General features: G+C 63.8%; 47 protein-coding genes and 2 pseudogenes (2 of these 49 cut by a window edge). 37 read left to right on the forward strand and 12 right to left on the reverse strand.

Features of this window, described 5'->3' with window-relative positions:
* The 3 genes in view from JN22_RS08340 to JN22_RS08350 are tightly spaced (at most 56 nt apart) and all read left to right on the forward strand, a layout consistent with a single transcriptional unit that may run on beyond the window.
* A protein-coding gene (locus JN22_RS08340) for a hypothetical protein (RefSeq protein WP_085553523.1) crosses the window boundary here: on the forward strand, window positions 1-712 show its final stretch. 1,328 nt of this gene lie to the left of the window's left edge; the window shows 712 of its 2,040 coding nt (coding positions 1,329-2,040); the start codon falls outside the window, past its left edge; it ends in the stop codon at window positions 710-712.
* Between the two features lie 56 nt (window positions 713-768).
* Complete coding sequence (locus tag JN22_RS08345) at window positions 769-2,016, forward strand: galactosyltransferase-related protein (protein ID WP_085553524.1); 1,248 nt, start codon at window positions 769-771, stop codon at window positions 2,014-2,016.
* Window positions 2,013-2,861 (forward strand): alpha-1,2-fucosyltransferase, encoded by an 849-nt coding sequence (locus JN22_RS08350; protein ID WP_085553525.1) that lies wholly within the window; start codon window positions 2,013-2,015, stop codon window positions 2,859-2,861. The genes JN22_RS08345 and JN22_RS08350 overlap by 4 nt, the downstream gene beginning before the upstream one ends.
* 10 nt (window positions 2,862-2,871) lie before the next feature.
* Here the strand turns inward: JN22_RS08350 and JN22_RS08355 are convergent, their stop codons facing one another.
* The 3 genes from JN22_RS08355 to JN22_RS08365 all read right to left on the reverse strand — a co-directional run bounded on the left by JN22_RS08355 (window position 2,872) and on the right by JN22_RS08365 (window position 8,186).
* On the reverse strand, window positions 2,872-3,702 hold the full coding sequence (locus JN22_RS08355; protein ID WP_143268222.1) for a hypothetical protein: 831 nt from the start codon (window positions 3,700-3,702) through the stop codon (window positions 2,872-2,874).
* Between the two features lie 68 nt (window positions 3,703-3,770).
* On the reverse strand, window positions 3,771-6,854 hold the full coding sequence (locus JN22_RS08360) for a M10 family metallopeptidase C-terminal domain-containing protein (RefSeq protein ID WP_143268223.1): 3,084 nt from the start codon (window positions 6,852-6,854) through the stop codon (window positions 3,771-3,773).
* Between the two features lie 192 nt (window positions 6,855-7,046).
* The gene (locus JN22_RS08365; RefSeq protein WP_223677632.1) at window positions 7,047-8,186 is read right to left on the reverse strand and encodes a glycosyltransferase family 4 protein; all 1,140 of its coding nucleotides are present in this window, start codon (window positions 8,184-8,186) and stop codon (window positions 7,047-7,049) included.
* A gap of 101 nt (window positions 8,187-8,287) precedes the next feature.
* Here JN22_RS08365 and JN22_RS08370 point away from each other — a divergent pair, with 101 nt between their 5' ends.
* From JN22_RS08370 to JN22_RS08400, 7 genes are all read left to right on the forward strand, one after another.
* Entirely contained in the window at window positions 8,288-8,737 is a 450-nt protein-coding gene (locus JN22_RS08370) for a hypothetical protein (protein WP_085553528.1), read from the forward strand.
* 10 nt (window positions 8,738-8,747) lie between these two features.
* Window positions 8,748-10,652 carry a tetratricopeptide repeat protein gene (locus JN22_RS08375; protein WP_085553529.1) on the forward strand — a complete coding sequence of 635 codons (1,905 nt, stop codon included), beginning with the start codon at window positions 8,748-8,750 and terminating at the stop codon, window positions 10,650-10,652.
* A gap of 143 nt (window positions 10,653-10,795) precedes the next feature.
* Window positions 10,796-11,347, forward strand: a complete 552-nt coding sequence (gene rfbC / locus JN22_RS08380; RefSeq protein WP_085553530.1) for a dTDP-4-dehydrorhamnose 3,5-epimerase — start codon at window positions 10,796-10,798, stop codon at window positions 11,345-11,347.
* A gap of 34 nt (window positions 11,348-11,381) precedes the next feature.
* Window positions 11,382-12,449, forward strand: coding sequence for a dTDP-glucose 4,6-dehydratase (gene rfbB / locus JN22_RS08385; RefSeq protein WP_085553531.1), 1,068 nt, complete (start codon window positions 11,382-11,384; stop codon window positions 12,447-12,449).
* Window positions 12,446-13,354, forward strand: coding sequence for a dTDP-4-dehydrorhamnose reductase (gene rfbD / locus JN22_RS08390; protein ID WP_223677633.1), 909 nt, complete (start codon window positions 12,446-12,448; stop codon window positions 13,352-13,354). Before rfbB ends, rfbD begins: the two co-directional genes overlap by 4 nt.
* A 10-nt stretch (window positions 13,355-13,364) precedes the next feature.
* Window positions 13,365-14,246 carry a glucose-1-phosphate thymidylyltransferase RfbA gene (gene rfbA, locus JN22_RS08395; protein ID WP_085553532.1) on the forward strand — a complete coding sequence of 294 codons (882 nt, stop codon included), beginning with the start codon at window positions 13,365-13,367 and terminating at the stop codon, window positions 14,244-14,246.
* Window positions 14,247-14,415: 169 nt separating this feature from the next.
* On the forward strand, window positions 14,416-14,685 hold the full coding sequence (locus JN22_RS08400; RefSeq protein WP_085553533.1) for an FkbM family methyltransferase: 270 nt from the start codon (window positions 14,416-14,418) through the stop codon (window positions 14,683-14,685).
* A gap of 36 nt (window positions 14,686-14,721) precedes the next feature.
* Here JN22_RS08400 and JN22_RS08405 read toward each other — a convergent pair.
* Window positions 14,722-15,132: pseudogene (locus JN22_RS08405) on the reverse strand (integrase core domain-containing protein); the annotation flags it as partial.
* Window positions 15,133-15,245: 113 nt separating this feature from the next.
* Between JN22_RS08405 and istA (JN22_RS08410) the strand changes: the two are divergent.
* From istA (JN22_RS08410) to JN22_RS08485, 16 genes and pseudogenes are all read left to right on the forward strand, one after another.
* On the forward strand, window positions 15,246-16,766 hold the full coding sequence (gene istA / locus JN22_RS08410) for an IS21 family transposase (RefSeq protein ID WP_085551985.1): 1,521 nt from the start codon (window positions 15,246-15,248) through the stop codon (window positions 16,764-16,766).
* Window positions 16,753-17,484 (forward strand): IS21-like element helper ATPase IstB, encoded by a 732-nt coding sequence (gene istB / locus JN22_RS08415; protein ID WP_085551984.1) that lies wholly within the window; start codon window positions 16,753-16,755, stop codon window positions 17,482-17,484. The genes istA (JN22_RS08410) and istB (JN22_RS08415) overlap by 14 nt, the downstream gene beginning before the upstream one ends.
* A gap of 205 nt (window positions 17,485-17,689) precedes the next feature.
* Entirely contained in the window at window positions 17,690-18,064 is a 375-nt protein-coding gene (locus tag JN22_RS08420) for a hypothetical protein (RefSeq protein WP_143268225.1), read from the forward strand.
* A 208-nt stretch (window positions 18,065-18,272) separates the two neighbouring features.
* Window positions 18,273-19,556, forward strand: a pseudogene (gene istA / locus JN22_RS08425) (IS21 family transposase).
* Window positions 19,553-20,425, forward strand: a complete 873-nt coding sequence (gene istB / locus JN22_RS08430; RefSeq protein ID WP_085553534.1) for an IS21-like element helper ATPase IstB — start codon at window positions 19,553-19,555, stop codon at window positions 20,423-20,425. The pseudogene istA (JN22_RS08425) and the gene istB (JN22_RS08430) overlap by 4 nt, the downstream one beginning before the upstream one ends.
* Before the next feature lie 194 nt (window positions 20,426-20,619).
* On the forward strand, window positions 20,620-22,119 hold the full coding sequence (locus JN22_RS08435; RefSeq protein ID WP_085553535.1) for a tetratricopeptide repeat protein: 1,500 nt from the start codon (window positions 20,620-20,622) through the stop codon (window positions 22,117-22,119).
* Complete coding sequence (locus JN22_RS08440) at window positions 22,106-22,846, forward strand: class I SAM-dependent methyltransferase (protein ID WP_085553536.1); 741 nt, start codon at window positions 22,106-22,108, stop codon at window positions 22,844-22,846. Before JN22_RS08435 ends, JN22_RS08440 begins: the two co-directional genes overlap by 14 nt.
* A 497-nt stretch (window positions 22,847-23,343) precedes the next feature.
* On the forward strand, window positions 23,344-25,509 hold the full coding sequence (locus JN22_RS08445) for a peptidase domain-containing ABC transporter (RefSeq protein WP_085553537.1): 2,166 nt from the start codon (window positions 23,344-23,346) through the stop codon (window positions 25,507-25,509).
* Window positions 25,506-26,930, forward strand: a complete 1,425-nt coding sequence (locus JN22_RS08450; RefSeq protein ID WP_085553538.1) for an HlyD family type I secretion periplasmic adaptor subunit — start codon at window positions 25,506-25,508, stop codon at window positions 26,928-26,930. The genes JN22_RS08445 and JN22_RS08450 overlap by 4 nt, the downstream gene beginning before the upstream one ends.
* A gap of 27 nt (window positions 26,931-26,957) precedes the next feature.
* Window positions 26,958-28,415, forward strand: a complete 1,458-nt coding sequence (locus tag JN22_RS08455) for an SEL1-like repeat protein (protein WP_085553539.1) — start codon at window positions 26,958-26,960, stop codon at window positions 28,413-28,415.
* The gene (locus JN22_RS08460; RefSeq protein WP_085553540.1) at window positions 28,412-29,737 is read left to right on the forward strand and encodes a tetratricopeptide repeat protein; all 1,326 of its coding nucleotides are present in this window, start codon (window positions 28,412-28,414) and stop codon (window positions 29,735-29,737) included. The genes JN22_RS08455 and JN22_RS08460 overlap by 4 nt, the downstream gene beginning before the upstream one ends.
* A gap of 411 nt (window positions 29,738-30,148) precedes the next feature.
* The gene (locus JN22_RS08465; protein WP_085553541.1) at window positions 30,149-31,054 is read left to right on the forward strand and encodes an acetaldehyde dehydrogenase (acetylating); all 906 of its coding nucleotides are present in this window, start codon (window positions 30,149-30,151) and stop codon (window positions 31,052-31,054) included.
* Window positions 31,047-32,075: a 4-hydroxy-2-oxovalerate aldolase gene (gene dmpG / locus JN22_RS08470; protein WP_085553542.1), complete on the forward strand. Its 1,029-nt coding sequence runs from the start codon at window positions 31,047-31,049 to the stop codon at window positions 32,073-32,075. Before JN22_RS08465 ends, dmpG begins: the two co-directional genes overlap by 8 nt.
* Window positions 32,059-33,108 carry an NAD-dependent epimerase/dehydratase family protein gene (locus tag JN22_RS08475; protein ID WP_085553543.1) on the forward strand — a complete coding sequence of 350 codons (1,050 nt, stop codon included), beginning with the start codon at window positions 32,059-32,061 and terminating at the stop codon, window positions 33,106-33,108. Before dmpG ends, JN22_RS08475 begins: the two co-directional genes overlap by 17 nt.
* 113 nt (window positions 33,109-33,221) lie before the next feature.
* Window positions 33,222-35,051, forward strand: a complete 1,830-nt coding sequence (locus JN22_RS08480) for a thiamine pyrophosphate-binding protein (RefSeq protein ID WP_085553544.1) — start codon at window positions 33,222-33,224, stop codon at window positions 35,049-35,051.
* Between the two features lie 89 nt (window positions 35,052-35,140).
* Complete coding sequence (locus tag JN22_RS08485) at window positions 35,141-36,073, forward strand: NAD-dependent epimerase/dehydratase family protein (protein ID WP_085553545.1); 933 nt, start codon at window positions 35,141-35,143, stop codon at window positions 36,071-36,073.
* A gap of 35 nt (window positions 36,074-36,108) precedes the next feature.
* Here the strand turns inward: JN22_RS08485 and JN22_RS08490 are convergent, their stop codons facing one another.
* The 5 genes from JN22_RS08490 to JN22_RS08510 form a co-directional block, all read right to left on the reverse strand.
* Window positions 36,109-36,873 carry a hypothetical protein gene (locus tag JN22_RS08490; protein ID WP_143268227.1) on the reverse strand — a complete coding sequence of 255 codons (765 nt, stop codon included), beginning with the start codon at window positions 36,871-36,873 and terminating at the stop codon, window positions 36,109-36,111.
* Window positions 36,874-37,021: 148 nt separating this feature from the next.
* Window positions 37,022-38,374 (reverse strand): lipopolysaccharide biosynthesis protein RfbH, encoded by a 1,353-nt coding sequence (gene rfbH / locus JN22_RS08495; protein WP_085553546.1) that lies wholly within the window; start codon window positions 38,372-38,374, stop codon window positions 37,022-37,024.
* Window positions 38,375-38,376: 2 nt separating this feature from the next.
* Window positions 38,377-39,486 (reverse strand): CDP-glucose 4,6-dehydratase, encoded by a 1,110-nt coding sequence (gene rfbG, locus JN22_RS08500; RefSeq protein WP_085553547.1) that lies wholly within the window; start codon window positions 39,484-39,486, stop codon window positions 38,377-38,379.
* Between the two features lie 12 nt (window positions 39,487-39,498).
* Window positions 39,499-40,269, reverse strand: a complete 771-nt coding sequence (gene rfbF / locus JN22_RS08505) for a glucose-1-phosphate cytidylyltransferase (RefSeq protein ID WP_085553548.1) — start codon at window positions 40,267-40,269, stop codon at window positions 39,499-39,501.
* A 441-nt stretch (window positions 40,270-40,710) separates the two neighbouring features.
* Window positions 40,711-41,553 (reverse strand): ABC transporter permease, encoded by an 843-nt coding sequence (locus JN22_RS08510; protein WP_223677634.1) that lies wholly within the window; start codon window positions 41,551-41,553, stop codon window positions 40,711-40,713.
* A 251-nt stretch (window positions 41,554-41,804) separates the two neighbouring features.
* Between JN22_RS08510 and pseB the strand changes: the two genes are divergently transcribed.
* The 10 genes from pseB to JN22_RS08560 all read left to right on the forward strand — a co-directional run bounded on the left by pseB (window position 41,805) and on the right by JN22_RS08560 (window position 52,991).
* Entirely contained in the window at window positions 41,805-42,818 is a 1,014-nt protein-coding gene (gene pseB / locus JN22_RS08515; protein WP_317852921.1) for a UDP-N-acetylglucosamine 4,6-dehydratase (inverting), read from the forward strand.
* The gene (gene pseC, locus JN22_RS08520) at window positions 42,815-44,044 is read left to right on the forward strand and encodes a UDP-4-amino-4,6-dideoxy-N-acetyl-beta-L-altrosamine transaminase (protein ID WP_317852920.1); all 1,230 of its coding nucleotides are present in this window, start codon (window positions 42,815-42,817) and stop codon (window positions 44,042-44,044) included. The genes pseB and pseC overlap by 4 nt, the downstream gene beginning before the upstream one ends.
* 91 nt (window positions 44,045-44,135) lie before the next feature.
* The gene (locus tag JN22_RS08525; protein WP_085553551.1) at window positions 44,136-45,665 is read left to right on the forward strand and encodes a hypothetical protein; all 1,530 of its coding nucleotides are present in this window, start codon (window positions 44,136-44,138) and stop codon (window positions 45,663-45,665) included.
* 5 nt (window positions 45,666-45,670) lie between these two features.
* Complete coding sequence (gene wecB, locus JN22_RS08530; RefSeq protein ID WP_143268228.1) at window positions 45,671-46,834, forward strand: non-hydrolyzing UDP-N-acetylglucosamine 2-epimerase; 1,164 nt, start codon at window positions 45,671-45,673, stop codon at window positions 46,832-46,834.
* Between the two features lie 96 nt (window positions 46,835-46,930).
* Window positions 46,931-47,473, forward strand: coding sequence for a hypothetical protein (locus JN22_RS08535; protein WP_085553552.1), 543 nt, complete (start codon window positions 46,931-46,933; stop codon window positions 47,471-47,473).
* Window positions 47,474-47,583: 110 nt separating this feature from the next.
* The gene (locus tag JN22_RS08540) at window positions 47,584-48,693 is read left to right on the forward strand and encodes an acyltransferase family protein (protein WP_179166089.1); all 1,110 of its coding nucleotides are present in this window, start codon (window positions 47,584-47,586) and stop codon (window positions 48,691-48,693) included.
* Between the two features lie 167 nt (window positions 48,694-48,860).
* Window positions 48,861-50,540 carry a glycosyltransferase family 2 protein gene (locus tag JN22_RS08545; protein ID WP_179166090.1) on the forward strand — a complete coding sequence of 560 codons (1,680 nt, stop codon included), beginning with the start codon at window positions 48,861-48,863 and terminating at the stop codon, window positions 50,538-50,540.
* A 131-nt stretch (window positions 50,541-50,671) separates the two neighbouring features.
* The gene (locus JN22_RS08550; RefSeq protein ID WP_085553554.1) at window positions 50,672-51,586 is read left to right on the forward strand and encodes a hypothetical protein; all 915 of its coding nucleotides are present in this window, start codon (window positions 50,672-50,674) and stop codon (window positions 51,584-51,586) included.
* A 23-nt stretch (window positions 51,587-51,609) separates the two neighbouring features.
* Window positions 51,610-52,665, forward strand: a complete 1,056-nt coding sequence (locus JN22_RS08555; protein ID WP_179166091.1) for a lysylphosphatidylglycerol synthase transmembrane domain-containing protein — start codon at window positions 51,610-51,612, stop codon at window positions 52,663-52,665.
* Window positions 52,666-52,694: 29 nt separating this feature from the next.
* A complete protein-coding gene (locus tag JN22_RS08560; RefSeq protein WP_085553556.1) occupies window positions 52,695-52,991 on the forward strand; it encodes a hypothetical protein in 297 nt (98 codons plus the stop codon).
* Between the two features lie 72 nt (window positions 52,992-53,063).
* Here JN22_RS08560 and galE read toward each other — a convergent pair whose 3' ends face one another.
* The gene (galE, locus tag JN22_RS08565; protein WP_317852922.1) at window positions 53,064-54,323 is read right to left on the reverse strand and encodes a UDP-glucose 4-epimerase GalE; all 1,260 of its coding nucleotides are present in this window, start codon (window positions 54,321-54,323) and stop codon (window positions 53,064-53,066) included.
* Here galE and JN22_RS08570 point away from each other — a divergent pair.
* Entirely contained in the window at window positions 54,316-55,800 is a 1,485-nt protein-coding gene (locus JN22_RS08570; protein WP_085553558.1) for a bifunctional class I SAM-dependent methyltransferase/glycosyltransferase family 2 protein, read from the forward strand. The genes galE and JN22_RS08570 overlap by 8 nt on opposite strands.
* A 10-nt stretch (window positions 55,801-55,810) precedes the next feature.
* Here JN22_RS08570 and JN22_RS08575 read toward each other — a convergent pair whose 3' ends face one another.
* Window positions 55,811-57,013, reverse strand: coding sequence for a calcium-binding protein (locus tag JN22_RS08575; RefSeq protein WP_085553559.1), 1,203 nt, complete (start codon window positions 57,011-57,013; stop codon window positions 55,811-55,813).
* Window positions 57,014-57,073: 60 nt separating this feature from the next.
* Window positions 57,074-57,671 carry the 3' portion of a glycosyltransferase family protein gene (locus tag JN22_RS08580; protein WP_143268230.1) on the reverse strand. Its footprint extends 593 nt past the window's final position, so only the last 598 of its 1,191 coding nucleotides appear in the window; the start codon falls outside the window, past its right edge; the stop codon is at window positions 57,074-57,076.

Here is a 57,671-nt window from a genome sequence, read left to right on the forward strand (position 1 = left end):
CGAGGCCGACTTCACCTACACCGGGCATTCCAAACCCTTGTATTTCGCAGACAACCGGGAGCGTTTCGCCGCTTGGGCCGACAAGATCGTCCACGTCGTCGTCCGGGACGATCCCGGAGGCTTCACGTGGCGCCGGGAATCCCATCAGCGGGATGCGATCATGCGTGGCTTGGAAGGCTCCCGCCCCGAAGACATGGTCCTGGTCACGGATGTGGACGAAATCCCCCGGCCCGAAGTGCTTGAAATTCTGTGCGACGGCCATCAGGACTTCGATCAGCTCTTCACCCTCGAATTCGATCTTTATTATTATCGCCTTGATCTGAAAGCTTCGGAGAACTGGCGCGCCGCCGTCGCGACTCCCCGCCATCTCCTTGCTGGCATCGGCGCAAACGCGGCGCGTGCGCTTGCCCGCCAAGGGGGCGGGCACATCATTCCCCAGGCCGGCTGGCACTTCACCTGGATGGGGGGGGCAGCCCGCTTCATGGAGAAGATGCGTGCCTACTCCCACCAGGAGCAAGCCAGCCTGTTCGACCGGGGGGCAGGGGAGCATGCCGCCCGGCTCGAGAAGCTCTTCGCCTCGGGAGATTGGGAGCCCGCCGACATTCCTGGCCTGCGCACCGGGTTGCAGCGGGTTCCGATCGGAGACAGCCATCCTCGCCATGTTCGTGACCAGACCGGTCATTACCACCGGTTGGGATGGTTGGCGTCATGACACGGACGCTTCCCTCGCTTCGCCGACGTGTTCGCACCGCTTGACCACAGGATCCCATGCCGACCTTTGACGAAGCTGTCCAGATCGCTCTCGGGCATCACCGCGCCGGCCGGCTGGCCGAGGCCGAGGATGTCTACTCCCGGATTCTTCAGGCCGTTCCCGGGCATCCGGACGTGCTTTACAATCTGGGATTCTCCCAGCAGATGCAGGGCAAGCTGGTGGAGGCGGCGGCGAGCTACCGCGCGCTGCTGACCCGGAATCCAGCCGCCATCCAGGCGCACGCCCGGCTCGGCGACGTGATGTTCTGGGCCGGACGGCTCGGCACCGCGCTTGACCATTACGAGACGGCGGTCGGCCTCGCTCCCGCCGACGAGGGGTTGCGCCAGGGAATGGCGCAGATCGCCGGCATCCAGGCCCAGCATCGGATGCTGCGCGACCTCCTTCTTCGCGGTGAGAAGCTCGATCTGCGCGACGTCACCTTCATGATTCCCTGCCGGATCGAATCCCCGGACCGTCGCCGCAACCTGCGTGTCCTCGTCTCCTACCTGCGCAAGCACCTGCACACCAACATCCTGATCTGCGAGGACAACCCCCAACAACGGGATGTTCCCGGCATCATGGCGGAGTTGGGCTTCGCCGAGGCCGACTACGGCTACATCCACCTCGACGGCAACGACTCGTCCTTCACCCACAAGGCCAAGCAGATCAACGTCATGGCCGAGGTGGCAACCACCCCCATCCTGGTCGTCCAGGACACCGACGTCGTGGTGGAACCGACCCAGTATGTTTTTGCCCAGCATGCCGTGCGTGGCGGAGCCGCTCTCGCCTGCCCGTTCAACGGACTGTTCTTCGACATTGCAGCCGAGTACGTCGCCGGGGTCGAGCGTCACCTGTCGGTCGGTCAGGTGGACCTGTTCGACCCGCGCAACCCGATGCTCTACAAGAACTCCTATGGGGGTTCGGTCTTCTTCGCCCGTGACGTCTTCACCCGGTTGGGCGGTTTCAATGAGAATTTCATCTCCTGGGGCTGGGAGGATTTCGAGATCTACCGGCGCCTGGAGAAGCTGGGGGAACGGGTGGAGAGGATGTGGGGCCCCTTGCTGCACCTCAGCCACGCGCGAGCCACCAACTCGGTCAAGCAGAATCCCTGGTACGATCACAACACCGCCGAATACGAGCGCGTGGTGGGAATGACGAGGGACGGGATCCTGGCGGACATCGCCCGCGGCGCCTTCCGCCGCCGCCTGGTCAACCGGGCCAGCGTGCCGATCCCGGCGGGCGCAACGGAAGGAGGACGGGCATGATCATCGTCCGCCTGTCCGACGGGCTCGGCAACCAGATGTTCCAGTACGCCTTCGGCCGTGCCCTGTCGGTGCGCCGGGGCGTTCCGCTGCGCCTCGACCTGTCCGCCTACCAGCGGGAGCGCAAGCGGGTCTATGGGCTGAACCAGTTCCTGGTCGTGGAGGATTTCGTCACCGAGGAGGAACTGCTCCAAACCATCCCCCGCCCGCTTGATTCCGCTTTGCCCTGGTGGGACCAGCCGGTCGTCAAGCAAGCGCATTTCCATTACGACGCGGACGTCGAGCGTGTTCCATCGGCCGGCTACTTCGTCGGCTATTGGCAGTCGGAGCGCTACTTCGCCGACGCCGCCGACCTGATCCGGCTGGAATTCACCCCCCGGCAGCCGTTGAGCGGCCCCAATCTCGACGTTGCCCGGATGATGGCCATGCGCAACGCCGTCAGCCTGCATGTCCGGCGGGGCGATTACGTCAGCGACCAGACGGTCAACGCCCTGCATGGTGTCTGCTCGCTCGATTATTACCGCCGGGCCGTCGCCCATGTGATGGAGCGGGTGGAACGGCCGGAGTTCTTCATCTTCACCGACGATCCCGACTGGGTCCGCGCCAATCTGGCGCTCGGCGCACCGGCCTATCTGATCACCCACAACGGCAACGCGCCGGTGGAGGATCTGCGCCTGATGTCGTTGTGCCGCCACCACATCATCGCCAACAGCAGCTTCAGCTGGTGGGGAGCGTGGCTGGCCGGGCGCCCGGGGCAGATGGTGTGCGCGCCCCGGCGCTGGTTCACCGGCTACCCGCACGACACCCGTGATCTGACGCCCGACCGTTGGCTGCGGCTGGACGGATAGCCGGCCGGGTTCAGCCCGGTACCGCTCCGTGACCGGCATCGGGCAGAGCGTCCGTGCGCGGCCCGAAGACCTTCTCGATCAGCGTCTCCCGCGTCAGGTCGGGGCTGCGCTTGTGCCAATGCAGGCTGATGTAATCGGCCCGATCCGGCTGTATGCCTTCGAGGTCGACGACGTTGCCCCAGCGCAGCCGCTTGATGACGATTTCGTTGGGATGCCAGCGAAGGCAGAAATTGAAGTAGGTCTCGTATTCCGAGGCGCCGGACTCGCCACGGCTTCCGGGCGGAACGCAGTCGAGGAAGATTTTCCAGAACGGTCCCCGCTTGTGGGCGTTCTGAACCATTCCCATCAGTTCCAGCAGCCAGGAGCGGGTGAACATCATGCAATGCGTGATGCCGGAATGAATGAACCCTTTCTGGAGCGATGGGTGAAGGTTCGCCATGTGCTCGAAATAGGGTGGATGGAACTCGAAGCCGAAATTGAAGAGGACTCGGCCATCCTCGATGAAGTTGCACGGCCGCAGGAAGACCGTGTCGGCATCGATGACCAGGTAGCGTTCCGAACAGTCGGGATTCACGAACGGGAAATAGAATTTGACGAGCTGCTGGAAATACCAGCCGGCGCGATCGCCGATGCCCAACGTCTGCCGGATGTCGGCGATGCTGAAAGGCAGTTTAGCCTCGTCGAAGAAGCGCGTTCCCGGAACACCGGGATCCACTGCGGAAACGATATAAATATTCCGGGCTCCGGTCACGAATTGGCGGGCGGCCCGCGCGCAGATCTCCGCCAATTCACGATCGTTCGGTCCGACAGGAATAAGGATATCGACTGCGCCCTGCGTCACGGTCTTCTCCGGATCGGGTTGAAGGGGGGTGAAAGCTTTGCCGAGGGGGCCTTGCGCCTACCGCCGGATCAGCCGGCCAGAAGCTGGGACGCCCCGATCCCGGCCGCGCCGAAGAGGCCCAGCAACCGCACCTCTCCGGCGGCCAGCCACCCGTCGCCGTCGCCATCGGTGATCAGGTAGACACCGGTGTCGACACCGTCGCTGGCCACCGCAAGCGCGCTGATACCCGCCACTCCACCGGCCATCTTGCCGATTCCTGCACGCAGGTTCACGAACCCCTCGTCGGTCAGGCTCGCCAAGGCGACCGAGAGCAGGACGGCCTCGTCGGTGACGAGATTGATCTGGTTTGTGTTCCGCACCGCCGTTTGCAGCGCGCCGTTGGCGTTGCGGTCGACGAAACCAGCCATCTGGCCGGCCACCACCACCGCATCGCCCGTCCCGAAATTGGTGATCCTGTCGTAACCGACGGAAGCGCCGGGACCGCCGCCGTCCCCCACGCTCCGGAACACCACGCGGTCGCCGGCCTGTCCGGCCGCCAGCGTCACCGCGTCGGCGCCACCACCGCCCTCGAAGCGGATGGCGCCGGCGGCCACCGTGACCGTGTCGGCGCTGACGCCGCCAACCAATGTCTCGACGCCGGTCACCGTCAGCGTGTTGGTCGAATCGCCGAGAATGAGCGTGTCCATCCCGGCGCTGCCGGCAATGGTCTCCACCCCGCGCGTGACGAGGGTGCCGGCCGCCCCCAGCGTGACCACGTCCATGGCGCCGCCGCCGATCAGATACTCGATCCCGCTGGCAACCATCGTCGAGCCGGCGTCGTTCAGCACGACGATGTCGGTGCTGGTGCCGCCCGTCAGCGTCTCGATCCCGCCGATGGTCATGAAGTTGGCGGAGTTGCCGAGAATCAGCGAATCGGTGCCGATGCCGCCGGCCAGCGTCTCCAATCCGCGCACGATGACGGTGTTTCCGCCGTTCGCGAGCGCCACGATGTCGATGCCGGCACCGCCGATCAGATACTCCAGCCCGGTGGCGATCAGGGTCGATCCTCCGGCGGCGAGCACGACGATGTCGGTGCTGGTGCCGCCCGTCAGCGTCTCGGTCGCACCGACGGTGATGAAGTTGTAGGAATTTCCCAGGGTCACCGCGTCGATCCCGGCCCCCCCGATCAGCGTCTCCAGCCCGCGCACGGTGACGGTGCTGCCGCCCGCCCCCAGCAGGACCAGATCATTCGCGGCTCCGCCGACCAGATACTCGATGGCGGCAAAGGCGGTGAGGGTGTTGCCGCCGTCGCCAAGCATGATGACGTCCTGGCCGGCGCTGCCGACCAGCGTCTCGACCCCGCGCGTGATGAGGGTGTTGCCGGTGCCCGCCAGCATGGCGATGTCCTGGCCGGCGCCGCCGATCAGGTATTCGATGCCGGCGGTGATCAGGGTGGAGCCGCGCGCGCCGGTCAGGATGATGTCGGTGCCGGTGCCGCCGACGATCGTCTCCAGATCCTCGACCGTTGTCAGATTGCCGGAGTTGCCGAAGGTCACCACGTCGTTGCCGGCCCCGCCGGTCAGTGTCTCCAGCCCACGGACGATGATGGTGTTGCCGCCCGGGCCGAGCGTGACGGCGTCCACCCCGGCGCCGCCGATCAGGTACTCCAGCCCGGCAAAGGCCAGCATGGTGTTGCCGCCGTCGCCGAGCGTGACGATGTCCTGGCCGGTGCTGCCGACCAGCGTCTCGATCCCGCGCGTGATCAGGGTGCTGCCGGTGCCCGCCAGCATGGCGATGTCCTGGCCGGCGCCGCCGATCAGATACTCGATGCCGGTGGCGATCAGGGTCCCGCCGCCGTTCGCCAGCACGATGATGTCGGTGGCGGCGCCTCCGATGAGGGTCTCGATGCCGGCGATGATGCTGTAATTGGCGACGGTGCCCAGCGTCACCACGTCGTTGCCGCCGCTGCCGACCAGCGTGTCGATCGCCGACATGACGATGGTGTTGCCGACGTCGATCAGGATGACCCGGTCCTGCCCGGCGCCGCCGATGAAGTTCTCCAATCCGGTGGCGCGGACCACGGTGCCGATGGCGCCGATGGTGAGGGTATCGATCCCCGATCCGCCATCGACCGTGACGATGCCGCCGTTGACGATGATGCTGTCGGCACCGCCGCCGCCGCTGATGGTGTCGTTGCCGCCGCCGCCGTTCAGGACGTTGTCGATGGCGTTGCCGCTGATGGAATCGTCGCCCGATCCACCGTTGGCGTTCTCGATGGTGGTGCCGTAGGCGATGGAGAGGTTGGCGACCGCTCGACCGCCGCTGCCGTTGGGCCCGATGGAGCTGAAGCTGCCCGGGGCGAGGTTGATGACGACGCTGGCGGTCTGCCCGCTGGCGTCCAGCGTGTCGGTGCCGCCGGCGTCCCAGATCGATCCGCTGACCACGGTGGCGGCGCTGTTGTAGCTGTAGGTGGTGTTGCCGCTGCGGGTCGTGGTGTTGGCCCCGTACAGATACTGGATCGCCGCGATGTCGTAGAGCACCGGTCCCGTCAGCAGGCCGTTCAGGCCCAGGCTGGGGTGGTCGTTGTAGGACATGACGGTGTATTGGGTGCTGTCCTCGGCCGTCGGCAGGTAGGGCGCCTCGGTGCCCCCACCGCCGGCGTTGTAGTTGCCGGGGTGCTTCAGGCCGATGGCGTGGCCGATCTCATGGACGATCGTCTCGTAGCCGTAGGTGCCGGCGGTGGGGGAGGTGTTGCTGGACGCGTCCTTGGCGAGATAGACGTCGCCGCCCGCCGCCAGAGAGGCGTTGGGGTAATAGCCGTAGCCGGAACTGACGCCGCCCTGGCTGTTGGTGCCGAAGCGAAGCTGGCCGCCGGCCCCGCCGTCGGCCACTTCGGTGAAGGTGATGTTGGCGACCTCCGTCCAAGCGGCGAGGGCCTGACGCACGGCGGCCCTCTGGGTCGCGTTCATCGGCGCGAAACCAGCGGCATCACCGGCATCGGCGTAGGATGGCACGCTCTCCATGAAACTGAAGGTGACGGACGCGGCGTTGCCGGGCGTGGCGACGCCCCATTTCGGCGTGCCCACCGGCAGCAGCGCGGCGATGTAATAGGCCAAGTCCGCCGACGGAGTGGGCGCGGCGTTGGGGGCGAGTTCCGTGGCGTCCGTGCTCATGTCCGTCCGTGCAGCCTTTCCGCTGTGACCCAACGGCCGATCACTGCGGCGGCCGCCATCTTCCGTTTCTCCATCGCACGCCGCCCGCTGTTCCGCTAGAGCCGATGGGTTCCAGCAAGCATTGGGCCGAAACGGCATCCTCCGCAACGGCTCTGGGAAGAAAAGGCAGACGAATCAACTGTACGGATCGGTTCAAGAGCCCGCGCCGTCCTCAGCATCCCGGACAGTTCCCGGGACAACGGAACGGAGAAGGCCGGCCAGCCGGGGGGCAACCGCTTGCAGGGAGTAGGCGCGTTCGATCTTGGCCCGGCCCGCCGCTCCCATCCGGTGGCGCAAGGCCGGGTCGACGGCGAGCCGGCGCAGGGCGGTCTCCCAGCCGGCAGGACCGTCGGCGAGCAGGCCGGTGACGCCGTCCTCCACGATGGTCGGGTTGACCCCGACCGGCGAGGCGATGGCCGGCTTGGCGCAAGCCATGTACTGGATCAGCTTGTAACCGCACTTGCCCCGCTCCCACGGGCTGTCGAGCAGCGGCATCACCCCGGCGTCCAGCCCCTCCAGCGCCGCGACCTCGCCCGCCTCGCTCCAGGGAATCCGCTCGGCATCGAGACCCGGCAGGGCATCCCCGCCCGCACCGATCAGCACCGGGCGGACCAGCCCCTCGGCGCCCAGCCGGGCGAGCGGTTCGGCCAGAAGGTCGAGGTAGGGTGCCGTCACCGGGGAGCCGATCCAGCCGACGCGCAGCGGTCCGTTCCGCTGGGGCGCCGCACCGGACCGCACCGCCGGATAACGGTCGAGATCGACCACGGTCGGCAGGATCTCTACCCGGCGGGCGCCGGCCCGCCCGGCCCGCTCGGCGAGGTAGCCGTTTCCGGCGGTGACCAGCGCCGCCCCCCGCATCAGCCGGTCGAGCTTGCTGCCGAGCAGCCGGCGGACCAGCGGGCGGCGGTGCAGGTCGTAATGGTGGAACCAGGCGTCGTCGAAATCGACGACGTAGGGCGGTGCCGCCGCCAGCAGCAGGCGCTCGACCCCATAGGGCAGCCAGGGCAGCGTTTCCTTCTCGATCCACAGCAGGTCGTGGCGTCCGGCGCCCAGCAGGGTGGCGATCCGGGTGGCGTAGCGGCCAGCCACCTTCGCCAAGGGCCAGCGGCGCCCGGCGAAGAGCGCGTCGAGATAGGCGTCGGGGAAGAAGGGCGCGACCTCGACCTCGATCCCGTCCGCCGCCAGACGGGGCAGGAACTGGTCATGCCGCATCCGGCTGCTCGGCCCCTTCCGGCCGTAGCGCGACAGCAGCAGGACGCGCAAGGCGCCGGAGGAGGAGGGACGTCTGACCATGGCGCCTCTTCTAGCAGCCGGGTGGCCGCCGCCGCCAGCGGCAAGCATTGCCTTCGCCGCCACGCCCTGTCTATACCCAACGGGCCGCAGGAGCTCGCCCAATGAACGCCTTGTCCCCCGCCGTCCCCCCGGTCGCCGCCCGTTCCCGTCTCGTCATCAACGTCGAGATGGACGACCGCACCGTCCTGTTTCCCGACGGCAAGTTCCTGTCCCATGTCGGGGTGCACGAAACGGACGGCACGGACATCCGCCTGGAAGGGGTGTTCCATTTCAACGAGGAGCGGGCCGATCCGGTGCTGGCCACGCTGGACGTCGAGGAGGCCCGCGATTTCGGGCGCGCCATCCTGGACGCGGTGTTCCAGGGGCGCACCCAGCATGTCCTGTCCGAGACGTCCAGGATCGCGGTGATCTTCAACCCCAACGGTTTCGTCCTGAAATTCGGCGAGGAACGCATGCTGAAGGAGCTGTTCATCGCCTCGCCGGCCATCGTCCGGCTGTCCCAGGGCATCCTGCGCATGGTGGACCGCGTGTCCGCCCTGCCGCGCCACTGAGCGCCCGGCCATGGCGACCATCGCGGAAGCCCTGTCCGCCGCCGTCCAGTGCCTCGGGGCCGGACGCCTCGCCGACGTCACGGTCATCTGCCAGCGGATCCTGGCGGTGGACGGCGCCAACGCCGACGCCCTGCATCTGTGGGGGCTGGCGGCCCGCCAGGCGGGACAACTGGACGAGGCGATCGCCCTGCTCGGCCGGGCGGTGGAATCCCGGCCGCTCTTTCTCGCGACCCGCATCAACCTCGCCAACGCCCTGCGCGCCGCCGGCCGGCACGCGCAGGCCGGGCGGGCCTACCGCCTCGCCCTGGCCGCGAACCCGGAGGCCGGATCGGCTTGGCATGCGCTGGGCGGCTACCTGACCCGGGAAGGCGGATCCGCAGCCCGCGACGAGGCGATCCGCAGCCTGCGCCGGGCCGCTCTCCTCACGCCAAGCGACGGCGAGATCCTGCACGATCTCGGGTTGGCCCTGCGCTACGCCGAACGCGCCGAGGAGGGGATCGCCACCCTGCTCCAGGCGACCCGCGCCCGTCCGAACATGGCCGTCATCTGGATGAATCTCGGCACGTCCCTGGTGGAGAGCGGCGAGCATGCCCGGTCGCTGGCGAGCCTGCGCCGGGCCGTGGCCTTGTCCCCGGACCGGGCGGAGATCCACTACAACAACGGCAACGCCCGCCACGCCGCCGGCGACCTGGAGGAGGCGCTGCGCGCCTTCCGCCGGTCGGTGCTGCTCGGGTTGCCGGCGGCGCGGACGCGCGTGGCCATGGTCCTGCACGACCTCGGGCGCCGGCGCGACGCGGAGGAGATGTACCAGCGCGCGCTCGCCGAGGATGCCGACCCGCCGACCGCCATCGAGCAGCTCGCCCGGCTCTTCGTCGAGGGGAAACGGCTGGAGGAGGGACGTGTCCTGTTCGCCAGCCTGATCCGCGCCGAACCGCTCGGCCGGATCTACCGCGGGGAGCTGCTGACCGCGCTCGCCGACCTCGATCTCCACGATGGCCAGGTGGACCGCGCGGCGGCGTTGCTCGGCAGCGTCCGGGGCGATGGCGGACGCTTCTTCACCGTCAAGTCGATCGCCGCCCTCCGCCAGACCCTCGCCCGCCTGGGAGCGACGCTGGAGCGGCCATCCAGCCCCGATCCCGGCCGGCCGGCGGTCACCTCGTCGACCCTCGCCTCGCTCGGCCGCTTCGCCCACAACGCGCTCGAGTATGTGCTGGTGCGGCTCTACGCCGAGAAACACGGTTTCGCGCTGGAAACCCCGGAATGGGTCGGCGGCTATTATTTCGAGATCGACGATCCCCTGCCGTCGCGTCCCTACCGGCCGCTCTACTACCCGCGCCGTCCCCTGAACCGGCATCTGTCCGGCGCCGCGACGGAACCGCCGCCCGCGGGTGTCGATTTCCGTTCCCCCCTCTTCCTGCTGGAGCACAAGGCGGAATACCGCGAGCGGGTGCGGTCCTGGCTGCGGCCGCGCGCCGTCTGGTCTCCCTTTCTCGACCCGGCGCTCGACCGGCTCCGCGCCATGGGCGACACGGTGGTGGCGATCCACATCCGACGCGGCGACTTCGTCCAGTTCAACTATCCGATCACCGAAACCGCTTGGTACGCCGACTGGCTGCGCGCGCTGTGGCCGACGCTGAAGCGGCCGGTGCTCTACATCGCCAGCGACGATATCGACGGGGTACGGCGCGACTTCGCGGAGTTCGCGCCCGTGGTCCGTGCCGACGTCGCTCCCGACTGGCCGAACCTGGAATTCCTGCAGGATTTCCATGTGCTGATGCACGCCGACATGGTGGGAGTCAGCACGGCGAGCGGCTTCAGCCTGCTGGCCGCGCAGTTGAACAGCCGCGCCACCCTGTTCATGGAGCCGGATGTGGCGGGCCGGAGCGTGCGCGCTTTCGACCCCTGGACCGCCTGACCCCGTTCTCCGGCCTTTTGCGGGACATGAATGGGACAGGTCGGACGGAAGCCGCCTCCGGTCGAAGGCCCGTCCATTGATCCATGCCCGCGGCGCGGCTATGGTCGGGCCACCCGACCGCAAGCGCGAGAGTGCCGCCGATCATGGACGTCGTTTCCCTGGACATTCCTGCCGTCAAGATCATCCGTCCCCGGAAGTTCGGCGACCATCGCGGCTTCTTTTCCGAGACCTACAACCGGAAAGCCTTCGAGGCCGCCGGCATCGAGCTGGACTTCGTGCAGGACAACCAGTCGCTGTCGGCGGAGCCCGGAACCCTGCGCGGCCTGCATTTCCAGACCCCGCCCTTCGCCCAGGACAAACTGCTGCGGGTGGTGAAGGGAGCCGTCTTCGACGTGGCGGTGGATCTCCGCCGGGGCTCGCCGACCTACGGCCGGCACGTCAGCGCGGTGGTCAGCGCCGCCGACTGGAACCAGATCCTGGTGCCCGTCGGTTTCGCGCACGGGTTCTGCACGCTGGAACCGGACACCGAGGTCATCTACAAGGTGACCAACTACTACTCCCCCGCGCACGACAAGGGCTTGGCCTGGGATGATCCCGAGCTGGGGATCGCATGGCCGCTCCCGGCCGGCGGGCCGGTGCTGTCGGACAAGGACCGGCTGCACCCCCGGTTGGCCGATCTTCCCGCATATTTCTGACCGCGCCCCGCGCGTTGCGAAAGGTTTTCATGACATGAAGCGGATCCTCGTCACCGGCGGCGCCGGGTTCATCGGTTCGGCGGTGGTCCGCCAGCTGCTGGCGGAGACGGACGCCTTCGTCATCAATCTCGACAAGCTGACCTACGCGGCCAACCTCTCCTCCCTCCCGGGGGGGGCGGACCATCCGCGTTATGCCTTCGAGAAGGTCGATATCTGCGACGGCGCCGAGCTGGCCCGCGTCTTTCGCCAGCACCGGCCCGACGCGGTGATGCATCTGGCCGCCGAATCCCACGTCGACCGCTCGATCGACGGGCCGGGCCAGTTCATCCGGACCAACGTGGTCGGCACCTACGAACTGCTCCAGGCCGCCCGTGCTTATTGGCAGGATCGGCCGGCCGGCGAGCGCGAGGCGTTCCGCTTCCATCACATCTCCACCGACGAGGTGTTCGGCTCGCTGGGCGCCGACGGCTTCTTCACCGAGACGACGGCCTACAGCCCCAACTCGCCCTATTCGGCCAGCAAGGCGTCGAGCGACCATCTGGTGCGTGCTTGGCACGAGACCTATGGGCTGCCGGTGGTGCTGACCAACTGCTCCAACAATTACGGCCCCTACCATTTCCCGGAGAAGCTGATCCCGCTGATGATCCTCAAAGGGTTGTCCGGACAGCCGATGCCGGTCTACGGCAAGGGCGAGAACATCCGCGACTGGCTCTACGTCGAGGACCACGCCCGCGCCCTGCGCTTGGTGCTGGAGAAGGGCCGGATCGGTGAGAGCTACAACATCGGTGGTCACAACGAGCGCACCAACATGCAGGTGGTGACCACCCTCTGCGCGCTCCTGGACGAGATGCACCCGCAGGGCGCTCCCCACGCAAGGCTGATCACCCACGTCGCTGATCGGCCGGGCCATGACCTGCGCTACGCCATCGACGCCGGCAAGATCGAGCGTGAGCTCGGCTGGCGCCCGCTGGAGACCTTCGAGAGCGGGTTGCGACAGACCGTCGCGTGGTACCTCGCCAACCGGGACTGGTGGCAGGCAATCCTCGACGGCTCCTACCAGGGCGAGCGGCTGGGCCTGACGGATGCGGGAGCCCAGGCATGACCACCTCCCCCATGACGGTCCTGGTCCTCGGCAGCAACGGCCAGCTGGGCTTCGAGCTGATGCGCGCCGCCTGGGCGCCCGGCACCCGGGTCGTCGGGCTGCCCTATCCGGAGTTCGATGTGACGCGGCCGGGCGACGTGGAGGCGGCGGTCAGCACCCACGCTCCCGACCTGGTGATCAACGCCACCGCCCACACCGCGGTCGACAAGGCGGAAAGCGAATCGGACCTCGCCTTCGCCATCAACCGCGACGGTCCGGCGGCGATGGCGGCGGCCTGTGCCGCGCGCGGGCTTCCGCTGATCCATGTCTCGACCGACTATGTCTTCGACGGCACCAAGCCGGCGCCCTACGTCGAGGAGGACCCAATCAATCCGCTCGGCGTCTACGGCGCCAGCAAGGCGGCGGGCGAGGAGGCCGTGCGGACGGGCGTGGTGCGCCATCTGATCCTGCGCACCTCCTGGGTCTACAGCGCCTACGGCAACAATTTCGTGAAGACGATGCTGCGCTTTGGGCGCGAGCGCGACGAGATGCGGGTGGTCGCCGACCAGACTGGCGGCCCGACCGCGGCCGCCGATCTCGCCGCCGTCATCGTCCATGTCGCCGCCCGCATCGCCGCCGGCGAGGGCGGCGCCCTGTGGGGCACCTATCACCTGACCGGCGGCGGCGTCACCACGTGGCACGGCTTCGCCGACCGCATCTTCCAGCGCCTGGAGGAGCGCACCGGCCGCCGCCCACGCCTCGTCGCCATCGCGACCAGCGACTACCCGACCCCGGCGCGCCGCCCGGCCAACTCCCGGCTCGACTGCACGAAGGCGCGGGAACGCCTCGGCGTCGCGACGCCCCCCTGGGAAGAGAGCCTGGACCGCGTGCTCGACGAGCTTTTCACCAACCCGCCGCAAGCGTGAGGGACATCCGATGAAGGGCATCATTCTGGCCGGCGGTTCCGGCACGCGGCTCTACCCGGTGACCCGCGCGATCAGCAAGCAGCTGCTGCCGATCTACGACAAGCCGATGATCTATTTCCCGCTGACCACGCTGATGCTGGCCGGGATCCGCGACATTCTGATGATCACCACGCCGCATGACCAGCCCCTGTTCCAGGCCATGCTGGGCGATGGGGCGCAATGGGGGATCAACCTGACCTACGCGATCCAGCCCTCGCCGGACGGGTTGGCGCAGGCCTTCATCATCGGGCGGGAGTTCGTCGGCAACGACACCTGCGCGCTGGTGCTGGGCGACAACATCTTCTACGGCCACGGCCTGACCCAGCTTCTGAAGACGGCGGGGGAAAAGGCCAGCGGCGCCAGCGTCTTCGCCTACGCCGTGCGTGATCCGGAACGCTATGGCGTGGTCGAGTTCGACGCGGGGGGGCGTGCGGTCTCGATCGAGGAGAAGCCGGTCAAGCCGCGCTCCAAATGGGCGGTGACGGGGCTGTATTTCTACGACAACGACGTGCTGGAGATCGCCCGCTCGATCAAGCCGTCGCCGCGCGGCGAGCTGGAGATCACCGACGTCAACGCCGCCTATCTGGAGCGCGGCACGCTGGCGGTCGAGCAGATGGGGCGCGGCTACGGCTGGTTCGACACCGGCACCCACGACAGCCTGCTGGAAGCGGCGGAGTTCGTCCGCACCATCCAGAACCGCCAGGGCATGCAGATCGCCTGCCCGGAGGAAATCGCCTACCACGCAGGCTGGATCGACACCGCCCAGGTCGAGCGACTGGCGGCTCCGCTGAAGAAGAACGCATACGGCCGCTACCTGTTGGAGCTGATCGAGGGACAGCGGCTGGACACGTGACTGGAAAAGAGGTGTCGCCCTTCCAGTCGTGCTGAACAGAGCGAGGAAGCCTGTCTTCGTGACATGATCTTCCTCTGTCGATCCCAGGGGTGAGTATTCTGCAATGAAAACTTATGCAATTACAATCCCTGATGGGGTCAAAGTTGTCACCGCTGCTGATGTCGGTGGCATGACACCCTACATTCTTTTAGAGCTTGAGGATTGGTTCGAAGACGAGATCACATTTGTCCGGACGTGTGTCGAACCGGGCACCCAGGCCTTCGACATCGGGTCCAACCATGGTGTTTACGCGCTTGCCATCGCCGCGCGGTTGGGACAGTCCGGGCATGTCTGGGCCTTTGAACCAACCCGGAAGCCACTGGCGATGCTGCGTGCCTCGGTCGCCGAGAATGGCTTCGATCATCTCATGACCATCGTCGACTGTGCGCTGTCAGACTGAACCGCGCCGAATTTCCCGGAGGCCATTTGTGTTGAGTCACGCCGCGCTGGCGACGTCCTCGGTTTGAGCATAATAGCGCGCTTCGGCCTCGGCGGGAGGGATGTTGCCGATGGGTTCGAGGAGGCGCCGGTGGTTGAACCAGTCGACCCATTCCAGGGTGGCGAACTCGACGGCTTCCAGGGTGCGCCACGGCCCACGGCGCTGGATCACCTCGGTCTTGTAGAGGCCGTTGATCGTCTCGGCCAAGGCGTTGTCGTAGCTGTCGCCGACGCTGCCGACCGACGGCTCGACGCCGGCGTCGGTAAGACGCTCGGTGTAGCGGATAGCGACATATTGCGACCCACGGTCCGAGTGGTGAATGAGACCGCTGCCTTTGGCTGGTCGGCGATCATGGAGTGCCTGTTCCAAGGCATCCAGGACGAAGCCGGCGTGAGCGGTACGCGCTGTGCATCGGCCTGCAACACTGGGCCAGTTTCAGGGGTGATCGGCGTCCAATAACCAGCCACCCCTGATCTGGCAGACTACGACCCTGGGTTTGGACGACAGGGTGGCGGACAGGGATGTTGACGGTGGAGACGATCGCACGGATACGACGCGAGCACGCGAAGGGGAAAAGCATCCGGGCCATTGCCCGGTCGCTGAAGGTGTCGCGGGAGACGGTGACGAAATACCTGCGTTCGGGCGAGACGGCGCCGCGCTACGAACGCCAGCACCAGCCGCTTCCGAAGTTGGCCGGGTTCCAGGAGGAGCTGGAACGGCTGATCACGGAGAACGAGCGGCGGCCGGTGCGTGACCGGCTCGACTACCTGGGGCTCTTCGGACGGCTGAAGGATGCCGGGTTCCAGGGCGGCTACGACACGGTGCGGCGCTACATCAAGCGCTTCAAGCAGCGCCAGCCGCCGAGTGGGCCGGTGAACGCCTACGTTCCGCTCACCTTCGCCCCGGCCGAGGCGTACCAGTTCGACTGGGCGGAGGAGTGGATCATCCTGGACGGGGTGACAACCAAGGTGCAGGTGGCCCATGCCCGCCTGTGCCACAGCCGCATGCCGTTCGTGGCGGTCTACCCGCGCCAGACCCAGGAGATGGTGTTCGACGCCCACGCCCGTGCCGCGGCCTTCTACGGCGGCCTGTGCGAGCGCGGCATCTACGACAACATGAAGACGGCGGTGGACGCCGTATTTGTCGGCAAAGAGCGCCGCTTCAACCGCCGCTTCGCCCAGATGTGCTCGCATTACCTGGTCGAGCCGGTGGCCTGCACCCCGGCTTCGGGCTGGGAAAAGGGCCAGGTCGAGAACCAGGTCGGCACCTTGCGCCAGCGGCTGTTCACGCCGCGGCTGCGGGCCAAGACGCTGGAAGAGGTGAACGAACGCCTGCACGACGAGGTGATCGTCTGGGCCCAACAGACGTCGCATCCAGAGGATAAAAGCCGGACGGTGTGGGAGGTGTTCCAGGCGGAGCGGCCGGCGCTGATCACCGTGAGCGATCCTTTCGACGGCTTCCACGAGGCCACGCTCAGCGTCTCGAAAACCTGCCTGATCCACTTTGACCGCAACCGCTACAGCGTGGCCGCGGTCGCCGCCGGAAAGCCGGTGCAGGTCCGCGCCTACGCGACACGGATCGTGGTGTGGTTCAACGGGGCGATCGTCGCCGAGCACCCTCGAGCTTTCGGGCACGGCCACACGCGGTACAATCCGCTGCACTACCTTCCGGTTCTCGTCCGCAAGCCGGGGGCGCTGCGCAACGGGGCGCCGTTCCGGGACTGGGATTTGCCGCCAGCCCTGGCGACGGTGCGGACCCGCCTGGGCCGCGGCGACGACGCTGACCGGCAGTTCGTTGGCGTGCTCGCCGCCATCCTCACCGATGGCCTGGAGGCGGTGGAGGTCGCCTGCCGCGAGGCACTGGCGAGCGGTACGCACAGCCGGGACGTGATCCTGAACATCCTCGCCCGGCACCACGACGTCACACCGGCACCGGCCATGGCGGTGCCGACGGCGTTGACGCTGTCCATCGAGCCGGCCGCCGACTGCGGGCGCTACGACCGCCTGCGCGCGGTGCGGGAGGGCTGCCATGGAACGGCATGAGCTGATGGCGCTGATGGCCGAGCTCAGCTTGGCCGGCATGCGTGCCGCCTACGACGAGGTGATGGGCGACGGGCTGAAGCGGCAGCGCACCGTCCAGCAGATCCTGGGCGATCTGCTGGCCGCGGAGCGGGCGGAGAAGCAGGCGCGCTCGATCCGTTACCAGCTCGGCGCCGCCAAGCTGCCCCTGGCCAAGACGCTGGCCGAGTTCGACTTCACCGCCAGTCCCCTCAACGAGGGGCTGGTGCGCGACCTGCACGATGGCGGCTTTCTGGAAACCCAGCGCAACGCCGTGTTCATCGGGGGAACCGGGACCGGCAAGACGCACATGTGCATCGCCATCACGGCCAACTGCGTGCGCCGCGGCGCCCGTGCCCGGTTCTTCAACGTCATCGACCTGGTGAACCGGTTGGAGGCCGAAGCCCGAACCGGGCAGGCGGGCAAACTCGCTGACCAGTTGACCCGCGTTGATCTCGTGGTGCTGGACGAACTCGGCTACCTGCCGTTCTCACAGAGGGGCGGCCAACTGCTGTTCCACGCGCTCAGCCAGTTGTACTCGCGGACCTCGGTGTTGATCACCACCAACTTGAGCTTCGCTCAATGGCCGACGGTGTTCGCTGGCGACGCCAAGATGACCACCGCTTTGCTCGACCGGCTGACGCATCACTGCGACATCCTGGAAACCGGCAACGAGAGCTGGCGGTTCAAGAACCGCTCCTGATCCAAAGCCTTCCCTCCGTCCGTTGCCCAGGGGGCCCACAGGCCCCTCCCGTGGACTCCCTGGACAACAGGTTCTGCAACCGCAAGCGTGGCTGGAAATTGCAAGCCGATTGACACCCGAGGCAGCGATACGCATCGAAGACCATCCCGCAGTCCGCTTGAGCTATCTACGGGCTCTGCGCGCCACCGGAAGACGCGACGCGGTCATGCGCCACCTGCGCTCCATCACTGAAATCGGAACTCGGGCGCTCGCCACGGAATTGATCCGGCGCCCGTTCCTGCCTGCTTCAGCGTTGTGGGATCAAAGACCCGTCATCGGGGAATTCGAAGCTTGGTGCACAGCCATGCTGGCAGACACATTGGCCGATTGCTCGCACTATTCCACATACTTCAATCAGGAATGCATACAAGCCCTTTGGGATGTAAAGGGAAATCTAAACTGCACAATTGGCATGTATCGTAGATTGTTTTCGGTTTTCATTCGTTCAGGCCGCAAGATTCAATTTTCCGATTCAGGGAACGATATTTTTTCCATGCCCGCGCAGAGCATCGGAATGCAGATATATGGAGAGAGCTCCTGAACGGGTGACGCGAAATCGGAAGCGCCAAAATCCAGCGCCCACAAACAGCAAGCATGGATTTGGTGTCAGTGCCAGTTGAATACTCCCCAGAAGTGGCGGCTGAAAAATCCCCAGGCTGACGCAACGGCATGGCTCCGAGGCGTACGCCCCGGAGCCATGCGGCTGTCGCTCGCCCATGATCCCCTCCATCGACGGAGGGAGGGCGCGCGTGGTCAGACTTGGGGAACTCGTCATGATTCTCGATCTCGCCCGCCAGGGCATGTCGGTGTCGGCGATCGCGCGCCGCACCGGCCATGACCGCAAGACCATCCGCAAATACATCGCCAAGGGGCTCGAACCGCCGGCCTACAAGCCCCGGCCACCACGTCCGACGCTGGTCAGCCCCTTCGAGACCTACCTGCGCGAACGCCTGTAGGCTTACCCCGAACTCAGCACCAAACGGCTGCTGCGCGAGATCCGCGAGCGGGGCTATGAAGGCGGCTACACGATCCTGAAGGCGGCGGTGTGCACCATCCGCCCCAAACCCGCACCGGCCTTCGAGCGCCGCTTCGAAACCCCGCCCGGCAAGCAGGCCCAGGTCGACTTCGCCTTTTTCAAGACCACCTTCACCGACGAGCCCGAGGCGGAACGGGTCGTCTGGTTCTTCTCCATGGTGCTTGGCCACAGCCGCATGATGTGGGCCCGCTTCGTCGCCCGCCAGGACCTGCCGACCGTGCTCCGCTGCCACATCGCCGCCTTCGAGGGCTTCGGCGGCGTGCCCGGGCAGATCCTCTACGACCGCATGAAGACCGCCGTACTCGGCGAGGCCGAGGACCCGGACCAGCCGGGCCAGGGCATCGCCTACAACGCCAAGCTCCTCGACCTGGCCGCCCACTATGGCTTCCTGCCCAAGGCCTGCAAGCCCTACCGCGCCAAGACCAAGGGCAAGGTCGAGCGGCCCTTCCGCTACGTGCGCGAGGACTTCTTCCTGGCCCGCAGCTTCCGCAACCTCGACGACCTGAACGCCCAGTTCACCCAGTGGCTGGACCAAGTCGCCAACGTCCGCCTGCACGCCACCACCCAGCGCGTCGTCGTCGAGCATTTCGCCGAGGAGAAGGAACACCTCAAGCCCCTGCCGGCCGGCCCCTTCACCAGCGTGCTGGCCCTGGAGCGCCGGGTCACCCGCGACGGCATGGTCTCGGTGGGCGGTAACCTCTACTCCGTGCCGGACAGCACCCGCCGGCGGGCCGTGGAAGTGCAACTCACCGCCGACACGGTGACCATCCTGGAGGACGGCGCACCCATCGCCATCCACCCGGCGCTGGGCGGCCGCGGCCAGCGGCTCATCGCCGCCGGGCACCGCACCCAGCCCCCGCCGCCCAACAGCCAGACGCCCCGGGATGGCGCCGCCGCTGTGCCGCAGCCGCCGGGCGATACCGTCACACCCCGCTCGCTGGCCATCTGCGACGCCATCGGCCGCCGCCTCGCCGGCCAGCCGGAGCGCGTCCAATGACCGCCGCCACCCTGGACGCCGGCCCGGCCACCCTCGACCGCATCCGCCAGTATCTGGTTGGGCTGAAGATGCCGCGCGCGCTCGAGGCACTGGAGCACATCCTGCGCCGCCTGGAGCGCGGCGAGATCTCCGCCCTGGAGGCCATCGACGCCCTGCTCGGCGAGGAGCTGACCTTGCGCGAGGGCCGCCGCGTCAAGGCGGCGCTGAAGATCGGTCGGCTGACCACCATCAAGACGTTGGCCGGCTTCGACTTCTCCTTCCAGCCCTCGCTCGACCGCGACCGCATCATGACCTTGGCGCAACTCGACTTCGTCGACCGGCACGAGGTGGTCCACTTCCTCGGCCAGCCCGGCTGCGGCAAGACGCACCTAGCGATCGCGCTGGGGGGCGAAGCGGTCAAAGCCGGGCGCTCGGTCTACTTCGCCACCCTGGCCGACATCGTCGGTTCGCTGGCCAAGGCCGAGCGGGAGGGAGCCCTGCGTGAGCGCCTGCGCTTCCTGTGCCGGCCGCAGTTGCTGATCGTCGACGGGATCGGCTACCTGCCGGTCATCGCCGGCGGCGGCAACCTGTTCTTCCAGCTTGTGAACGCCCGTTACGAGCGCGGTGCCATGATCCTCACCTCCAACCGCGGCTTTTCCGAATGGGGCGACGTCTTCGGCGGCACCGTCGTCGCCTCGGCGCTGCTGGATCGCCTGCTTCACCACGCTGTCGTCGTGCAGATTGAAGGCGCCAGCTACCGCCTGCGCCGTCACGCCGAGCTGATCCCGGAAAACACCCGAATCCGCCCGATCACCACTCCGCCACCGGCACCACGCCGCCGGGGCCGACCACCGAAAACGAGGCCCACCGACCCCAAAACCAATCCATGAGCACACGAACCGTCTGGGGATTTTTTGCCCGCCCGAACTGAGGAATTTTCATCCGGCCTTTACATTTGGGAAGCTCTTGACCGTCGGACGGTACCAGTGCCCCTCACGGTCCACCTCAAGGGGGCCGGTTGCGGCGGCAAGCCAGGTTGGCTACAACAGGCGCCGGATCCAAAACATCAGCATGGACAAGGCGCGTGAGCCAGCAGACTGCCTCCCCCCAGAGCGTTTCGAGCGCCGTTGACTGGGTCCAGCGCTTCAACCAAGGGGCTGCGCTGTTCAACGCTGGCCGCCACGCCGAAGCTGAAGTCTGCTTCCGCGACGCGGCCCACGCCCAACCGAACCATCCGGTCCTGCTCCTGAATCACGCGCTGACCTTGCGCGTCCTGGGACGGCAGAACGAAGCCCTGGAGGCCTTCACCCAGGTGTTGCGGTTGGATCCCAACCATGCCGACGCGCTTTTCCAGGTGGCGGGGATCCTGACCGACCTGCACCGTGGGGCCGAGGCGGTCGCCGCCTACCGCGCCCTGGCCGCTGTCCGCCCTGACTACCCCGAAGCCATGCTCTCCTTCGGCAATCTGCTGATGCGCATGGGCAATCCCGAGGTGGCGGAACTGGCCTACCGCCAAGCCGTCGCCTGCGACCCGGCGTCGGCGTCGGCGACCAACAATCTGGGCGCTGCGATCCTGATGCAGAACCGCCACCAGGACACCGCCCCGATCTACCGCCGCGGCGTCCGGCTGGCGCCCGACTCCGCCGAGTATCACAAAAATCTCGGCACCTGCCAGATGATGGACGGGAAATACGAGGAAGGCACCCGCGAGTACGAATGGCGGGTCGAGCAGCCGGTTTGGAAATGGAAGCGCGATTTCCCCGGCAAGCTGCTGTGGGATGGATCGCCCCTTCAGGGCAAGACGATTCTGGTCCATTTCGAGCAGGGGCTGGGCGATTCCTTCCAGTACATCCGCTACATGCCGGTGCTGCAGGCGATGGGCGCGCGTGTCGTCTTCGAATGCCAGCCGATCCTGAAGCGCGTCCTGTCCAGCGCGCCGGGCGTGGACGTCCTGATCGGTCATGGCGAGCCGATCCCCGATTTCGACTGCTACGTCTCGTTGATGAGCCTGATGCACCGGCTGGGCACCACCCCCGACACGGTGCCGGGCGGCGTCCCCTACATCCACGCCGAACCTGAGCTCAAAACCCGGTGGCGCGCCCGCATGGATCTCTCGGAGTTCCGCGTCGGCATCAATTGGCAAGGCAACGAGACCGCCAAATCGATCCCGCTGGAGCTGTTCCTGCCGATCTCCCGCATCCCCGGCGTGCGGCTTTACAATCTCCAGAAGGTCAATGGCCTGGACCAGCTCGAACGGCTGCGCGGCACCCTGCCCCTCGTCGACTGGACGGCGGAGATGGACACCGGACCCGACGCCTTCCTCGACACCACGGCCGTGATGGCCAACATGGATCTGGTCCTGACCTGCGACACCTCCGTCGTGCATCTGGCCGGCGCCATGGGCTGCCCGATCGTGATGCCGTTGAAATGGTTCGCGGACTGGCGGTGGCTGCGGGAGCGGGAGGATTGCCCCTGGTATCCCACCATGCGGATCTTCCGCATGGTGCGTCGCAACGACTGGACCGAGGTCATGGAACGGGTCACCACGCACATCCGACGGCTGGTCGACGATGCCCGCCGGTAAGGGGATCGACAACAAGTCGGTCTACGCCCGCCCGGATGTGGCCGAACAGTTCGACGCCCAGAGGCGCATCGGCGAGGACGATTTCGTCTATCGCTGGGAGGTCGACCGCTTCGTCGGGCAGGCACGCCTTCTCATGGGCTCCGAAGCGCCGGGCTCCGTGGTCGACGTCGGGGCGGGCACCGGCAAGCTGTCGCTCGCCTTCGCCCGGCTGGGCTGGCGGGTGACCGCCTTCGACCATTCGGACGCCATGCTCGCCCAACTGGTCCGCAAGGCGGAGGCGGAGGGCTTGACCATCGCCTGCCGGTCCGGCGACATCCGCGACCTGGAGCGGGAATTCTCCGGGGAGCGGCACGATGTCGCCGTCTCCTCCCGTGTCCTGATGCATGTGGCCGATCCGGCTGCCATGATCGCCGGCATGGTGTCGGTTGCCGACCGCGGCGTGGTTCTGGACGCGCCGCGCCGGCTCAGCCCGAACCGCCTGCTGGTGGCGGCCCGCGCCCTGACGGGCGGCGAGGTCTACCGCTGCTTCGACGACGCCTTCCTGACCGGCACGCTCGCACGCCACGGAGCCGACACGGTGGACCTCGTCCGCATGTTCACGCTGCCGATCAGCCTGCACGTCAAGCTGCGCAGCCCGGCCTTGTCCGGCACCCTTGAAGCGGGATTGGCGCCGTTGCGCGGCCTTGCCTCCACCGCCTTCGTGACGGCGCGCCGGCGCGCGGGGTAAGGCCCTCCCATGGTGCCCGCTCCGCCCCGTTCCGACATCCACATTCCGGTTGCGGGCTCCGCACCGGATAAAGATGACAGGGTCGGATGGAAAAGGTAGTTTCCCGCCGAACGCGGGGTTTCCGGTATGGACACCCGCCACGCCATGCAGGAAGAGGTCCGGTTTGCTGATTGTCGATGGCCCGACCGCTCGCTGTCCGCGGCCTGCCTGAACGCGGATGTGGTTCGGAATGTCGGACGCAAGGACGGCATGGTCCCGTCAGCGGCGCGCGGCGCCTGCGGACTGCCGGCAAATGTCCCTGGATTTCCAGACCGGTCTGCTTTTCCTTGGGTGGTGGGACATGATGCCCGCGCCTGACGGCCGGCGCGCATCCCGGCAAGGGGCAGGCGGCCGATGAGCGGGGTGAGGCGGCCCGGCGGAACGCGGCGCGGGCCATGGCCCGCAATGGTGGGCGGTGCGGCTGGTGGACGTGCCGCCGGAATGGGAAAGACGGAACAATGAGCTTGGATGTTGCCTGCGCCCACACGACGGTTCGCTGCCTGGCGAACGTCGCCCGGCTCCGCGGGGTCGAGACATCGGCCGAACGGCTGATCCACGACTACGTGCTGGGCAACCAGGAAGCGACGATGTCGCAGATCCTGCGCATGTCCCGCGACATCGGCATGAAGGCCAAGCTGGCGACGCTCGGTTGGGACGACCTGTTCCAGTTGAACGACGCCTTCCCGGTCGTCGTTTTCCTGAAGAACGGCAACGCCATGACCGTCACCGGGATCGGGCAGCGCGGAAACACGCGCCTCGTGATGGTCCAGGATCCGCTGGCCGAGGATGCCGGCCTGCTGGCGCTCGACGAGGAGCGCTTCACCCGAGCCTGGACCGGTTCGGTCCTCTTCCTCAAGCGCAAGCTCGACGCCAACCATGAGGATCGTCCCTTCGGCTTCCTGTGGTTCGTGCCGGAGATCATCCGGCAGCGCCGGCTCTTCCGCGACGTGGCGATCGCCTCGATCATGATGAGCATGCTGGCCCTGGCGATGCCGATCTTCATCCAGCTCATCATCGACAAGGTGCTGGTGCACCACAGCATCGGCACGCTCTACATGCTGGCCGGCGGCATGCTGTTCGTCGTGCTGTTCGAGACGCTGTTCACCTACCTGCGCCAGTTCATGATCCTGTTCGCCACGAACAAGATCGACAGCCGGATCAACGTCAAGACCTTCAACAAGCTCGTCAGCCTGCCGATGGACTTCTTCGAGCGCAGCTCGGCCGGCGTGCTGCTGAAGAACATGTACCAGACCGACCGCATCCGCAGCTTCCTGACGGGCCAGGTCTTCGCCTCGCTGCTCGACACCGTGTCGCTGCTGGTGTTCGTGCCGATGATGTTCTTCTACAACCCGACGCTGGCCAGCATCGTGCTGGTCTTCACCCTGCTGATCTGCGCCGGCGCCGCGATGACCATGCCGATCATCCGGCGGCGCCTGACCGACGTCTACGAGGCCGAGGCCCGGCAGCAGTCTTTCCTGGTCGAAAGCATCCAGGGCATGCGGACGGTGAAGTCGTTGGCGCTCGATGCCCGGCAGCGCCACGAATGGGACAGCCGCGTCGCCCGCACCATCAGCGTCCGCTTCAACGTCGCCAAGCTCGCCCTCTTCCTCCAGGCCCTGACCGGGCCGCTGGAAAAGCTGATGCTGGTCACGGTGATGAGCGTCGGCGCCTACATGGTGCTGGAAGGCGAGATGCTGATCGGCGCGCTGATCGCCTTCAACATCATCACCCAGCGCGTGACCGGTCCGCTGGTCCAGATGTCGCAGCTCATCCAGCAGTTCCAGGAGGTCTCCCTCTCGGTGAACATGCTGGGCAGCATCATGAACCACCCGAGCGAGCAGGGCCGCACCGGGCGCGGCATCCGCGCCCCGCTGGAGGGGCAGGTCGAGTTCCAGGACGTCCGCTTCCGCTACGCCAGCGGCTCGGCCCCGGCGCTCGACGGCGTCTCCTTCACCATCCCGCAGGGCACCATCTTCGGCATCATGGGCCGCTCCGGCTCGGGCAAGACCACGGTGACCCGGCTGCTGCAGGGGCTGCATTCGGCGCAGGAGGGACTCATCAAGGTCGACGGCCACGATCTGCGCGAGATCGACCTCGACCATCTGCGCTCCTCAATCGGCGTGGTGCTGCAGGAGAATTTCCTGTTCCGCGGCACCATCCGCGAGAACATGACGGTCGGCAAGCCGAACGCCTCGACCGAGGAAATCCTGCGCGCCATCCGGCTGGCCGGCGCCGACGAGTTCGTCGAGCGCCTGCCGCGCGGCCTCGACACCATGCTGGAGGAAGGCACCGCCAACCTGTCCGGCGGTCAGCGCCAGCGTCTGGCCATCGCCCGCGCCCTGCTGCGCGACCCGCCGATCCTGATCCTCGACGAGGCGACCAGCGCGCTCGACGCCGAGAGCGAGGCCATCGTGCAGGCCAATCTGATGAGCATCGCCCAGGGCCGTACCCTGATCATCATCTCGCACCGCCTGTCCTCGCTGGTGCCCGCCCACGCCATCATGGTGCTGGAGCGCGGCAAGGCGGTCGACATGGGGCGGCACCATGAGCTGCTCGGCCGCTGCGACATCTACCAGAGCCTGTGGAACCAGCAGAACCGTCACGTGAAGGGGATCGAGGCATGAGCGGCCAGAAGCTCGCCGTCATCCAGACCGCCAAGGTTCCGGTCACGGTCCCGAAGCAGTCGGTCGAGGAGCGTAGGGAGGCCAAGCGGCAGGCCGAGATCGCCCGCGTCATCAACCAGTTCCAGTCCGACGCGACCGAGATCGACACCCAACCCGAACCGATCATGGCGCGGGCGACGCTGTGGGTCTTCGCCACGCTCGTGGTCTTCGCCATCGGCTGGGCCAGCGTCGCCACGATCGACCGCATCGTGACCGCCCGCGGCAAGGTCGTCTCGATTACTCCCAACATCGTCGTCCAGCCGCTGGAGGTGGCGACCGTCCGCTCCATCGACGCCAAGGTCGGCGACGTGGTGAAGGCCGGCACCGCGCTCGCCACGCTCGACCCGACCTTTACGATGGCCGACGTCGACCAGATCGAGGCGCGCATCGCCAGCCTGGACGCCTTCATCGCCCGTCTGGAGGCCGAGCAGGCCCGCCGCCCTTACAGGCCGGACGCCAACAGCCGCTTCGACTACGGCCTCCTCCAGGAGGCGATCTGGAAGGAGCGGCAGACCCAGTACAGCGCCCAGATGCGCGTCTACGACGAGCGCATCTCGCGGGCCATGGCCAACGTCACCTCGCGCGAGCGCGAGCGCGAGTATCTCGCCTCGCGTCTGAAAATCCTGCGCGAGGTCGAGGGCATGCGCGTCGAGCTGGAGGCGTCGAAGACCGGCAGCCGCCTGAACTCGCTGGCCGCGCGCGACACCCGCATCGAGATCGAGCGCAACCTGTCCAACGCCGAGAACGCCCTGATCGAGAACCGCCACGAGCGGGAATCGATCGAGGCCGAGCGCGACGTCTTCCAGCGCCAGTGGGACGGCAAGACCATCGAGGACCTCGTCGCCAAGCGCAACGAGCGCGACAGCCTGAGCGAACAGTTGGTCAAGGCGCGCAAGAAGCAGGCGATGGTCCGGCTGGAAACCCCGGTGGATGCCGTCGTGCTGGAGGTAGCGCCCAAGTCAGTCGGTTCGGTCGTGCAGGAGGCGGAGCCCTTCTTCAAGCTGGTCCCGGTCGACGCGCCGCTGGAGGTCGAGGCCAACATCCAGGCCCGCGAGCTGGGCTACGTCGCGGTCGGCGACCCGGTCCAGATCAAGATCGACGCCTATACCTTCCAGGAGCACGGCATGGCCGAGGGCGTGGTCAAGGTGATCACCGGCGACGCCTTCACCGAAAGCCGCCCCAACGGCGACCTGCCGCCGGGCTCCTACTACCGGGCGCGGATCGAGCTGACCAAGGTCGACCTGCGCAACGTGCCGGCCGATTTCCACCTCGTTCCGGGCATGCCGCTCAACGCCGAGATCAAGATCGGCGAGCGCAGCGTCATCAGCTATTTCCTGCGGCCCCTGCTGCGCGGTTTCAACGAAAGCATGCGCGAGCCGTAAGGCGCCGCGTCCGGGAGCGTCCGTTCCATGATCCGCAAGCTTCTGCGTCCCTCCGACCGCGCACCGCGCCGCAGCGGCGCCGTCGAAGCCGGCCTATCCGCCTTGGCGCAGGGCGACTTCGCCACGGCGCTCGCCGAATTCCGGCCGCTGGCCGAGGCGGGCAACACCGAGGCGCAGTTCCAGCTGGCCCAGATGTACGCCTCCGGCCAGGGCGTCACCCAGGATTTCGGCGACGCCGCCTTCTGGCTGCGCAAGGCCGCCGGGCAGGATCACGCCGAGGCTCAGTTCAAGCTCGGCCTGTGCCTCGTGTCCGGCCAGGCCGCTCCGCGCGACGACCACCCGACCGTGCGCTGGTACCGCGCCGCCGGTGCCCGCAACGCGGCGGCGGCGCAGGCGAACCTCGACCTCCTGCATCCCAACGGCCTCGGCATTCCGGTGAATGTCGAGGAGGGCATCGGTTGGTACCGCAAGGCGGCGGAGCAGGGACTGCTGCCGGCACAGACCGCGCTTGGCCTGTTGTGCATCGCCGGCCAGGGCATGCCGCGCGATGTCGATGAGGGGCTGCGGTGGCTGAACGCGGCGGCCGGGCGGGAATATCCCGGCGCGCTGTACCATCTGGGCGGCCTCTACGCCAGCGGCGAGGTGGTCGAGCGGGACCCCGCCCGCGCCATCGCTCTCTATCGCCAAGCGGCCGAGCACGGGCATGTGGTCGCCCAGCTCAACCTCGGCCTGATCTACGCCAACGGCCAAGGTGTCGAGCGCGACTACGCCGAGGCGGTGCGCTGGTACCAGGCGGCCGCCGAGCAGGGCAATTCGGCGGCGCAGGTCAATCTCGGCCTGATGTACGCCAACGGCCAGGGTGTCGAGCGCGACTACAGCAAGGTCATCGAGTGGTTCCGCAAGGCGGCGGAGCAGGGCAACAGCTCGGCCCAGTTCAACCTCGGCTTCATCTTCGCCAACGGCGTCGCCGGCCGCCAGGACAACGCCGAGGCGGTGATTTGGTACCGCAAGGCGGCCAAGGCCGGCAACGTCGCGGCCCAGGTCAATCTCGGCCTGATGCACGTGAACAGCCAGGGCGTGATGCAGGACTACAACGAAGCCGCGACCTGGTTCCGCATGGCGGCCGATCTGGGCAACGCGGTGGCCCAGGCCAATCTCGGGCTTCTCTATCTCAACGGGCGCGGCGTCACCGCCGACCCGGTCGAAGGGGCCCGCTGGTTGACCAAGGCGGCGGCGCAGGGCAGCGTTCCGGCGCAGATCAACCTCGGCCAGATGCATGTGGACGGGCAGGGGGTCGAGCCGGATCCGATCCGCGCCTACATGTGGTTCAGCCAAGCGGCCTCCGCCCTTCAGCCGGGCGACGAGTTGAACCGGGTGACGGCGAGCCTGAACGCCATCGCCGCCAACCTCACCTCCGAAGACATCAACAAGGCGATGGAACTGGCCCGCACGCTGCGCGGCCAGCCGGCAGGGCTAAGCTCATGAGCAACGACAGCACGGCGCAACCGGTCATCGACATTCCCCTGATCGAGCGGATGCTCGCCGCCAACCCGCGTGACGGTGGGGCCTGGAGCACGCTGGGCGTTCTGCTGCGCCGGGCCGGCAAGCTGAGCGCGGCGGCCGCCTGCCACGCCCGGGGCGTTTCCTTCACGCCCGGCCACGCCGGCATCTGGTCCAACCTGGGCAACGCCCTGGTCGACCTGGGCCGTTACGACGAAGGGATCGCCGCCCACCGCCAGTCCTGCGAGCTGGCCGCCGGGACGGTGACTTCCTGGTTCAACCTTGCCATCGCCCTGCGCAAGGTCGGATTCTTCGCCGAGGCTCTGGAAGCCCTTGATCGCGGCTTGGCACTGGAGCCGGACAACGCGTCGTTGCAGTGGGAACGGTCGCTCGCCGCCCTGCAGATGGGCGACTACGACCAGGGCTTCGCCTTCTACGAGGCGCGGCGGGGGATCCCGGCCTACCGCAACCGGCTCCCCTCCGGTCCGGCTTGGGACGGCGGTCCTCTGAATGGGCGCCGCATCCTGCTATCCACCGAGCAGGGATTCGGTGACGCCCTGCTCGTCGCCCGCTACGTCTCGCTGGTGAAGGCGATGGGCGGGACCGTCCTGTTCGAATGCCATCCGGAACTGCGGACCGTGCTGTCCGGCCTGCCGGTGGACGAAGTGGTGACGGCGGGAGCCGACTATCCGGCTTACGACGTCTATGCCTCGCTGATGAGCCTGCCGAGGCTGCTCGGCACCCGTTACGACACGATTCCGGCCCCGACCCCGATCACCATCCCCACCGCCGCGCGCGAGAAGGCGGCCCGCCTGCTGGGTCCGCGTGATGGCGCCCTGCGCGTCGGCATCGTCTGGTCGGGGCGGGTGACCTTCGCCGACAACGCCCGGCGCGCCACCACGCTGGACCGTTTCCTGCCTTTCCTGGAGGTGCCGAACACACGGTTCTACAGCCTGCAGAAAGGGCCGCCGGAAGCGCAGCTTGCCGAACTCGGGACCAGCGCGCTGATCCCGGCGCTCGGCCCTCAGTTCGACGATTTCGCCGACACCGCGGCAGTAATCGAGCAACTCGACCTCGTCATCATGACGGACAGCTCGGTTGCACACCTTGCCGGATCGCTGGGCAAGCCGATCTGGAATCTCGTCCAGCATGTCCCCTACTGGATCTACGGCTACGAGGGCGACCGCACCCCTTGGTACCCATCCATGCGCCTGTTCCGTCAGGGCCGGGACGAGAACTGGGATGCGGTGTTCGAGACGGTCAAACGAGCGCTGATGGAACAGGCCGTTTCCAAGACACACGGTTGAGATCAGCTCCAGATCACTTGATTTCTAAGGCATCCCGATGATCCACGCTTCGGGGAGATACAGCATTTCCGGTAGTATGTCGCCGTGGACGTGGAGGTAGGCAAACAGGGCCAGCCAGCTGGTTCACAGTGTCTTGCTTCTGGAGACAATGACCAGTTTGCGGCGTCAGGCCCGCGTTCCGTCGGGTCCTCAATGGAAAATCCATTTTATTGTCTTGCATATCTTTGCCCCGTGCCATTAGGAGTTGGCTCGACCAACAATCATGGCATGGTTCAGTTGACAAAAATCATCATATGTCAGTATTATGTTTTAGCCAAAAGATGAATTTCGCAGAATTGTCATAAGTGTATTTCTGGATATATATTTATAATATATAGTATTTCTAGAATAATCGTGGGAGAGGGCTCTCTGATGGAGAAAAAATTAAAAGTTGCCATACTCGGAACCGGAAATATTGGGACCGATCTCCTTATAAAGGTACGGCGCTCATCTTTTCTTGAGTGTTCTCTTTTTGCCGGACGCAATTTTGCTTCTCCGGGAATACAAAAGGCCATGAATCTTGGTGTACCTCTATCCACTCGAGGGATAGAGGCCATCATTGAAGACCCTTTGTGTTGCGATCTCGTCTTCGATTGTACGTCGGCTCTGAGTCATCAGGAGCATGCCCCCATCCTTGAGCAATTGGGAAAAATCGTCGTTGATTTGACTCCATCCAAAACCGGACGTATGTGTGTGCCAGCCATCAACCTTGATGAGTGCTTGGTCGAGCATAAAATAAATATGATCACTTGCGGAGGCCAAGTCTCCACTCCTATTGCCTATGCGATCGGCCAAGTCCACAAAGACGTCGAGTATATCGAAGCAGTTTCGTCCATTGCTTCGCGCAGCGCCGGCCCCGCCACTCGCCTGAACCTGGATGAGTACATCGAGACTACTCAGCAGGGATTGTTGTGTTTTTCGGGTGCCCGGCACGCCAAGGCCATTCTCATCCTCAATCCGGCCGACCCCTGCATCCACATGCAGACCACTGTGTTCGCCAAGGTAGCCGAACCTCGGATGGATGCGCTCAAAGCCGCCGTAGCTGAGATTGCGGAGCGCATCCGCAGCTATGTCCCTGGTTACCGGCTGTTGGTGGAGCCTGTGTTGGAAAACGGCCGCATCGTAGTGACGGCACGCGTCTCCGGTTTGGGCGATTACCTACCGGAATATGCGGGAAATCTGGACATCATCAATTGCGCGGCCTTGGCCGCTGCAGAAGGCTACGCCAAGGCGCGCATGCTGTCGCCAATGGTTGTAATGGGAGGAGGGCATGCCTAAGGTCGTCATCAACGATCCTACCCTGCGCGACGGCAACCACGCGGTGCGGCATAGGCTGAACCGTGATCAGATCGTTGCCTATGCCCGCGCTGCCGAAGCCGCCCGCATTCCCGTTGTCGAGGTTGGCCATGGCAACGGCATCGGCGCCTCGTCGCTTCAGGTGGGAGAAGCGCTTCTGGATGATCGCACCATGCTGGAGGCGGCGCGGACGGAATTGTCCAATTCCAAACTGAGCGTCCACGTTATTCCGGGCTTCGCCACCATCCAGCGCGATCTGAAGCCCGCCATTGCGTTGGGCGTAGACATCTTTCGCATCGGTTCCCACTGCACGGAAGCGGACATCACGCAACGTCACATCGCCTACGTGCGCGAGCAGGGGCGCGAGGTGTACGGCGTTTTGATGATGAGCCATATGGCCTCCAAGGACATCCTGCTGGAGGAGGCTCACAAGATGATCTCCTACGGAGCCGAAGCGATCGTTCTCATGGACTCCGCTGGCGCCTACCTGCCCGACGATGTCGACGATAAGGTCGGGACGCTGGTGCGTTCACTCCACATTCCCATAGGATTTCATGCCCATAACAACTTGGGTATGGGTGTCGCCAATTCCGTGGCTGCAGTGCAGGCGGGGGCCAGCATCATCGACGGCAGCGCACGGGGTTTCGGCGCAGGTGCAGGCAATGCACAGCTAGAAGTGGTTGTTGCGGTGTTCGAGCGCCTAGGGATCGAAACCGGCATCGACCTTTACAAATGTTTGGACTGCGGGGATCTGGCCGAGCGCTTCCTGGTTGAGGCCGTCCCGACCATTTCTTCGGTCAGCATCGTCAGTGGCATGGCTGGAGTGTTCTCAGGATTCATCAAGCACGTACAGCGCATTTCCAAGGAATACGGCCTGGATCCACGCGACGTATTCTTCGAACTTGGACGACGCAAGGTTGTTGCCGGACAAGAAGATTTGATCATCGAAGTCGCCTTTGATCTGGCGCAAAAATCTGGAGTGAAGCATGCAGCTTCCTCGTGAGCTTGTTCGGGAAGATTGCCGTCGGTTATCTACCAAACCGGGCACACTGCACAAATTGCAAGGAAAGGTTCTCCTGGTCACCGGTGGAACCGGTTTCCTGGGCACTTGGCTTGCCGAGATGATCGCCACCCTGAACGACGATCACGGGTTCGGCGTTCGCATGATTCTGCTATCCACCTCGGCCAACCAGTTCCGGTCTCGCATGCCTCACTTGGGGAATCGGAACGATGTCACCCTGTTGCAGGCGGACACAGCCAATCTGGTCGATTTGCCGCCGGAGGTGACACACATCCTTCATGCGGCGGCCACACCCGATAACCAGCAGCATGCGTCCGAGCCGTTGCGTCTTATCCGCAGTGCGGTGACAGGGACGCAAATGGTGCTGGAGGCCGCCACTCGGCTTTCCGGCCTCAAGGGCTTTGTAAACATTAGTTCTGGCCTGGTCTATGGACCTATGGCAGTCGATGCCAGGCCTGTGGACGAGCGTATCTTTACCGGCCTGGACAGCAGCTTGATCACGTCCACCTATGCGGAAGCCAAGCGCATGGGTGAGCAACTCGCTTCCGTCTACCGCAGCCAGCATCGGCTGCCGGTGGTCAACGTGCGGCCCTTTGCCTTTGTGGGTCCCTACCAGAGGCTGGATCGGCCCTGGGCCATCAACAATTTCCTTCGCGATGCCCTGCACAACGGGCCGATCCGTATCCATGGCGGTGGCCAGACGGTGCGCAGCTACATGTATGGCGCCGACGCGGCGTGGTGGTTGCTGACCATGCTGGCGCGTGGAGAGGTCGGCAGCAGCTACAACCTGGGCAGTGACGAGGCCGTCGACTTGAGCCAACTGGCACACAAGATTGCCGGGTTGTTGCCAAACCGCCCCAAAGTCACTTCCGGGCTCCTGGGGGAGGGAGTGCCACGCTCGTCTTTTGTTCCGTCCATCACCCTGGCTCGCCGTACCCTGGGGTTGGAGATTAGCACGGATCTTGACATGGCCTTGCGCCGAACCATTCAATGGAATCAGAATATTATGGAATAAAATCTTTTCACCCCTCTGAAATGGGATTCATAGGCTCTGCATCCGGTACCATCACATTCTTGTGTTTCCAGCTCTAAAAATGATCAAAAAATCACGGATGGAAAGTTGACATCATGATGATCAAAGCCGCTGACTTGATTGCCGAATTCCTTGAGAACAAAGGGATCCGTCATGTATTTGGCATTGTCGGTGCTGGAAATGTTCATATCTTCGACGCCATTCATCGGCGTGGATTTACTCAAATAGTCTGTGTGCATCATGAGCAGGCGGCATGTATGGCGATGCAGACTTATTATCGCATTCATGGCACGCCCACGGCGGCGATCCTGACCACAGGTGCTGGATCGACGAACGGTGTAACTGGGGTCGTAAGTGCCTGGATGGACTCTCTTCCTGGATTGGTTATTTCCGGTAACGAAAACAGCCGATTCACCCGGACTGATAATCCCCTGCGTGTCTGGGGTGTGCAAGGCTATGACAGCACCGAAATGGTGGCGAAGGTTACCAAGTACGCCAAGCGCGTTCTTGAGGCGGGCATGGTGATGTATGAGTTGGAAAAGGCTTATCACATTGTCCAAGAGGGCCGTCCCGGCCCGTGCTGGCTCGACATTCCCATGGATATACAGGCGGCCCAGGTCGACCAAACTCTTCTGCCGACTTTCGAGTCGGATGCGGAAGCCACAAAGCCCCCTGCTGAGAGCCTGGAGCAACTGGCACCCCAAGTGTTGGATAAACTTCGCCAAGCCAAGCGCCCCGTTTTGTGGTTGGGTCATGGCATCCGTCTGGCTGGCGCAACGGATCTTCTGGAACCTTTGCTATCGGCTTTGAATATTCCAGCTTTGATATCCTGGGCTGGCATTGACATGATTGCCTCTAATCACCCGCTTGTCTATGGCCGGGCCGGCGTTTACGGGCAGCGCTGTGCCAACTTTGTGCTTCAGAATGCCGATCTTGTCTTGTGCATTGGTACCCGTCTTGCCATTCCTCAGATCGGCTATGCGCTCGATGAGCTGGCCCGTGCCGCCGAGTTGATCGTCGTCGATATCGATGAAGCCGAGGCGACCAAACATGGGAAGCGCGTATCCATGCCGATTGTGGCCGATGCTGGCCGCTTCATCGGCGCTCTCTTGAGCGGTCTAACTGAGCAATGCCTGGAAACTGCGTATGGCGATTGGATAGCCCAATGCGACAACTATCGTGCCTGCTATCCGTGGGTGGGGGCCGAGCACGCTGACGAACCTCCCTACATCAACTCTTACCGTTTTATGGAAAAGCTGGTTGAGCATTTCAAGCCGGATCAGGTCATCGTGACCGATATGGGCACCGCTCTCCTGTCCGGTCATCAGGTTATCAAAACCAAACCTGGACAAAGGTTGATGACCTCCACCGGTTTGGGCGAGATGGGGTATGGCCTACCGGGCGCCATCGGAGCTTCGTTCGCCCGCAATCGCGGAGAGGTTATGTGCTTGAACTGCGATGGTGGCATGATGATGAATTTGCAAGAATTGCAAACCATCGTGCACCATAAGCTGCCAATCAAGCTGTTCATCTTCAACAATGATGGATACTTGATGATCAAACACACCCAGAACAATCTTTTTTCTGGACGGCAAGTCTCCGTAGACCGAAGCAATGGCGTCTCTTGTCCAGACTTCTCAGCATTGGCGACCGCTTTCGGTATGCCCTCTTACCAGATTCGGTCTTGGGAGGATTTCGACCAAGTTCTTCCCAAGGTACAGGGTGAGATTGGTCCCGTAATATGTGAAATTTTCATGTGTCCAACCCAGTTGTTCTCTCCGAAACTGTCCTTGTCATCCCTTCCAGACGGACGCCTTGTTTCTCCTCCTCTTGAGGATCTATCCCCTTTGCTTCCTCGGGAAGAGTTGCGCGGCAACATGCTCGTTGGGATGCATCCGAAATCAGAGGGTTTGACGGCCCAATGAGCTGGAAAGCGAGCAACGCACAGCGAAGCATGTCCTCTGGCTGGGCGCCCTGGCCATCCGGTGCGCTATCCTAAGAGGGCTCCCTTGTGATGCACATTGCGATTCTTGGGGCAACCAGCCAGCTCGCTTCCGACCTGATCCTAGGATGGGCTGGAAATTCCACCATCCTCTTGGACCTGTTCGCGCGGCGGCCGGATGCGGTGGCCACTTGGGCAAAAGGCAAGGGGCTGGCCGGGCGTTTCCGGGCCGCTCCCTTTGATCAGTTCGGAACTGGAGACACCAAGTATGATGCGATCATCAACTTCGTTGGAGTGGGCGATCCAGCTCGCGCAGCTGAAATGGGAGCATCCATCCTAGATATAACCCACCACTACGACAGCATAGCTCTGGAATATCAGAACCGTTATCCTCAATGCCGCTACCTGTTTTTGAGCAGTGGCGCCGTTTACGGCAGTACCTTTTTGGAACCAGCTGGCCGTAGCACCCGTTCACAGATCGCCATCAACGACCTTCCTGCCCAGGAATATTACGCGGTTTCCAAACTCTACGCCGAGAGCCGCCATCGCGCCCGCCCTGGGCGCCCCATCATCGACATTCGCGTCTTCAACTATTTCAGCCGCACCCAGGATCTCGACGCTCGTTTCTTCATCACGGACATCGTCCGGGCTATCCGAAGCGGAAATGTGCTCAAGGCATCCGATGATGTCATGGTCCGCGACTTTCTCCACCCATCGGATCTTCGTGGACTGGTGGAGGCGTTGCTTGCCGCTCCACCTGTCAACGTTCCAGTGGATTGCTACACCCGCTCTCCCGTGAACAAGTCCACCCTGCTGCAAGCCATGGCAGGTTGGTTCGGGCTTCGCTGGGAAATCACGGCTGGCCCAACCTCACCCCTTATCAACGCCACCGGCACCAAACCCCATTACTATTCCACGAACACTCGTGCTGCCGAGTTCGGTTATCAGCCAAAATACTCCTCCTTGAATGGTTTGAAGGAAGAAATAGAAGCTATTCTCAACTGAAATTTCTGATCGCATTCCCCACATTGATTAAATTACTAATTTTGCGAAAAAATGGCGCCAAAAACTCGCATTGCAGAAGGTCTTACCCCAAATTTTCTAAAATTCATTTCGGCTTCTTCCGGAGGGCTGATGCCCTTATCTTTTGCAATCTGATAAATCGCACCGGTCCCCTGCTTTCTAGTGTGGGTGACGGGCGTTTCGTCGATAATGGCAATCTTCGCTCTAGGCAGCCCGAGAAGATGAGGCCAGATCAGATCCAATCCCCAGGCTGTAAAACTGCCACGGAACGTGTGCATACAACGCTCCAACGCGTTTCTTGAGAACATTGGAGCCATAGCCTCAACAAAGTTCGAGAATCTGAGGACCAAGCCTGGCTTAATCACCGTGATTGGATGAGCAATGAACGAATCTTCCGTCAGTGCTGGTTGGCAGAGATCAAGGGAGAACTCTTCTGCGATTTCAAAAAGCCTGTTGATTCCTGACCATGTACATTTGAGATCATCGTCTGGAAACCAAACTCTGTCATATCTCCACAAAAATTTGAGATTTTCATACGCTTCATACGCCGCATCATATTTGTAAGACATTTGCCGAACAATTATATCCTCGAAATCAACAACATATTCACCTGAGCTCCCATAGTAACTTACCATCATATCCCAATTTCTGGCATCAAGACTGATGTCTTTCTTCCAGAAGCGATGCAGACTTTCCGTATCGCCAACTCTGAGAATAACCAGATTGCGACGAGCTTTCTTGTTCGCTCTTTCAAAAAGAAGTTCAAACAATTGATCATCCATTCATATCTTGGTGTTTCTTGATAAACGCCTGCACATGACTATGTTCAAGCGTTCCTGAAGGATATTGACATGGTCACATGCTGTTCTTGCGCGACTTTGGTCGCAACAATCTCCTCCCTCAGCCATGGCTGAACGCCAAACACGAAAATCAACCCGCGGCTCTTCTTTGGACGAAGCTGCGGAAGGTCTCTACCATGTACTCGATGTGCGCTGGGGTAAGGCCGGGATAGACCCCGATCCAGAGCGTCCGGTTCATGACCACATCGCTGTTGGTCAACTCACCATGCACCCGGTACGTCCGGTCCTTCATGTAGGGCTGGCGCAGCAAGTTACCTCCGAACAGCTGCCGCGTCCCGATCCGCGCCTGCGTCAAATGCCGGGTGAGTTCGTCGCGGGTGAAGGGTGCCCTCTCTATCATGGTCACTGGAAAGCCGAACCAAGAAGGCTCGCTGTTCGGAGTCGCTTCAGGCAGGATCAAAACATCGGTGAGTTCCGCCAGCCCTTCCTTGAGCAGAGCGAAGTTGCGCTGACGCGCCTTAATGAAGTCCTCCAGCCGATCCATCTGACCAAGCCCGACCGCAGCCTGCATGTCGGTAATCTTCAAGTTGTATCCAATATGAGAATATATGTATTTGTGGTCGTACCCATGCGGCAAGCCTCCCAATTGCCAAGAGAAACGCTGCTTGCAGGTATCGTCACGACCGGGCGCGCACCAACAGTCCCGGCCCCAGTCCCGGAAGGATTCCAGAGCGCGCTTCAGCTTGCCGTTGCTGGTGAAGACCGCTCCACCCTCTCCCATGGTGATGTGGTGGGCAGGGTAGAAACTGAGGGTGCCGATGTCACCGAAGGTTCCCACGGGTCGCCCGTCGTAGCGGGCTCCAAGGGCATCGCAGGCGTCCTCGATGAGGAACAGCCCGTGCTTGCGCACCACCCGCATCACGGCGTCAAGATCGAAGGGGTTGCCCAGCGTATGGGCCAGCATGATGCCCCGTGTGCGCGAAGTGACAGCGTCCTCCAGCCGACTCACGTCCATGTTGTAGGTTGGAATATCCACATCGAGAAAGACCGGGACCAGTCCGTTCTGCAAAATTGGGTTGACGGTGGTGGGAAAGCCGGTGGCGCATGTGATGATCTCGTCACCGGGCTTCAGCGCACGATCACCCAGCAGGGGCGAGGTCAAAGCGGTCAACGCCAGCAGATTGGCAGAGGATCCCGAGTTGACGGTCAGCGCGTGCTTGACCCCCAGGAATTCCGCCAGACGTGCTTCAAACGCGTCGTTAAACCGGCCAGTCGTCAGCCAGAAGTCGAGCCCGGAGTCGACGAGCATCCGCATCTCTTCCGCACCATAAACCTTACCACTCACCGGCACCGGCGAGGCCCCCGGCACAAACGGCTGTTGGCCATGCGCGACTGCGGCGTATTCGGTGACGAGATCCAGGATTTGCCGCCGCAGTTCCTCTTTGCGGATGGCCGTATCGGCTGAAGACGAGATGGTGTTCATGATCAATTCCCGGAAACGGTCGGCAGCGTGTCGGAACCCGCGGAAAACTCTTCGATCTGGGCCAGCATAAGGCGGCGGATGTCCGCGCCGGCTTGATGGGCACGATACCACGCAACGGTGCGGGCAAGCGCCGTGCCGGCATCCCACCGCGGCACCCAGCCCATCTGGAGGCGCGCTTTGGTGCAATCCAGGGCCAGTGTGCGCTCTTCGTGTGGCTGGGCGTGGGGCCAAGCGGCGGAAGCGGCATCACCCCAGGAGGCTCCATCACCCCACAGATCGGTCAACCGGTCTGCGACCCAATGGACCGGGCGGGATTCGCTTTCGGCTGGACCGAAGTTCCAGCCCTCGGCGTAAGCTGCCGGTTCGCGCCACAGCGCCTCGGCCAGCATCAGATAGCCGTGCAGCGGATCAAGCACATGCTGCCAGGGTCGGATCGAATGGCGGTTGCGGACGATGCCGGGTTGGCCAGCCAGGAAATGGCTGATCAGATCCGGAACCAGACGGTCGCGGGCCCAGTCGCCCCCTCCCAGCACATTGCCGGCACGGGCGGAGGCGAGCCCCACACCGTTCTCCGCCTTGAGAAAGGACTGACGGAAAGCGGCCGTAACCAGCTCAGCGCACCCTTTGCTGTTGCTGTAGGGGTCACGGCCACCCATGGGCTCGTTTTCACGGTAACCCCAGATCCAGCCCCGGTTCTCGTAACATTTGTCGCTGGTGACGTTGACCACGGCACGAACGCTGCCCACGGCACGCACAGCATTCAGCAGGTGAACCGTACCCATGACGTTGGTTGCGTACGTGTCGACCGGCTCCTCATAGGAAAGCAGGACCAGCGGCTGGGCGGCGAGGTGAAAGACCACCTCGGGTTTCGCCTCGGCCAAGGCATCGCGCAGACGGGCTTCGTCGCGCACGTCTGCAAGGATGTGACCCGCCGTATCCGTTGCGACGCCGGCGATGTCGAACAGGTTGGGATCGGTCGGCGGAGCCAGGGCATAACCGGTAACCCGTGCCCCCAGCGTACCGAGCCAGAACACGAGCCAACTCCCCTTGAAGCCGGTGTGACCGGTCACGAAGACCCGCCGGTCACGCCAGAAACTCATGTCGATCGCCATGCCTTTTGATCTCTACCAAACTTTCCAGGGCGGATTACCGCTCATCCATAGCTTATCAAGCAGATGCTTGTCGCGCAGCGTGTCCATGCACTGCCAGAAGCCCTCATGCTTCCAAGCGGTCAGGTGACCTTCATTGATCAGCGCCTGGATCGCCTCCTGCTCCCACACACTCTCGTCGCCGTCGATGTAACGGCCGACCAAAGGAGACAGGACGAAGAACCCCCCGTTGATCCGGGCTCCATCGCCTGCAGGCTTTTCCTGAAAAGAGGTTACCTGCGACCCGTCGACCTCGACCAAACCATAGCGGCCGGGAGGGCAGACCGTCGTCATGGTTGCAGCCTTTCCATGAGCCTTGTGAAAAGCGATGCTGGCAGAGATATCAACGTTGCTCAGGCCGTCGCCGTAGGTCATGCAAAACGCATCCTCACCCTCCAAATAGGGCAGGATTCGTTTGAGCCGACCGCCCGTCATCGTATGGGCACCGGTATCCACAAGTGTGACAGACCATGGCTCGGCATTTTTACGATGAATGGACGTACGATTACGAGAAAAATCAATTGTGATATCAGACGTATGAATGAAGTAATTTGAAAAATATTCTTTAATCAGATAACCTTTGTAGCCAAGACATATAATAAAATCATTAATGCCATGCGCTGAATACATTTTCATGATATGCCAAAGAATCGGGCGATCCCCGATCTCGACCATTGGTTTCGGGCGAAATTCCGTTTCTTCACTAAGCCGTGTACCCAGGCCACCAGCCAAAATTACAGCCTTCATCGCAGCGCATCCTTATCGTGCATGAGCTTTGCCATGATCAATGGCGGAACCTTCGAGGTCCCACCACAATAGATCAATGGAATACATCAATTTTATGTGAATCTATGCAGAATGGGATCTTAAACACAACGGCAAGCGGTTGACCTCGGCCATGAGCACCCTTACCGACACGCATCGCGCGGTTCATGGGAAGAGCGGACCTGTGGGTATGCCCCCCGCTACGTCTGTGGCACCGATCCGTCCAGGCCACTCTGGAGCTTGGTGCAACCTGGAGCCTGTCGAATCGATTGTAGGAGAATGGGGCGAGGGGTTCAACAACCGGTGCCTTACTGGCCCCCTCCCGTCGAAACCAAAACATGATCCCATGCCCCCACGAAGACGTCGCAATGCAACGTGCCTCAATCTTAATGGCTTCCCAAACCCACCGTTACCACACTTCTTCTATACCACGTCGGCGAAGGCCTTGCGGGTCCGCTGAAACCAAGCAAAACCCAACCACGCAACGAGATAGGCGGCGGCCGTGTAGGCCAGCCAGACCAGCGGCTCTGGCGCCTTGCCCCAGAACAGCGCGTCGCGCGTGTGCTCCAGCAGCAAGGTCAACGGATTCAGCAGGATCACCGGCCGGTAGGCCTCGGGAATGGCGGAGACCGGGTAGAAGATCGGGCTGAGGAACATCAGCATGGTGACCAGCACCCCGATCATCTGGCGGATGTCGCGCAGGAACACCCCCAGCGAGGCGAGAAACCACGTCACCCCCAGCGTGACCAGGCACAGCGGCAGCAGGATCAACGGAAACAGCAATGTGGTCAGGGGCGGCAGGCCGAACAGCACCAGCGCGAACAACTCCAGGATCACGAAGCCGATGGTGGCGTTGACGAGCGCCACGGACAGCACGACCGCCGGCAGGATTTCCAGAGGAAACACCACCTTCTTGATGTAGCTGACATTCTCCAGCATCAGGCCGGGCGCCCGCGCCAAGCATTCGGAAAAGATGGTGAACAGGATCAGGCCGGACAGCAGCAGCAGCGCGAATTCGGCCTTGCCGCCGGTGGACGCTCCCCAACGGGCCTGAAAGACCACGCTGAAGACGAAGGTGTAGACGGCCATCATCAGCAGCGGCGTCAGCACCGCCCAGAACAGCCCGAGCAGCGAGCCTCGGTAGCGCGCCTCCAGGTCCCGGCGGGCAAGCCGCAGGACGAGCCGGCGGTGTTCCCAGATGGCGGTCAGGGGCGCGAGCGGGCCGGGAAACCGGCTGGCCGTGGTGGTGTGGGGCGAGGCGATCACGGGAGAGCGAACCTTCTGCGCGCGGGAGGACCGGATCGGGAGACGCGGCGATCGGTGGGACGCGCACTTTAGGCCGCCCCCTGACGGGAAGGCAACGGCGGGACGGAAGACGAAGGCGCGGCAAGAAAAAATTAACGCACTGCTAGAGGTTCTCGCCTATCGTGCCTCTCAAGAGGATATCGTGTGAAAAGGCTGGGTTTGCCGTGACGACGACACAAAGCGATTTTGCGGGCCTGTCTTCCGGGGAACTGCTGCGAACCGGATTCGGGCAGCTCGAGAACCGGTCGGTGTTGGTCACCGGGGGGACCGGGTCCTTCGGCCGCCGCTTCGTGCAAACGCTGCTGCGCAACGGCAAACCACGCCGCGTCATCGTCTTTTCCCGCGACGAATTCAAGCAGTACGAGATGCAGCAGGCGCTGGGCAGCGAATGGAGTCAGATCCTGCGGTTCTTCATCGGCGACGTTCGTGACCGCAACCGGCTGGAAATGGCGATGCGCGGGGTCGATGTCTGCATTCACGCCGCCGCGCTGAAGCATGTCCCGGCGGCCGAATACAACCCGATGGAGTGCATCCACACCAACGTCTACGGCGCGGAGAACGTGGTCCAGGCCGCGCTGCGCTGCGGCGTGAAGTCGGTGATCGCGCTGTCCACGGACAAGGCGGCCAACCCGATCAACCTCTACGGCGCGTCCAAGCTGGCGTCCGATAAGATCTTCATCGCCGCAAACAATCTGTCGGGGTCGGTGGGAACGCGCTTTTCCGTGGTGCGCTACGGCAACGTGGTGGGATCGCGCGGCAGCGTCATTCCCTTCTTCCGCAAACTGATCGCCGAAGGCGCCGGCCACCTGCCGATCACCGATGACCGGATGACCCGCTTCTGGATCACCCTGCAGAACGGGGTCGAGTTCGTCGTCTCCTGCATCGCGCTGATGCAGGGAGGTGAGATCTTCGTGCCGAAGATCCCCAGTATGCGCATCGTCGATGTCGCCCGCACCCTGGCCCCGCATCTGCCCCACCATGTCGTCGGCATCCGGCCGGGCGAGAAGCTGCACGAGGTGATGGTGACCGAGGACGACTCGCGCCAGACCGTCGAGTTGCCCGACCGCTATGTGATCGAGCCGGCCTTCGCCTTCTGGAAGCACGAGACCTACGTCCGCAACGGCATCGCCCGGGTGCCCGACGGCTTCCGCTACGCCAGCGACGGCAACGACGACTGGCTGACGCCGGACCAGCTGGTCGGGCTGCTGGCGGCGGAGCCGGCGTGAGCGGCCCGGCAATGAGCGCGGGCGCCTTCCTTCCCTATGGACGTCAGAGCGTCGACGAGGACGACATCGCCGCCGTGGTCGGCGTCCTGCGCGGCGATTTCCTGACCCAGGGACCGGCGGTCGAGGCGTTCGAGTCGGCGCTCGCCGCCCGCACCGGCGCCGCCCACGCGGTCGCCTCCGCCAACGGCACGGCCGCCCTCCACCTCGCCTATCTGGCCTTGGGACTGGAGCCGGGCGACGCGGTCGTGGTGCCGGCCAACACCTTCCTCGCCACCGCGAGCGCCGCCCGGCTCGCCGGTGCCGAGGTGGCCTTCGCCGACATCGATCCCGAGACCGGCCTGATGGGAGCGGAGCAGGCCATGGCGGCCGTTGCCCGCGCCCGCGCCGCCGGCTGGCGGCCGCGTGTCCTGGCGCCGGTCCATTTCGCCGGCCAATGCGCCGACATGGACGCGCTCGGCACCTTGGCCGCAGCGGAGGGGCTGGCGGTGGTCGAGGACGCCTGCCACGCGCTGGGCGCGCTGGTGCGGACCGGAGGCATCACCGCACCGGTCGGGGCCTGCGCCCGCTCGGCCATGGCCGTCTTCTCCTTCCATCCGGTCAAGACCATCGCGGCAGGCGAAGGCGGGGCAGTCACCACCAACGACCCGGCGCTCGCCACCCGGCTGCGCCACTTCCGCAACCATGGCATGACCCGAGATCCGGCGGGCTTCAGCGACCATGAGGCCGGCCTCGCCACCGACGGCACCGCCAATCCCTGGTACTACGAGATGGCCGAGCCGGGGCTCAACTACCGGCTGACCGACATCCAGTCGGCCCTGGCGCTGAGCCAGCTGACGCGGCTCGACGCCTTCGTCGCGCGCCGCCGCCGTCTGATGGATCTTTACGCGACCCGGCTGATCTCCCTGGCCCCGCTGGTCCGTCCGCTCGGCCGGGTATCCTGGTGCGATCCGGCTTGGCATCTGTGCGTCGCGCTGATCGATTTCGCCGCCGCCGGGGTCGGCCGGGCCGCGGTGATGGCGGCCCTGCGCGCGCGGGGCGTCGGCAGCCAAGTCCATTACATCCCGGTGCATCGCCAGCCCTACTGGCGCCGCCGCTGCCCCGATCTGACCCTTCCCGGGGCCGACGCCTACTATGGGCAGGCACTGTCCCTGCCCTTGTTTCCGGCCATGACCGACGGGGACGTCGACCGGGTTGTGGAGGCGTTGGAGGCGCTCCTGACCCATTGAGGAGGCCGGTCCCGCCAAAGCGGTTGATTTCCCCTCCGGCTTGGCCCGAGAGTGGCGCCGCCTCCGCCCTAACAGCCCCACTGCACACGCCATGACCGATCCCCACACGCGCTCCCGGCTCCAGGCCGCGGCCGGCGCGGCCAGCACCGACGATTCGGAAGCGATTTACCGGCAGCTTCTGGGAGCCGATCCGGAAAACCCGCACGCCTTGTTCCATCTGGGGGCGCTGCTGGTCGGACGCGGCTCGATGGCGGAGGGCCAAGGGTTGCTGATGCAATCCTCCCGCATGCAGGTGAAAGCCTATGAGGCGACTCCCGACCTGACCGACGTGGTGGCGCTGACCCGTTTTCTGGAGGCGGAGGCGTTTCCAGGCAGCAGCCCCCTGACCTACTGGGCTTACGTCACCGCGAAATTCGCGTCCTACGGCATGAAGGACGAGGTCGACGTCTGCGTCTGGATCTACGTCATCAAGCTCGCCCTGATGCGCATGCCGACCTTCTTCAACGCCCGTATGGGCGAGGTGTCGGTGGAGGAGTATCTCGCCCTCAATCTGTCCCGTCTCTACATGGTGCTGAAGGATTGGGGCCATGTGGAGCATTACGCCCGGCTGTCCTATCAGGACTCGCCGACCGCCCAGCAATGCCTGGCGGAAGCCTTGCTGGAACAGGGCAAGTTAGCCCCCGAGATTCAGGGCATGCTGACGCTCGCCACTTTGGAATTGCCGGCGCGCTCCTGCTACCCCCATCTCGGTCTTCCCGAGATGGTCGTCGAGCAGTACGCCCCCCCGGTGCGTGGCCGCGTGCTGTTCATCAGCTCCGACGCCGGCTATCTGGAGAAATTCTCGATCGCCCAGGCGCTGAGCGCGATTGAGCACGACCCGGCGCTGACCGTCCATTTCCACGTCATCAACCCGACCGACCGGACCCACGCGCTGATCGAGCGGGTACGGGCGATCCACCCCGGCGTGGCGCTCTCCACCGAACGGGTGGACTTCGAGGCGCTGGGCTACGATCCGACGGTCGACCGCGCCTTCTATTACTGCAACATCCGCTTCCTGCGGCTGGCCCAGCTTCGCCGGCTCTATCCAGAGGCGGTGATCTGCGCCACGGATTCCGACACGCTCTTCATCGGCGGGCTGGACGAGGTGGTCGAGGAACCCGGCACCTACGGCGTGATCCTCGACAAGCTGCCGGAGGAGCAGCAGGGCTTGGTGTTGCTCGGCCATCGCATCGGTGCCGCGCTGATCCTGGTCGCACCCAACACCGCCGGTCAGGCCTATGTCGACACGCTGGCCGACTTCATCGGGGCGAACATGCGCCGTTCGGTCTTCTGGTTCCTCGACCAGATCGCGCTCTATTGTGTGACCAAGCGCCTGTCGGCACACGGCGGCTACGGCATCCGCTTCTTCGACACCGATGCGATGAACCGTTGCTTCGTCAACGGACACTATCACGGCAAGTTCGAAGACAACCTCTATTCCCGCCGCCGGGCGGAGGTGCTGGGCCGCCACGGCTTCGACCCCGACCTGGGGCAGGCGCGGGGCCAGGCCGACGCCAACAAGGAACAGTACAAGAAGACGATCACCGGGGTCCGTTGGCTGAACCGCCGGGCCGGGAGCTGACCGCGATGACAAAGATCCTGGTCGTCGTCGGCACGCGGCCGGAGGCCATCAAGATGGCTCCGCTGATCGAACGGTTGCGCGCCGATCCGGACATCCGGACCAGCCTGTGCGTCACCGGGCAGCACCGGACCATGGTGGACGGGGTGTTCGAGCTGTTCGGGATCCGCCCGGATCTCGACCTCGACCTGATGAAGCCGGGCCAAACCCTGACCGACATCACGGCGGGCACATTGCGCGGGCTGGAACTGGTGCTGGAGCGTGACCGGCCCGACCGCATCCTGGTCCACGGCGACACCACCACCGCGATGGCGGCGGGGCTGGCGGGTTTCTACGCCCGCATTCCCGTCGCCCATGTCGAGGCCGGGCTGCGCACCGGAAACCTCCAGGCTCCTTGGCCGGAGGAGATGAACCGCTGCTTCATCGACCTCGTCGCCGACCGGCTGTTCGCCCCGACCGAAAGCGCCCGTCGCAATCTGCTGGCCGAAGGGCGGCCGGATTCCGCCATCCTGGTCACCGGCAACACGGTGGTGGATGCCCTGCTGGCAACCCGCGAGCGGCTGCGTGCCGACACGAGGCTGCGTGAGGGGCTGGAGGAACGCTTCACCTTCCTTGATGCGGGGCGTCAGGCGGGACGGGCGATGGTCCTGGTCACCGCACACCGCCGCGAAAGCTTCGGCGAGGGCTTCCGCCGGATTTGCGAAGCCCTGGCCCGGCTCGGTCGGCGTGACGACGTCGACATCGTCTATCCGGTCCACCTGAATCCCAACGTGTCCGGTCCGGTGCGAGCGCTGCTTGGTGGGTGGAAGCGGATCCACCTGATCGAGCCGGTCGATTATCGGAGTTTCGTCCATCTCCTGGATCGCTGCGCGGTGGTTCTGACCGATTCCGGCGGTGTTCAGGAGGAGGCCCCTTCCTTCGGCAAGCCGGTGCTGGTCATGCGCGACGAGACCGAGCGCCGCGAGGCGGTGGAGGCCGGCGTCGCCCGTCTGGTGGGAAGCGATCCCGACGCCATCGTCGCTGCCTGCGAAGCGTTGCTCGACAGAAGGAGTGGCACTGAGCCGGCAGCGGTGAATCCTTTCGGTGATGGTCTGGCAAGCCGCCGCATCCTAACGGCCCTGCGTGCGGCCCATGGGCTGCCGGCCGAGCCCATCGCCCCATTCCGGCCCTGACCGTCTGGTGCGATCGGCGGAAACGCGGGATGGTTAGGCCTTTGCCGTCCGCACCCTCCAGGGTTATCCTGCTGCCTCCGCGGAAAAAGGGTTCTCATGTCCAGACGCACGGTTCTCATCGGCCCGCTCAGCACCAAGATGTACTGCGCGATCGGCATGGTGGCCGTGGCCTGGGCGCAGTTGGACGAGATCGTGGCCCTGTGCCTGTCGCGGATGCTGGGGGCCGACCATGTCGAGTTTCTGGCGATCAGCTCCCACATCCAGGGACGAGGACGCCTCGAGGCGCTGAAGTCACTGGGAGCCCACAAGCTGTCTCCGGAGCAAGTCGCCATCCTGACGCCCCTTTGCGACCAGGCAATGGGGTTGGCGCGCGAGCGCAACAAGATCCAGCACGGCTCCTGGCTGCAAGGCGAAGCGCCGGACATCGCCATCCGGTTTACTTACCGCACCCAGGGGCGCATCACCGGAACCGCGCCGACGATCACAGCACAGGAGATCGCCGGCTTGGCCGACGAAATCAACATGGTGGCGGCCAAGCTGATGGCCTTTCTCGAACAGATGGGGCTATTCGATCCGGTCGATCCGCTTGACCGCCGAAAGAACAAACCGGTCTCCTCAGCCCCGGAGAAGGAGCTGTGACAACCGTGGTCGCTCCAGGCCGCGCTTCCGACGCCGCTTCCTCTGCCCCTGCTTCCCTGGCATCCCCGCAACAGACTCCGCCACCTCCTCGACCCGATGCCGCTGGACGAGTGCCAGCGATCAACGGGCTGCGCGCCTTCGCCATCCTCGGCGTCATCTACCACCATTACACCTGGGACCATCTGGGCCCCTTGAATCCCGATTCACCGATTGCGGGGCTATGGCTGCCATTGCGCGTGGTTCTGGAAGGCGGGTGGTTGGGGGTGAACCTGTTCTTTTTCCTGTCCGGGTTGGTGCTCTACCTGCCCTACGCCCAGGGAAACCGCAGCATGGATGGCCCAAAAGCGGGATGGACCTTTTTAGCGCATCGCCTGCGCAGATTGCTGCCGCTTTATTACCTTGTCGGAGCGCTTTCTCTCGCCTTTGGCTTGGTCCAACCCTTCAGCCTGACGGAACCGGGAACCTGGAAGCAATTCCTGACTTTTCTGACGGTAACGTTCAATTTCTTTCCAGACACCTTCATGCCGGCCTACAACTGGGTCCTGTGGTCATTGGGGATCGAGGTCTGGTTCAGCCTGTTGTTTCCGCTGCTGCTTCCGGTCTATCGGCGATGGCCCGCCGCAACGCTGGCCGGGGCCATCGCGGTCGCGGTCGGCCTGCGTTATGCCGGAACGGTTCCCTTCAACGGCAACGTCCTCAATTGGATCGCCGACAGTCTGCCGGCGCGACTGCCGGACTTCTTGGCCGGGATGTTGGCTGCCGATCTGGCGGTGCGAAAGCGTGCCTGGACCGCAAACCCCGCGACGTTTCTGGCGGGCGGAGCCCTATGCCTTCTGGGAGCTTGGGGATGGCACGCCTGGTTCCTGGGAGCGCTGCCGGTCAAGACGGCCGCTGGTCTCACGATCGTGCTCGACGTGGGTTTCCTTCTCGTCGCCGTTTTCCTGCTGACACGGCGGACATGGCTGTCACGGCTCCTGGCCTTCTGGCCGCTGCAGCTGATCGGTATGATGTGCTACAGCCTCTACGTCTGGCATGGCCTGCTTGAGTACAGGCTCGTCCTGACCCAGACCCATGATTTTGCGGCGCGTTTGGAAAGCTTGCCAATGTACCTGTTTTTTCTACTTTTCGTATCTGTTCTGAGCTTCCGCTACATAGAGTTCGGGAATCACCCCGCGAGGGAGCTTTTCCTTCCACCCCGAGTCACTCACCTCCCACCATGACGGTTTCCAGCATCGCAAAATAATACCCTGTTCTATAGGAGTCTGGATTTGCTTCAGAACTGGAATTGTCTTACATCTACGAAATACTGGTAAATTGCCAGAGAAGCAAAAGCAACTCACTTTACGAAATGCAAAGGTTGGCTATGAAAGTTTGTGTCGGATTCACGATGGTAAAGAATGAAGAAGACATCATCGAGCAGTTTTTTCGGCATAATCTAAAATACCTTGATCTTATTTATGTACTTGATCACTATTCAACCGACAAAACAGTTGATATCATCAAGTCAATGCAGAGAGAGGGCCTTCCGATTTATTTTATAGAAGATATCGGAAGCACCTCCATCGAATATCGTCAATCCGAAATAATGACTAGGATATTCCACAATATTTCTAAAATTAATGGTGCTGGGATATATTTTCCGATAGATGCAGACGAATTCATAAATTCGGGAGTTCGTGATTTTATTTCTATAAAGAGAGAAATAGCTGAGCTGGGAGACAATATTTATTTCAAAATTTTCTGGGATGGACTCATAATACCAGAAAGTCCTGATCCTGAATATTTTTCAGATCCGCCAAAATCATTCAATCTCATGCAACGTCATGAAAGTGGGGATGGGCAATCAAAAATTGTTCTTTCGATATCTGATTCAAGCGTAGCGGAAAAGATCATCATCGAACAGGGTAATCATTCCCTGTGCCATGAAGGCGTTCTGCAAGAGGTGTGTTTGGCTGGTCTCAGCTACCTGCATGCTCCCATTCGGTCGACCGGGCAGATGTTTCGGAAAGCTGTTTCCGGCTGGCTGTCAAACGTTCACAGATATGGTGCCGAGACAGCTATTGGAAATCATTGGGGCTTTATGTTTCGTCAAATATGCCAACAGGAAAGCTTGAATAATTCTGATCTCAAAAAAGCCCTAAATCACTACTCTCCTTCTTCAGGTAAGAAAAATCAAATTACTGAAATAGATTCTAACTCTATATTTGACTACCAGATGCGGTATAGTCATATGAGAACAAGTGATATCAAAGCCGTCCTAACGGATCTGGAAGAGCGCTTCATTCATCTTCATAAAAGATCTTCGACCAAGGCAAGCATCGATAAAGAAACAAATATTGATATTTTCGGAAGGAAAATATCAGCGAATATCCGTGGAATTGGGCAAATATTGATTTTTCCACAACAAAATATAGAGAAAAATGACATGGCGTGGAAAATTCTCAATGATGGAGTATGTGATATTTTCATAACCTCCATAATTGTAAAATTTCTTAGAAATTATCCTGGGAATTTAATTGATGTTGGCTCAGAAGTTGGTTGGTATTCTTACATATCGGCGAAGCTTATGCCGAAATTCCAGATTTTTTCCTTTGAAGAGAATGAAACCAAGAGGAAATCTCTTGATTTAGGCGCAAAAATGAATCATCTTAACAATATTCATATTATCGACACTCTTAATTTTCCCATCTTCCATGGCGAAAATGAGAAATTCGACGAATACAAAGAAAAAATACCGGTTAATTATCTAATTGTTGAGGATGCTAATATAAAATTTGATAATATGTATTCAGTACAATCAATATTAAAGAGAAATCAATCTGCTATTATGTTTGTAAAAACGAAAATTGGTCATGCAAATATATGGGAGAAAATTCTTCAAGACCCAGGGGGAAATATGAAATTTTCATGCTTCTTTGCCAATGAGAAAGACCGGACCATTCGTGAGTTTGAGCCCGGTCGCCCCGAGAATGGCAAAGAGAAAAATGAGCAAGAAAGGTACGGGTATACGATCTTCGCCATGAAAGGGACAGCCCAGCATGATTTCCTGAAGGCCGTGTCGCGCTGAGAGGAGTCGCCAGGACATCCAGGCGAACCGGCCCGGTTGCCTGTCTTGAGGCTTTTCCATAGAGTGCCATCCTTGCCTTCGTCTGCTCCGCCTTCGCCAAGCGGCCGATAGCCCCATCAGTGAAGACCGCCATGACCGTTTCCTTCCAAGGCGTCCAGGACACCACCTGCCTCGCCGTGTGTGCCGACCAAGGCATCTTCGACCTTCTGGTGGGGCTGCTGCTGTCGTTGCGCGACCTGGATCGGAATCGCTACAAGATCGGGGTCATCGACACCGGCCTGACGTCTGCCCAAAGGGAACACATCAGCGCCTTGTGCGACACCATTGAGCCGATCGATCCATCCCGCCTTGTCGTGCTCAATCCACAGCTGGAAGCGCGGATCATCGGCCAGAGCCCGTACTGGCGATCCCAGGCCTGCCGTCCATATCTGCGTGATTACTTCCCCGGACACCGGTACTACATTCATCTCGATGCCGACATGTGGGTCCAGCGCCCTGGTTTCTTCGATGACGCCGTCGCCATCATGGATAAGGGGCAGGTCATCATCGTGCCGGAAGCGGACGTCGCCTATCCGCACAACACCACCCTGGCCGATAATCTTTCCTACTTCGGCGCGAAATCCTATGTGGTCCGCCAGAGTCTGGGTGAGCCAGTTGCACAGGAGACCGCGGCGCTCCCCTTCCTCAACACCGGCTTTTTCGGGATGCGTCATGACCTGCCACACTGGGAGCTGTTCACCGATCAGCTGAAGCGGATGTTCCAGCACGGGTACCATCACCTGACCGAACAACTCGCTTTCAACGTGGTCCTGCTCCAGCACAAAGGCTTCACCGCCCTGCCGGCCCAGTGCAACTGGATGTGCAGTTGGACGCCGCCTGTCCGTGACGAGCACGGGCTGTGGCGCAGCCCGGTCTATCCCTACACCCCGATCGACATCCTTCACCTGACCGGAACCGACAAGCGGGCACGTTACGCCCGCCTCGGCCTGCTCTATGATGGCGGCCGCTATCTGGACGGCATCGCCCACCTCCTGCCGTCCACCTGACAGGAATGACAACCGTCCCGTCCATGCCCCCACCCGGAGCGTCCACCACCGGAGCACTGCTGGCTTGGCGCAACCGCCTGCTGGCGGTGACCAAAATCGGCGTCACGGTGGGAATCCTGGCCTTGTTGCTCGGACAGGCCGATTGGGAGAAGTTGGCCGGCCGCCTTGCCCACGCGGCACCGGACCTGTTGCTCCTCGGCTTCGTCGTCAAGGCGATGACGATTCCTTTCGCCGCCGAACGCTGGCGGATGATCGGTCGCTCCGTCGGCGTGGTGATGTCGGCGGGCCTGTCGCTGCGGGTGATGATGGCCAGCCTGTTCTTCGGGCAGCTTCTGCCGGGCGCGCTCGGCGGCGACATCGTTCGGGGATGGCTGACATGGCGCAGCGGCCACTCTCCGTCGGCGGTGGCCACTGCCCTCGTTCTCGACCGGTTGGCGGCCCTGGCCGGAGTCGTTGTCCTGATCATCGCAGGGTTGCCGCGTCTGCTGTCGGTGGTTCCCTGGCCTGTCGCGTCGACGGTGCTCGCGATGAGCGGAATGCTGGCTGTGGGCATGGCCGCTTTCACCCAGCTGGACCGGGTTCCCTGGCTCGCCCGGCACCCCCATGCGCTCATGGGGCGACTGCTTTCCCTGGCCGCCGGCCTGCGCGGCGCCCTGACCCACCGTTCGGCACTCGTTGCGCTCGGTCACAGCATCGCCGTCCATCTCTGCACCATCGCCGCCACGATCATCTTCGCCCAGGCGCTGTCGATTCCGATCCGTCCCCTGGACGCGCTGGTCATCATGCCCTTCACGATCACGGCCATGGCCCTTCCCATCTCCCTGGCCGGCTGGGGAGTGCGCGAAGGCAGCATGGTCGCCGGCTTCGCCCTGTTTGGCGTCGCCGGTGAGGATGCCCTTCTGGTGTCGCTGCTGATCGGCCTTTCCGTCACGCTGATGGCGTTGCCGGGAGGGCTGGTCTGGCTGTCGCTGCCGAAACGGGCGAACGGGGCTGCAGGCGGAAGTCCATTCTCCTGGTTGAGGGGAAATAAGCCATCCACCAGCGCGCAGGGGCTTCCCGAACGCGAACGGGTTCGCTAATAGTCGGCATCCGACGTTTGGAGGATCGCATGGCCGAGGGTACTGTGGACTATTACGCAATGGTCGAGGAGGCGTGGCAGCTCAGCGACGCCGCGCGCGACTATGTGAAGAACGCCGGCCGCGACGTCGGCAACGACGAGCTGTGGGAAAAGATTTTCGCTCCCTTCCCCCTGCTCGACGTCGACCGCACGCGGGCCGAGGGCGGCCAGCCGCTTCAGAAGATTTTCTTCAAGAACCCCTACGGCCTGCAATACCGCGCCGATCACAAGGACTGGATCCCGTTCCGTCACGGAGCCCTGGATCCGGCCTACCTGAAGATCGACTGACGCTCAATGGTGGCGAGGCCCGGTTGACTGGCGGAACTTCCCGCCCGTCCGAGCGCGCGCCACCAGCCGGCCTCACTGTCCGGCCAGCCGCCGTTCCCAGGCAAGGGCCGTGGACACGATGGTTTCCAGATCATCGAAGCGCGGCGTCCAGTCCAGCGTGGCGCGGATTCGTTCGACCCCCGCGACCAGCGCCGGCGGATCGCCCGGCCGCCTTGCGGCGATCCGCATCGGCAGCGGCTTGCCCGTGACCGCCTCGACCATCGCCAGCACCTCGCGCACCGAGCAGCCTTTGCCGTAACCGCAGTTCAGGATCTGGTTTGCTCCCCCTGTTTCCAGATGGGCGAGCGCCGCCACATGGGCGGTGGCGAGATCGCTGACATGGATGTAGTCGCGCACGCAGGTCCCGTCCGCCGTCGGATAATTGTCACCAAACACCGCGATCTCGGACCGTTGGCCGGTCACGGTCTGGGCGGCGATCTTGATCAGGTGGGTGGCCACCTTGGAAATTTGCCCGGAGCGCCCCTGCGGATCGGCTCCCGCCACATTGAAATAACGCAGCGCGACGTAGCGCAGCCCATGGGCCGCCGCAGCATCCCGCAGCATCCATTCCGTCATCAGCTTGGAAGCACCGTAAGGGTTGATCGGCGCGGTCGCGGTCTCCTCGTCGATGGGCAGGCGGTCGGGCATGCCATAGACGGCGGCGGTGGAGGAGAAGATGAATCGCTCGACCCCCGCCTTGAGGCAGGCCACGATCAGGGCGTGGCTGTTGACCGTATTGTTCCGGTAATAGTCGAGCGGCCGTTCCACCGATTCCGGAACGACGATGCTGCCGGCGAAATGCATGACGGTGCCGATGCCATGGCAGCCCAGCGTGTCGGCGACCAAGCCGGCATCGCCGACACTGCCTTCAACAAAGGGGACTCCGGCGGGCACCATGCTGCGGCGGCCGGTCGACAGGTCGTCGAGCACCACCGGACGCCGTCCGGCATCGAGCAGGGCCAGCACGACGTGCGACCCGATGTACCCGGCGCCGCCCGTGACGAGCACCGTGTCTTTCGTGTTCACAGACTCCACCTTCGCCTCGCCCAGCCCTTGTTGCTTATCCTGGCAAAATAAGCGACGCGATGCAGCATGAGGCAGGCTTTTCCGGCCCGCCCAACTCAATTCCGGAATACCCCTCCCGTCGAGCCGGGAGGAAGCCGGGATGATCCTGCCCTGCCCGCCCGCCCGCCCCAGCTTGCGGGCATGACAGGCACCGTTCCGCTGGTTAGAGTGTGCGCCCGCTTCCGGCACCACGCCGGGCCGAGACCGTTTTGGAACCTGGATGACCATCGCCACGCTTGCCCCGGCGTCCGACGCCGACGTCGTTTCCCGGCCCCTGTCCGCGCGCCAAGCGGCGACCCGCGCGCTCTATGAGCGGCTGGCCCCGGACATGGATCGCTGGGAATTGCGCAACCGGGCGTTCCACGAGGCCGACCGCGCCTTCCTGCGCTTCCTGGTTCCGGTCGGCTCCAGCGTCCTGGAGGTCGGCTGCGGCAACGGCGGCGTGCTGGCGGCGCTGGAACCGGCGCGCGGGGTCGGCATCGACCTGTCTTCCACCCTGATCGCCCAGGCCCGCGAACGCCACCCGGCCCTGGAATTCCATGTCGGGAACGCCGAGGACGACGCCGACCTCGCGGCCATCGACGGCCATTTCGACATCATCCTGCTGTCGGACACCATCGGCCTGCTCGACGACTGCGAAGAGACGCTACGCCTGCTGCACCGCTTCGCCACGCCGCAGACCCGGATCGTCATCAGTTATCACAGCCGTGCCTGGGAACCCGCCCTGGACGTGGCCGAGCGGCTGGGGCTGAAGCGCCCGCAGGCCGAGGACAACTGGCTGTCCACCGCCGACACCATGAGCCTGCTGGAGCTTGCGGGCTGGGAGCCGATCAAGCGCGAATGGCGGCAACTCGTGCCGCGTTCGCTGTTCGGGCTGGGGACGGCAATCAACCGCTGGATCGCGCCGCTGCCGGGGATCCGGCGGCTGTGCCTGCGCAACTATGTGGTCGCGCGTCCGCAGCCCAGGATGGCCGAGCGGGAATCTCTGCCGTCCGTCACCGTTCTGGTGCCCTGCCGCAACGAGCGCGGCAACATCGAAAACGCCGTGCTGCGCCTGCCCCGCTTCGCCCCCGACATGGAGGTGATCTATTGCGAGGGGCACAGCCGCGACAACACCTACGAGGAGTGCCTGCGCGTCCAGGCCGCCCATCCGGACTGGGACATCAAGGTCATGCGCCAGCCCGGCAAGGGCAAGGGCGACGCGGTGCGCGCCGGCTTCGCCGCGGCGCGCGGCGACATCCTGATGATTCTCGACGCCGACCTGACCGTCCCGCCGGAGACGCTGGGGAAATTCTACCGGGCCATGGCCGACGGCCGCGGCGAATTCGTCAACGGCACCCGGCTGGTCTATCCGATGGAGGATCAGGCCATGCGATTCCTGAACTTCCTGGCCAACCGGGCCTTCGCCCGCATCTTCTCCTTCCTGCTGAACCAGCGCTTCACCGACACCCTGTGCGGGACGAAGGTTCTGTGGCGCCGCGACTACGAGAAGGTGGTGGCGAATCGCCGATACTTCGGCGACTTCGATCCCTTCGGTGATTTCGACCTGATCTTCGGCGCCGCCAAGCTCAACCTGAAGATCGTTGAGGTGCCGGTGCGCTACGCCGACCGCACCTACGGCACCACCCAGATCAGCCGCTTTCGCCACGGCGTCCTGCTGCTGCGCATGATCGTGTTTGCCTGGCGCAAGCTGAAGGCGTTTTGAGGGGCCGGCTCTACAGCACGAAATCCGGCAGCGAGAAGCTGTAGTTGGCGAGTTTCACCACGATCCGGAAATCGGAAGCCAGATCACCCCCCACGTTGCCCTCAATGTAGGTCTCGGTCCCAGTGGATGCATAGCGCAGTTGACCGGCGGCGGTGAAGGCGGCGGTGCCGATGAAGGTGAAGGCGTCATTCTCCGTCGTGGAAGAGACCGCGTCGATCTCCGACAGGTCGATGGCGTCGTATTCGCTGCCGGGGGTTGCGAAGGAAGCGTTCCCCTTGGCCGAGGCGGCGGCAACCGCCGCCCCGCCGAAATCCAGGATGATGTCGGGCGCGGCGAGGCTGCTTTCGCTGGGATCGGTGAACACAAACCAGTCGCGGCCGCTTCCGCCCTCCAGCAGGTCGGCGCCCATGCCGCCCATCAGGAAATCACCGCCGGCCCCGCCGCTCAGGGCGTCGTCGTTGGGCGGATCCTTGGGGTAGACCACCGGCTTGACGTAACGCGAAGCGTAGAAATCGCCGATCAGCACGTCGTTGCCGCTGCCACCGCTCAACAGGTCGGGGCCATACTCGCCGAACAGCCAGTCGTTGCCATCCCCGCCAACCAGGATGTCGGCGCCGTTGCCGGCGTTGATCCAATCGTTCCCGCCGCCGCCCGACAGATAGTCGTTCCCCGTCTGGCCGATCAAGTCGCCGTTGATTCCGTCATCGCCCGCCCCGCCGAACAGGGCGTCGTTGCCGGCATAGCCCTCCAGATGGTCGTCACCGGCCTGACCCAGCGCAATGTCGTTGCCGGGACCACCGAAGACCCAGTCGTTGCCGCCACCCGCCGCGATGCTGTCGTCGCCGAAGCCGGCGTTGAGATATTCCGCGACGTCGGTGCCCAGAAGATGGTCATTGCCGATGGTGGTCGCCGTCGGCGTGATGGTGAAGACCGGCTCGGTCAGTTCGATCAAAGCGGCCAGTGACCGGTTGACGCCGTCGGCCGCCTGGATCAGTTCGATGCCCTGCAACCGGTCGGTCCCCTCCGGTCCGGTGACGGTCACCATCCCGCTGCCCGGATCGAACCCGAAGCGGTAGGAGCCGATTGCCCCGGTTAGGACGAAGACGTCGATGCCGTCCTGGCCGTCGACGCTGTCGTCAGCGGCCAGCCCGGTCAGCGGGTCGAGCGTGCCGGCGAGCGTGTCGTTGCCCGTGGTCCCGGTGACGGTTGCCATGCGAAACACCCCCAGACCGCGTCGAACCAGACTGCCCAGCCGAACATGGCTTGGGCGATCCTAGACCAAGGCCCTCCCCCCCTCCAGTGTCTTGCTCCGGGCCCGTTCCGCCAGCCGGTGGGCCATCGCCTCGACCACCCCATCCCAATCGCCCGGTTCGGGCTGACGGAACAGGCGCATCGTCGGGTACCAGTCGGTGCGCGTGCTTTCCATTCCCCAACGCCATTCGGCGAAATGGGGCAAGGCCAGCCACGTCTCACCGCCAAGGGCCGCGGACAGATGGGCGACACCCATGTCGGGAGCGATGACGACGTCCATGCAACGGCATAGGCAGGACAGGTTCACCGCGTCGAACACCCCCATGTCGGTGAAGTTGTCCGGTAGAGCGCGGCCGAAGATCTCGGCCTTGTCGGCGTGGTTCTGTAGACCGAAGAAATGGGCGTCGCGCCGGGCGAACAACGGAAGGAGCCGCTCGAAGGGCAGTGTCCGGGCCCGGCGGGCCCCGCCGCCCCAGGACACCCCGACTGTAAGTTTCCTGCCTTCGTCGCCATACCCGTCGACCAGCGCCTGCCAATGCGTCAGCCGATGGGGCGGAGCCCGGAGATAGGCGCCCGTGGCCGTGACCTGCGGACGGCCGGCTCCCATCATCACCGGCAGC

Source organism: Azospirillum agricola (assembly GCF_020005195.1).
In the GTDB taxonomy this organism is placed as follows: Bacteria; Pseudomonadota; Alphaproteobacteria; order Azospirillales; family Azospirillaceae; genus Azospirillum; species Azospirillum agricola.

What these genes read in the sequence shown, in the direction of transcription:
- JN22_RS08345 (WP_085553524.1), top strand. Translation starts at nt 769, where the DNA reads ATGCCGACCTTTGACGAAGCTGTCCAGATCGCTCTCGGGCATCACCGC.
- JN22_RS08350 (WP_085553525.1), top strand. Translation starts at nt 2,013, where the DNA reads ATGATCATCGTCCGCCTGTCCGACGGGCTCGGCAACCAGATGTTCCAG.
- JN22_RS08360 (WP_143268223.1), bottom strand. Translation starts at nt 6,854, where the DNA reads ATGAGCACGGACGCCACGGAACTCGCCCCCAACGCCGCGCCCACTCCG.
- JN22_RS08365 (WP_223677632.1), bottom strand. Translation starts at nt 8,186, where the DNA reads ATGGTCAGACGTCCCTCCTCCTCCGGCGCCTTGCGCGTCCTGCTGCTG.
- JN22_RS08370 (WP_085553528.1), top strand. Translation starts at nt 8,288, where the DNA reads ATGAACGCCTTGTCCCCCGCCGTCCCCCCGGTCGCCGCCCGTTCCCGT.
- JN22_RS08375 (WP_085553529.1), top strand. Translation starts at nt 8,748, where the DNA reads ATGGCGACCATCGCGGAAGCCCTGTCCGCCGCCGTCCAGTGCCTCGGG.
- rfbC (WP_085553530.1), top strand. Translation starts at nt 10,796, where the DNA reads ATGGACGTCGTTTCCCTGGACATTCCTGCCGTCAAGATCATCCGTCCC.
- rfbB (WP_085553531.1), top strand. Translation starts at nt 11,382, where the DNA reads ATGAAGCGGATCCTCGTCACCGGCGGCGCCGGGTTCATCGGTTCGGCG.
- rfbD (WP_223677633.1), top strand. Translation starts at nt 12,446, where the DNA reads ATGACCACCTCCCCCATGACGGTCCTGGTCCTCGGCAGCAACGGCCAG.
- rfbA (WP_085553532.1), top strand. Translation starts at nt 13,365, where the DNA reads ATGAAGGGCATCATTCTGGCCGGCGGTTCCGGCACGCGGCTCTACCCG.
- JN22_RS08400 (WP_085553533.1), top strand. Translation starts at nt 14,416, where the DNA reads ATGACACCCTACATTCTTTTAGAGCTTGAGGATTGGTTCGAAGACGAG.
- istA (WP_085551985.1), top strand. Translation starts at nt 15,246, where the DNA reads ATGTTGACGGTGGAGACGATCGCACGGATACGACGCGAGCACGCGAAG.
- istB (WP_085551984.1), top strand. Translation starts at nt 16,753, where the DNA reads ATGGAACGGCATGAGCTGATGGCGCTGATGGCCGAGCTCAGCTTGGCC.
- JN22_RS08420 (WP_143268225.1), top strand. Translation starts at nt 17,690, where the DNA reads ATGCGCCACCTGCGCTCCATCACTGAAATCGGAACTCGGGCGCTCGCC.
- istB (WP_085553534.1), top strand. Translation starts at nt 19,553, where the DNA reads ATGACCGCCGCCACCCTGGACGCCGGCCCGGCCACCCTCGACCGCATC.
- JN22_RS08440 (WP_085553536.1), top strand. Translation starts at nt 22,106, where the DNA reads ATGCCCGCCGGTAAGGGGATCGACAACAAGTCGGTCTACGCCCGCCCG.
- JN22_RS08445 (WP_085553537.1), top strand. Translation starts at nt 23,344, where the DNA reads ATGAGCTTGGATGTTGCCTGCGCCCACACGACGGTTCGCTGCCTGGCG.
- JN22_RS08450 (WP_085553538.1), top strand. Translation starts at nt 25,506, where the DNA reads ATGAGCGGCCAGAAGCTCGCCGTCATCCAGACCGCCAAGGTTCCGGTC.
- JN22_RS08455 (WP_085553539.1), top strand. Translation starts at nt 26,958, where the DNA reads ATGATCCGCAAGCTTCTGCGTCCCTCCGACCGCGCACCGCGCCGCAGC.
- JN22_RS08460 (WP_085553540.1), top strand. Translation starts at nt 28,412, where the DNA reads ATGAGCAACGACAGCACGGCGCAACCGGTCATCGACATTCCCCTGATC.
- JN22_RS08465 (WP_085553541.1), top strand. Translation starts at nt 30,149, where the DNA reads ATGGAGAAAAAATTAAAAGTTGCCATACTCGGAACCGGAAATATTGGG.
- dmpG (WP_085553542.1), top strand. Translation starts at nt 31,047, where the DNA reads ATGCCTAAGGTCGTCATCAACGATCCTACCCTGCGCGACGGCAACCAC.
- JN22_RS08475 (WP_085553543.1), top strand. Translation starts at nt 32,059, where the DNA reads ATGCAGCTTCCTCGTGAGCTTGTTCGGGAAGATTGCCGTCGGTTATCT.
- JN22_RS08480 (WP_085553544.1), top strand. Translation starts at nt 33,222, where the DNA reads ATGATGATCAAAGCCGCTGACTTGATTGCCGAATTCCTTGAGAACAAA.
- JN22_RS08485 (WP_085553545.1), top strand. Translation starts at nt 35,141, where the DNA reads ATGCACATTGCGATTCTTGGGGCAACCAGCCAGCTCGCTTCCGACCTG.
- JN22_RS08490 (WP_143268227.1), bottom strand. Translation starts at nt 36,873, where the DNA reads ATGGATGATCAATTGTTTGAACTTCTTTTTGAAAGAGCGAACAAGAAA.
- rfbH (WP_085553546.1), bottom strand. Translation starts at nt 38,374, where the DNA reads ATGAACACCATCTCGTCTTCAGCCGATACGGCCATCCGCAAAGAGGAA.
- rfbG (WP_085553547.1), bottom strand. Translation starts at nt 39,486, where the DNA reads ATGGCGATCGACATGAGTTTCTGGCGTGACCGGCGGGTCTTCGTGACC.
- rfbF (WP_085553548.1), bottom strand. Translation starts at nt 40,269, where the DNA reads ATGAAGGCTGTAATTTTGGCTGGTGGCCTGGGTACACGGCTTAGTGAA.
- JN22_RS08525 (WP_085553551.1), top strand. Translation starts at nt 44,136, where the DNA reads ATGACCGATCCCCACACGCGCTCCCGGCTCCAGGCCGCGGCCGGCGCG.
- wecB (WP_143268228.1), top strand. Translation starts at nt 45,671, where the DNA reads ATGACAAAGATCCTGGTCGTCGTCGGCACGCGGCCGGAGGCCATCAAG.
- JN22_RS08535 (WP_085553552.1), top strand. Translation starts at nt 46,931, where the DNA reads ATGTCCAGACGCACGGTTCTCATCGGCCCGCTCAGCACCAAGATGTAC.
- JN22_RS08545 (WP_179166090.1), top strand. Translation starts at nt 48,861, where the DNA reads ATGGTAAAGAATGAAGAAGACATCATCGAGCAGTTTTTTCGGCATAAT.
- JN22_RS08550 (WP_085553554.1), top strand. Translation starts at nt 50,672, where the DNA reads ATGACCGTTTCCTTCCAAGGCGTCCAGGACACCACCTGCCTCGCCGTG.
- JN22_RS08555 (WP_179166091.1), top strand. Translation starts at nt 51,610, where the DNA reads ATGCCCCCACCCGGAGCGTCCACCACCGGAGCACTGCTGGCTTGGCGC.
- JN22_RS08560 (WP_085553556.1), top strand. Translation starts at nt 52,695, where the DNA reads ATGGCCGAGGGTACTGTGGACTATTACGCAATGGTCGAGGAGGCGTGG.
- JN22_RS08570 (WP_085553558.1), top strand. Translation starts at nt 54,316, where the DNA reads ATGACCATCGCCACGCTTGCCCCGGCGTCCGACGCCGACGTCGTTTCC.
- galE (WP_317852922.1), bottom strand. Translation starts at nt 54,323, where the DNA reads ATGGTCATCCAGGTTCCAAAACGGTCTCGGCCCGGCGTGGTGCCGGAA.
- JN22_RS08575 (WP_085553559.1), bottom strand. Translation starts at nt 57,013, where the DNA reads ATGGCAACCGTCACCGGGACCACGGGCAACGACACGCTCGCCGGCACG.